This window comes from Desulfosarcina variabilis str. Montpellier (assembly GCF_048565275.1).
Classification (GTDB): domain Bacteria; phylum Desulfobacterota; class Desulfobacteria; order Desulfobacterales; family Desulfosarcinaceae; genus Desulfosarcina; species Desulfosarcina variabilis.
On record NZ_CP159846.1, the window covers coordinates 4,843,692 to 4,901,362 of the forward strand.

Annotated in this window: 55 protein-coding genes (1 of these 55 only partly in view); 30 read left to right on the forward strand and 25 right to left on the reverse strand. The window is 47.5% G+C overall.

What is annotated here, in order from left to right; translation table 11 throughout:
* Positions 1-129: 129 nt before the first annotated feature.
* From asnB to Dvar_RS21890, 9 genes are all read left to right on the forward strand, one after another.
* Positions 130-2,025, forward strand: coding sequence for an asparagine synthase (glutamine-hydrolyzing) (gene asnB, locus Dvar_RS21850; RefSeq protein WP_419655240.1), 1,896 nt, complete (start codon positions 130-132; stop codon positions 2,023-2,025).
* Positions 2,026-2,649: 624 nt separating this feature from the next.
* A complete protein-coding gene (locus tag Dvar_RS21855; RefSeq protein ID WP_419655241.1) occupies positions 2,650-2,946 on the forward strand; it encodes a PqqD family protein in 297 nt (98 codons plus the stop codon).
* Between the two features lie 793 nt (positions 2,947-3,739).
* Complete coding sequence (locus tag Dvar_RS21860; RefSeq protein ID WP_419655242.1) at positions 3,740-5,530, forward strand: ABC transporter ATP-binding protein; 1,791 nt, start codon at positions 3,740-3,742, stop codon at positions 5,528-5,530.
* 14 nt (positions 5,531-5,544) lie between these two features.
* On the forward strand, positions 5,545-6,378 hold the full coding sequence (locus tag Dvar_RS21865) for a lipopolysaccharide kinase InaA family protein (protein WP_419655243.1): 834 nt from the start codon (positions 5,545-5,547) through the stop codon (positions 6,376-6,378).
* Positions 6,379-6,402: 24 nt separating this feature from the next.
* Positions 6,403-7,491 carry a nucleotidyltransferase family protein gene (locus tag Dvar_RS21870; RefSeq protein WP_419655244.1) on the forward strand — a complete coding sequence of 363 codons (1,089 nt, stop codon included), beginning with the start codon at positions 6,403-6,405 and terminating at the stop codon, positions 7,489-7,491.
* 5 nt (positions 7,492-7,496) lie between these two features.
* Positions 7,497-9,614, forward strand: a complete 2,118-nt coding sequence (locus Dvar_RS21875) for a B12-binding domain-containing radical SAM protein (protein WP_419655245.1) — start codon at positions 7,497-7,499, stop codon at positions 9,612-9,614.
* 42 nt (positions 9,615-9,656) lie between these two features.
* Positions 9,657-10,652 carry a radical SAM protein gene (locus tag Dvar_RS21880; protein WP_419655246.1) on the forward strand — a complete coding sequence of 332 codons (996 nt, stop codon included), beginning with the start codon at positions 9,657-9,659 and terminating at the stop codon, positions 10,650-10,652.
* Positions 10,653-10,861: 209 nt separating this feature from the next.
* Entirely contained in the window at positions 10,862-12,721 is a 1,860-nt protein-coding gene (locus tag Dvar_RS21885; RefSeq protein WP_419655247.1) for a nucleotidyltransferase family protein, read from the forward strand.
* A complete protein-coding gene (locus Dvar_RS21890) occupies positions 12,721-13,398 on the forward strand; it encodes a methionyl-tRNA formyltransferase (protein WP_419655248.1) in 678 nt (225 codons plus the stop codon). The genes Dvar_RS21885 and Dvar_RS21890 overlap by 1 nt, the downstream gene beginning before the upstream one ends.
* Before the next feature lie 29 nt (positions 13,399-13,427).
* Here Dvar_RS21890 and Dvar_RS21895 read toward each other — a convergent pair whose 3' ends face one another.
* From Dvar_RS21895 to Dvar_RS21965, 15 genes are all read right to left on the reverse strand, one after another.
* Positions 13,428-15,077, reverse strand: coding sequence for a methylamine methyltransferase corrinoid protein reductive activase (locus tag Dvar_RS21895; RefSeq protein WP_419655249.1), 1,650 nt, complete (start codon positions 15,075-15,077; stop codon positions 13,428-13,430).
* Positions 15,078-15,103: 26 nt separating this feature from the next.
* Positions 15,104-16,519 (reverse strand): methyltransferase MtaB domain-containing protein, encoded by a 1,416-nt coding sequence (locus Dvar_RS21900; protein WP_419655250.1) that lies wholly within the window; start codon positions 16,517-16,519, stop codon positions 15,104-15,106.
* Complete coding sequence (locus Dvar_RS21905) at positions 16,507-17,256, reverse strand: B12-binding domain-containing protein (RefSeq protein WP_419655251.1); 750 nt, start codon at positions 17,254-17,256, stop codon at positions 16,507-16,509. The genes Dvar_RS21900 and Dvar_RS21905 overlap by 13 nt, the downstream gene beginning before the upstream one ends.
* Before the next feature lie 209 nt (positions 17,257-17,465).
* Entirely contained in the window at positions 17,466-18,362 is an 897-nt protein-coding gene (locus tag Dvar_RS21910; protein ID WP_419655252.1) for a methylenetetrahydrofolate reductase, read from the reverse strand.
* A gap of 36 nt (positions 18,363-18,398) precedes the next feature.
* Complete coding sequence (locus Dvar_RS21915) at positions 18,399-19,118, reverse strand: methylenetetrahydrofolate reductase C-terminal domain-containing protein (protein WP_419655253.1); 720 nt, start codon at positions 19,116-19,118, stop codon at positions 18,399-18,401.
* A gap of 42 nt (positions 19,119-19,160) precedes the next feature.
* The gene (locus Dvar_RS21920; protein WP_419655254.1) at positions 19,161-19,862 is read right to left on the reverse strand and encodes a hypothetical protein; all 702 of its coding nucleotides are present in this window, start codon (positions 19,860-19,862) and stop codon (positions 19,161-19,163) included.
* A gap of 75 nt (positions 19,863-19,937) precedes the next feature.
* Positions 19,938-20,312, reverse strand: coding sequence for a DsrE family protein (locus Dvar_RS21925; RefSeq protein ID WP_419655255.1), 375 nt, complete (start codon positions 20,310-20,312; stop codon positions 19,938-19,940).
* 49 nt (positions 20,313-20,361) lie between these two features.
* Positions 20,362-21,288, reverse strand: a complete 927-nt coding sequence (locus Dvar_RS21930; protein WP_419655256.1) for a heterodisulfide reductase-related iron-sulfur binding cluster — start codon at positions 21,286-21,288, stop codon at positions 20,362-20,364.
* A 1-nt stretch (position 21,289) separates the two neighbouring features.
* Positions 21,290-21,592, reverse strand: coding sequence for a 4Fe-4S dicluster domain-containing protein (locus tag Dvar_RS21935; protein WP_419655257.1), 303 nt, complete (start codon positions 21,590-21,592; stop codon positions 21,290-21,292).
* Between the two features lie 41 nt (positions 21,593-21,633).
* Positions 21,634-21,939 carry a hypothetical protein gene (locus Dvar_RS21940; protein WP_419655258.1) on the reverse strand — a complete coding sequence of 102 codons (306 nt, stop codon included), beginning with the start codon at positions 21,937-21,939 and terminating at the stop codon, positions 21,634-21,636.
* 32 nt (positions 21,940-21,971) lie between these two features.
* The gene (locus Dvar_RS21945; RefSeq protein WP_419655259.1) at positions 21,972-23,903 is read right to left on the reverse strand and encodes a CoB--CoM heterodisulfide reductase iron-sulfur subunit A family protein; all 1,932 of its coding nucleotides are present in this window, start codon (positions 23,901-23,903) and stop codon (positions 21,972-21,974) included.
* A gap of 58 nt (positions 23,904-23,961) precedes the next feature.
* A complete protein-coding gene (locus tag Dvar_RS21950; RefSeq protein WP_419655260.1) occupies positions 23,962-25,272 on the reverse strand; it encodes an FAD-dependent oxidoreductase in 1,311 nt (436 codons plus the stop codon).
* Positions 25,273-25,461: 189 nt separating this feature from the next.
* Positions 25,462-25,893, reverse strand: a complete 432-nt coding sequence (locus Dvar_RS21955; protein ID WP_419655261.1) for a hydrogenase iron-sulfur subunit — start codon at positions 25,891-25,893, stop codon at positions 25,462-25,464.
* Positions 25,894-25,904: 11 nt separating this feature from the next.
* Positions 25,905-26,159: a sulfurtransferase TusA family protein gene (locus Dvar_RS21960; protein WP_419655262.1), complete on the reverse strand. Its 255-nt coding sequence runs from the start codon at positions 26,157-26,159 to the stop codon at positions 25,905-25,907.
* Positions 26,141-26,434 carry a hypothetical protein gene (locus Dvar_RS21965; protein ID WP_419655263.1) on the reverse strand — a complete coding sequence of 98 codons (294 nt, stop codon included), beginning with the start codon at positions 26,432-26,434 and terminating at the stop codon, positions 26,141-26,143. The genes Dvar_RS21960 and Dvar_RS21965 overlap by 19 nt, the downstream gene beginning before the upstream one ends.
* Positions 26,435-26,695: 261 nt before the next feature.
* On the opposite strand from Dvar_RS21965, the gene Dvar_RS21970 reads away from it, so the two are divergent.
* The 4 genes from Dvar_RS21970 to Dvar_RS21985 are packed head-to-tail and all read left to right on the forward strand — an operon-like array spanning position 26,696 to position 30,166.
* Complete coding sequence (locus Dvar_RS21970) at positions 26,696-28,078, forward strand: sigma-54 interaction domain-containing protein (RefSeq protein WP_419655264.1); 1,383 nt, start codon at positions 26,696-26,698, stop codon at positions 28,076-28,078.
* Between the two features lie 3 nt (positions 28,079-28,081).
* Positions 28,082-28,474: an OsmC family protein gene (locus Dvar_RS21975; protein WP_419655265.1), complete on the forward strand. Its 393-nt coding sequence runs from the start codon at positions 28,082-28,084 to the stop codon at positions 28,472-28,474.
* Between the two features lie 16 nt (positions 28,475-28,490).
* A complete protein-coding gene (locus Dvar_RS21980) occupies positions 28,491-28,904 on the forward strand; it encodes a (deoxy)nucleoside triphosphate pyrophosphohydrolase (protein ID WP_419655266.1) in 414 nt (137 codons plus the stop codon).
* A gap of 59 nt (positions 28,905-28,963) precedes the next feature.
* Positions 28,964-30,166, forward strand: a complete 1,203-nt coding sequence (locus tag Dvar_RS21985; protein WP_419655267.1) for an amidohydrolase family protein — start codon at positions 28,964-28,966, stop codon at positions 30,164-30,166.
* Positions 30,167-30,327: 161 nt separating this feature from the next.
* Here the strand turns inward: Dvar_RS21985 and Dvar_RS21990 are convergent, their stop codons facing one another.
* From Dvar_RS21990 to Dvar_RS22015, 6 genes are all read right to left on the reverse strand, one after another.
* Positions 30,328-33,753 carry an AAA family ATPase gene (locus tag Dvar_RS21990; RefSeq protein WP_419655268.1) on the reverse strand — a complete coding sequence of 1,142 codons (3,426 nt, stop codon included), beginning with the start codon at positions 33,751-33,753 and terminating at the stop codon, positions 30,328-30,330.
* Complete coding sequence (locus Dvar_RS21995) at positions 33,731-34,693, reverse strand: SPFH domain-containing protein (RefSeq protein ID WP_419655269.1); 963 nt, start codon at positions 34,691-34,693, stop codon at positions 33,731-33,733. The genes Dvar_RS21990 and Dvar_RS21995 overlap by 23 nt, the downstream gene beginning before the upstream one ends.
* Before the next feature lie 139 nt (positions 34,694-34,832).
* Positions 34,833-36,128: a hypothetical protein gene (locus Dvar_RS22000; RefSeq protein WP_419655270.1), complete on the reverse strand. Its 1,296-nt coding sequence runs from the start codon at positions 36,126-36,128 to the stop codon at positions 34,833-34,835.
* Complete coding sequence (locus Dvar_RS22005; protein ID WP_419655271.1) at positions 36,073-37,215, reverse strand: SPFH domain-containing protein; 1,143 nt, start codon at positions 37,213-37,215, stop codon at positions 36,073-36,075. Before Dvar_RS22005 ends, Dvar_RS22000 begins: the two co-directional genes overlap by 56 nt.
* A gap of 20 nt (positions 37,216-37,235) precedes the next feature.
* A complete protein-coding gene (locus tag Dvar_RS22010; RefSeq protein ID WP_419655272.1) occupies positions 37,236-37,931 on the reverse strand; it encodes a hypothetical protein in 696 nt (231 codons plus the stop codon).
* Positions 37,932-37,969: 38 nt separating this feature from the next.
* Positions 37,970-38,731, reverse strand: a complete 762-nt coding sequence (locus Dvar_RS22015; RefSeq protein ID WP_419655273.1) for a hypothetical protein — start codon at positions 38,729-38,731, stop codon at positions 37,970-37,972.
* Between the two features lie 432 nt (positions 38,732-39,163).
* Between Dvar_RS22015 and Dvar_RS22020 the strand changes: the two genes are divergently transcribed.
* Entirely contained in the window at positions 39,164-39,730 is a 567-nt protein-coding gene (locus Dvar_RS22020) for a TerB family tellurite resistance protein (RefSeq protein WP_419655274.1), read from the forward strand.
* Between the two features lie 44 nt (positions 39,731-39,774).
* Here the strand turns inward: Dvar_RS22020 and Dvar_RS22025 are convergent, their stop codons facing one another.
* Entirely contained in the window at positions 39,775-41,319 is a 1,545-nt protein-coding gene (locus Dvar_RS22025; RefSeq protein ID WP_419655275.1) for a putative glycoside hydrolase, read from the reverse strand.
* A gap of 135 nt (positions 41,320-41,454) precedes the next feature.
* Positions 41,455-41,808: a flagellar basal body rod C-terminal domain-containing protein gene (locus Dvar_RS22030; protein WP_419655276.1), complete on the reverse strand. Its 354-nt coding sequence runs from the start codon at positions 41,806-41,808 to the stop codon at positions 41,455-41,457.
* A gap of 621 nt (positions 41,809-42,429) precedes the next feature.
* Here Dvar_RS22030 and Dvar_RS22035 point away from each other — a divergent pair.
* Positions 42,430-42,894, forward strand: coding sequence for a hypothetical protein (locus Dvar_RS22035; protein ID WP_419655277.1), 465 nt, complete (start codon positions 42,430-42,432; stop codon positions 42,892-42,894).
* 40 nt (positions 42,895-42,934) lie between these two features.
* Here Dvar_RS22035 and Dvar_RS22040 read toward each other — a convergent pair whose 3' ends face one another.
* The gene (locus Dvar_RS22040; protein ID WP_419655278.1) at positions 42,935-43,384 is read right to left on the reverse strand and encodes a response regulator; all 450 of its coding nucleotides are present in this window, start codon (positions 43,382-43,384) and stop codon (positions 42,935-42,937) included.
* Between the two features lie 56 nt (positions 43,385-43,440).
* Positions 43,441-44,799, reverse strand: a complete 1,359-nt coding sequence (locus tag Dvar_RS22045; RefSeq protein ID WP_419655279.1) for a sigma-54-dependent transcriptional regulator — start codon at positions 44,797-44,799, stop codon at positions 43,441-43,443.
* A gap of 469 nt (positions 44,800-45,268) precedes the next feature.
* Here Dvar_RS22045 and Dvar_RS22050 point away from each other — a divergent pair, with 469 nt between their 5' ends.
* The 15 genes from Dvar_RS22050 to Dvar_RS22120 all read left to right on the forward strand — a co-directional run.
* A complete protein-coding gene (locus Dvar_RS22050; protein WP_419655280.1) occupies positions 45,269-45,547 on the forward strand; it encodes a ComEA family DNA-binding protein in 279 nt (92 codons plus the stop codon).
* Between the two features lie 335 nt (positions 45,548-45,882).
* Positions 45,883-46,461, forward strand: a complete 579-nt coding sequence (locus Dvar_RS22055) for a winged helix-turn-helix transcriptional regulator (protein WP_419655281.1) — start codon at positions 45,883-45,885, stop codon at positions 46,459-46,461.
* Positions 46,462-46,473: 12 nt separating this feature from the next.
* Positions 46,474-47,640 (forward strand): DegT/DnrJ/EryC1/StrS family aminotransferase, encoded by a 1,167-nt coding sequence (locus Dvar_RS22060; protein ID WP_419655282.1) that lies wholly within the window; start codon positions 46,474-46,476, stop codon positions 47,638-47,640.
* A gap of 23 nt (positions 47,641-47,663) precedes the next feature.
* A complete protein-coding gene (locus tag Dvar_RS22065; RefSeq protein WP_419655283.1) occupies positions 47,664-49,268 on the forward strand; it encodes a Gfo/Idh/MocA family oxidoreductase in 1,605 nt (534 codons plus the stop codon).
* A gap of 27 nt (positions 49,269-49,295) precedes the next feature.
* Entirely contained in the window at positions 49,296-49,583 is a 288-nt protein-coding gene (locus tag Dvar_RS22070) for a nucleotidyltransferase domain-containing protein (RefSeq protein ID WP_419655284.1), read from the forward strand.
* A complete protein-coding gene (locus Dvar_RS22075; protein WP_419655285.1) occupies positions 49,580-50,047 on the forward strand; it encodes a hypothetical protein in 468 nt (155 codons plus the stop codon). Before Dvar_RS22070 ends, Dvar_RS22075 begins: the two co-directional genes overlap by 4 nt.
* A 285-nt stretch (positions 50,048-50,332) precedes the next feature.
* Positions 50,333-50,887, forward strand: coding sequence for a helix-turn-helix domain-containing protein (locus Dvar_RS22080; protein ID WP_419655286.1), 555 nt, complete (start codon positions 50,333-50,335; stop codon positions 50,885-50,887).
* 4 nt (positions 50,888-50,891) lie between these two features.
* Positions 50,892-51,026 (forward strand): hypothetical protein, encoded by a 135-nt coding sequence (locus Dvar_RS22085; protein WP_419655287.1) that lies wholly within the window; start codon positions 50,892-50,894, stop codon positions 51,024-51,026.
* Positions 51,027-51,591: 565 nt separating this feature from the next.
* Positions 51,592-51,909 carry a hypothetical protein gene (locus Dvar_RS22090; RefSeq protein ID WP_419655288.1) on the forward strand — a complete coding sequence of 106 codons (318 nt, stop codon included), beginning with the start codon at positions 51,592-51,594 and terminating at the stop codon, positions 51,907-51,909.
* A gap of 414 nt (positions 51,910-52,323) precedes the next feature.
* Positions 52,324-53,241: a glucose-1-phosphate thymidylyltransferase RfbA gene (gene rfbA / locus Dvar_RS22095; RefSeq protein ID WP_419655289.1), complete on the forward strand. Its 918-nt coding sequence runs from the start codon at positions 52,324-52,326 to the stop codon at positions 53,239-53,241.
* Between the two features lie 12 nt (positions 53,242-53,253).
* Positions 53,254-53,799, forward strand: a complete 546-nt coding sequence (gene rfbC, locus Dvar_RS22100; protein WP_419655290.1) for a dTDP-4-dehydrorhamnose 3,5-epimerase — start codon at positions 53,254-53,256, stop codon at positions 53,797-53,799.
* A 102-nt stretch (positions 53,800-53,901) separates the two neighbouring features.
* Positions 53,902-55,944, forward strand: a complete 2,043-nt coding sequence (locus Dvar_RS22105; RefSeq protein WP_419655291.1) for a glycosyltransferase family 2 protein — start codon at positions 53,902-53,904, stop codon at positions 55,942-55,944.
* Positions 55,910-56,707 (forward strand): ABC transporter permease, encoded by a 798-nt coding sequence (locus Dvar_RS22110; RefSeq protein WP_419655292.1) that lies wholly within the window; start codon positions 55,910-55,912, stop codon positions 56,705-56,707. The genes Dvar_RS22105 and Dvar_RS22110 overlap by 35 nt, the downstream gene beginning before the upstream one ends.
* 2 nt (positions 56,708-56,709) lie before the next feature.
* The gene (locus Dvar_RS22115) at positions 56,710-57,465 is read left to right on the forward strand and encodes an ABC transporter ATP-binding protein (protein ID WP_419655293.1); all 756 of its coding nucleotides are present in this window, start codon (positions 56,710-56,712) and stop codon (positions 57,463-57,465) included.
* Positions 57,462-57,671: the 5' end (the start) of a hypothetical protein gene (locus Dvar_RS22120; protein ID WP_419655294.1), read on the forward strand. It continues 2,055 nt past the right edge of the window; the window shows 210 of its 2,265 coding nt (coding positions 1-210); the start codon lies at positions 57,462-57,464; its stop codon lies beyond the right edge, outside the window. Before Dvar_RS22115 ends, Dvar_RS22120 begins: the two co-directional genes overlap by 4 nt.

The following is a 57,671-nucleotide window of genomic DNA, read 5'->3' on the forward strand; positions in this document are numbered from 1 at the left end:
GTCTACACGATTATTGCGATTATTATTCGTCTCTTATAAGCACATTGCGAAATAGTCAACAATTTGGTAAAAATTGATTTTACCGTTTCATAAATAAGGTAGCAAGTGTCGTCTTCGAGGATTCAGTAGATGTGCGGAATTTGCGGAATTATTGATTTCAACGGCTTACGACAAGGCGAAGAGCTTTGTGGATGTGTTTCCGGCATGGTGAACAGCCTACATCATAGAGGGCCGGATTTTAATGGGACATATCATGATGAGACCGCGTATCTTGGTTCATCGAGGCTTTCCATTATAGACCGCACAAGTAAAGCAAAACAACCCATGGCAAGCTCCGACGGCAATTACATCATTGTCTTTAACGGGGAAATCTATAATTATATCGAGTTACGCCGGGATCTGGAAAGAAAAGGCCTCTTCTGCAGAACCAAAAGTGACACAGAAGTTCTGCTAAACCTGTTCATCGATAAAGGAGAAAATTGTCTGTATGACTTGAGAGGCATGTTTGCTTTTGCTGTATGGAACAAAGCGGAGCAGACCCTTTTCGTGGCTCGGGACCGAATGGGTGAGAAGCCGTTTGTTTATCATTATGAAAATGGATTGTTTTCTTTTGCTTCGGAAATCAAGACCCTCCTCGAATTACCTTGGATCGATAAAAAAATTAATTTGCCGGCCTTGCATTATGGCTTGTACTTTGTAACGGTTCCTGCCCCTTTTTCAGCTTTTGAAGGTATACACAAGCTGGCTCCTTCCTCAAAAATGATAATCACTTCAAAGGGGATGGTTATAAAGAGGTATTGGCATCCTCGATACCGAGCGGATAATTTTATTAAAGATCCACAGGAATGCATGGAAGCAATCACTCAATGTTTGGGCGAAACCGTCAAGATAATTTGCCGAAGCGATGCGCCACTCGGCGTGATGCTTTCGGGAGGCCTTGATTCGAGCGCCATTGTTGCCAGCATGGCACAGAATAATAAAAACATTGATACGTTTTGTGTGAGCAAGAAAAAAAGGGGCGATGACGAGTTTGCCGCAGCCTCGCTTGTGGCCAGTCATTGCGGAACCAGGCATCATGAACTGGAATTCAGGCACGACAACTATCTAACTTTATTTAATGAAATAGTCAACAGTTACAGTGAACCGGTAGCGTCTTTTGGCCCACTGCATACTCATGCGCTTTCAAGTTACATAAAAAAACATGTAACCGTTGCCTTGACCGGAAACGGCGGAGATGAACTTTTCGGCGGATATAACGAACACAGAAATCTGTTTGAATATGACAAATCAGGTGGGTTTGAACATGATCATATTGGAAGAAGGATCGAACAGATTCCTTCGGACCTTAAACGTAAGGTTTATAATCGATATGGAGATCAGACAGCAATCGAAAGGAAACGATACCTCTATGCAGCGATGCGTTTTGCGCCGATTAGCTTGTTTTGTGAAAAAATTTATGGAAAGCGGATGCAAGAAATTTCCGAGAGCTATGACCCTTTGGGATTGTTTGTTGAGTGGCATGAGCGGTATGGTGCTCCAGGCATGTTCGACGGGGCGCTTTTTCAGCAATTGATGCAAGGGAGTCAGCATGCTCTTGTGGATTTCCCAGACATTTCAGGGATGGCTCATTCTGTTGAATACCGTTCGCCTTTTCTTGATGTTAGGATGGTTGAGCTTGGCATGCGGATTCCAGCAACAATGAAAATCAGGCCGGATCTGCAGGATGCTGGAGGGAAATGGATTTTACGTAAAGCTTTAAAACCCAAGTTGCCAAAGGAAATCGTCGAAATGGACAAGGTTGGTTTCGGCGCAACAATACCTTACAAACAATGGTATTTCACTGATTGGTTTAAATTTCTTGAAGAAAAACTTTCAAACCCTTTGCTTGCGGACCTTCAACTGTTCGATACCAAAGAACTGCTCGACATGTTTTATAATGGAGCAAGGGGCGGAGTGTTGCTTTTTGATCATTTATGGGGAGTAGCAATGATCTCAATGTGGCTTGAAAATTATTTTGCGGACTAATAACAGTGGCGGATATAAATTTTTGCAATTCGAACAAATGGCGGGCCAAAATAATGTCGGCTCAAATATTTCCCGGCTGACTGAAAGGATCTTGTATTGTTGAAGATATTTCGGGGGATCAGTGAATATGTGAGGGTTTTTCTTATTACAATCCAGTCGTTGTTTGTTGCAAAATATGTAATGATGCGGAGCGACTTAGGACGACTCTATTTCGATTCGTTTCCATCGATAAAGGTACAATCCGTTTGTGACCGCAGAAAAATGATTTGTTTCGTAAAAGGAATCGTAAAATGTTTTACCTTCCGTTCACAACATCAGTGCTATTATAGATCTTATGCACTAAAAAAACTCTTGACGCAATGGGGTTTCAATGTCATCTTTAATCTTGGATTGCGAAACCTAACAACACAAAATGATCGTGTCCGAGGACATTGCTGGCTGACTTTTAAGGGAAGGCCGGTTTTTGAGGATGATCTTGCATCCCTTGACCTCTATCCCTTAAAAATTGATACCGCCCGGAACAGCATCGTGTATTGGGTCGGAGAGGATGATCAGGCTGTTATTCGCCTCAAGAAGGATAGGGCGAAGTAAATTAAGCAGAAAAAAACAGGAAAGTTTAGGCTTGTGGAAATATCAGTAGAATCAACTTTTAACATTCCCGAGAGCGTGGCGTGGCGTAATGTTAATGAAGAGATAGTCATCCTTAAGCTCAAATCCGGGGAATATTATACGTTGAATGAAGTTGGCCAGCATATCTGGCAGGCAATCAGCGATCAGCAGAATGTGCAAGGTATTTTAAATCAGATCGTTGAGCAGTTTGATGTTACCTATGAGAAAGCAAAAGAAGATGTAATGACGTTTCTTGACAATATGCTCAAGGAGTCTATCGTCTTACTTAATGAAAATGTAAGTTCTCAATAACAATTAGTTTATCGTCTCTCATCGGACGAAAACAGACGCTAACATTTTAAAGAAAGGGTAACATTCACATGGAACAGAAACAAGATGAGCTCAAAGTCGTTCAATCAATTGAATCAAAGCAGGCAAAAAAAGCGTATGAGCCGCCTGAATTTATTAAAAATCAACCTCTCGATTCTGTGAGCTACGTATATTACTATTACAGCTATTGATTCTTATCACCTGTCGGGACAACGATCCGAAAGCCTGAAAACGTTCCAGGACATCTTGCCGCCGATGAAAAGCATACACGGCTTTTAGGTGATCAAACATATCTGGCCACAATAGTGGTGGTGGCTGTATTTTTGGGTACAGCCGCCGCCAAAGACGACGAAAAACAAGCGATAACGGGTGCTTATCCTGTGTACTAACAACATAAGCTCAGTGCGTAGGACCGGAATATTTACCCGAGACAGTGAATATAAACGGCTGTAAGGCCACCCGAAATGTGTGGCTACCCATCTTTCCGGCGGTGGTTATGCATGTGCTGTTTTATACATGTGTTCATCAAAATCCGTAACCGTGCCAAAAAGAAACGATGTTTGTTTTTGGGCGGCGTTATCCGTTGTCGTGGTATTGGTTATACAGCTTCCTCCCTATAGCCTTGCCAAAAACATTATCTTAAACACTATGTATGTTTCGGCTTCTTTGGGTGGGTATCGGAACCCTCACTAAAATCCGATATGTTCAATAAAAAACTTCCATTGCAGCCATGCCACTAATTGTTCTATTCGACATTTTTTAACAGTTCGGATTTATGCCTGAAAAATTCTCCGCACAGACCCTTTCGTTTTCTTCCAAAACGGCTACGAGAGAAGAAAATTTCTCCACTTTAAATCGACAATATCTGCAGTTTCTTAAATCACTAGTTAAACCGTATTCAAAATATATCATCGGCGTCTTTATTGCTTCGATTCCATTTGCAGGTCTTGGGACGGTACTCCCCTGGGCTTTCAACAGGGTTGTTGCACTTTACTCGGATCAGGCGCCCTTGTCGCGTATCCTCATGTGGTTGGGGATAGGTGTGGGAGCGGTGGTTTTGAAAAGCCTGATAGAGGTCCTTAATAAATATATTTTAGCCATCCTGCATACAAATATTACCAACGACCTGAGGGCTCATCTGTATGAGCGTATTCAAAAGACCTCGCTTTTTCTACATATGCAGCAGCAAACAGGCTATTTGACCAACATCGTCTGTAATGATTCTCAGGCAGCATGTAGCGGAGTGTTGGAAATTTTTTCAGCGCTCTGGCAGGCTCCGATAAGTGCATTATTTTTATTGGCCACCATGTTTTATTTTTCTCCTTTGCTTTCTCTTCTCGCATTATTTCTTATGCCAATTATGAGTATCGTAGTGACCTATTTCGGCAATAAAGCCAGAAAAGCGGAAAAGGACTATTTGCAACAAGAAGGAAGCATGCTAGGAAACATGGTGGAATCTTTAATAAATGTCAAACAGGTAAAGTCATTTGGACTTGAAAACCGCCAGAAGGATAGAGTCGAGGCCTATGGAGAAAAATTACTCTATTTCCGAAAAAGGGCAGTGTTGCTAAAATCGATAGTTTCCCCAGTCGGAGAATTCTTAACCATTTCAATTGTTACCGCCATGGCTGTGGTGGCTTATTATCAACTTTTACATGACAAGACAACTACCGCGGATATCATCGGCTGTCTAGCCGCTGCCTTTGCTTTGCGATCGCCGGTCAAAATATTATCGTCGTCTCTCGTCGGGATTCAGAAGTCCGTCGCTGCCATGCAGAGGATCATCTGGTGCTGCGGTGATCCGGAAGGGCAAGAAGATCTCCAGTTTGAAGCTCCCGCAAATATCGGTAGCCTCTCGTTTAAAGGTGTTTCTTTTAGTTACAATGGGAAAAATAAGATTTTTTCAGATGTTTCCTTTACGGTAAGCCGAGGTGAGCGTATAGCCATATTGGGCCACAGCGGTGCAGGGAAAACCACGCTGCTTGATTTGTTGCTGGGCTTCTATCCTTGTACAACAGGTGAAATTGAGATCAACAATTACCAAAAGCTGGCGGATATGAATCTTGAAAGCTGGCGCAAAAGGATAGGAATTGTAACACAAGAACCATTCCTTTTTGACGGGACGATCGAGGAAAACATCCGTTATGGATATCAAAACGCCGATCCGTCACAGGTTCTTGAAGCTGCTGAATCGGCAGGATGTTCTGAGATACTGAACCGTCTGCCAGGAGGTATTCTTGCTGAAGTCGGTGAACGGGGTAGCAGACTTTCCGGTGGTGAGCGAAAAAGGATTGCCCTTGCACGAGCCTTAATCCGCCCCATTTCGGTCCTCGTGCTGGACGAGGCAACCAGTGAGTTGGACCCTCTGATCGAGGAAGATATCCTTAAGTCCATCGACAGGATCGCCGGCGACTTGATTGTGATCCATGTTTCACACCGCTTGTCGGTGCTGAATCATTGTGACAGGGCTTTTCTTGTTAAAAACGGGAGATTAAGAGAGTGTTCATTTGGTGAAATTATCTCCTCGTTTCATGATGTTGCCGGCCGCCGTATAAAGAGCGCTTAACAGGGGTTCAGGCAATGATGAATCGCTCGTTGGCAAAATATTTAGATGATCTTACCGACTGTGTCATTATTCGAAAGGATGAGGACAAAATAATTGTAAAAATTCCTGATGACAGAAATGGAACCGCTGCGCTTTTTGTAAAAATCTATATTCATAAAGGCCTTCGTTCCCGTCTGCGTAATTTGTTGAATGGTAAAACCGCTGGCAAGAGAGACCATCAGGTTTGCGTAAAGTTACAAGAGATTGGCATTCAAGTACCGAAACCGGTGGGGTACTGCGATAACCAAACGAATCTTCTATCGACCGGGAAATCCCTCTTTGCCGCACAATGGCTTGACGGCAAGAGCCTGGCAGCATTGATTCACAAAAAGTCGAGGCAGACAGATTTCAAAGGAAAGGCCGGAGCGGAAAAAACAGATGCCCGGCTGATTGAGAAAAACGGTTTCAGCACATTATGTTACCAACTCGGCGGTTTCGTTGCAACACTCCACAACAAAGGGGTATATTCCAAGGATCTCAATGTGGGGAACGTTCTGATAGAAATTGCAAACACAGGTTTGCCGGATTTTTTTTTATTAGATTATGAAAATGTCTGTTTTAAAAAACAGGTCGGGCGGAATAAATCGTTGAATAACATCATCCAGGTATGTGCTGCATTAATGCAAGTCAATGAAACGGCGTATGAAGATTTTTGTTCCGGTTACGCAAAAGCGCGGCCGCAGTTTAATGTACTTGAACTGAAAGGATATATTCTGGAAAAGGCAAAGCGTCTGCAAGTGCTTTGGAAAGAGAAAATCGATGGTAATTTCGAAAGGATTGCCGAAGCGTTGAAAACTCGAAATAGATGACAATTTGGTCACTGGTTCATAAGAATGAAAAAACAACAAAATATATCTTTAGGGGCTGAAAAAAGTTCATCAGCGGAAACATATGTCCGGCAACAACTCGGCAGCTATATTCGCGGAGAGGCAAAGCGAAATCAGCCGCCCGATGATGTTGATTGGCAGCGACTGGAAACAATCGTTTTTTATCATAACGTTGCCGCGATTTTCAGCAACCTGACAAACGATAACGATCATGTGAGTCACTGGTTTCCGCATAAGATGAAAATACTTTCAGCGAATTTGCACAACCTGAAGACAGCGGTATTTCTCTTTTCGATTCTTGATGCGCACAATATAGATGCTGTCGGCATGCGCGGTATTAATCTGGCAAATTTCATATATGCCGACCCCAGCCTTCGCCCCATGCATGATATCGACATTCTTATCCGGCCAGAAGACCGTGAAAGATTGCATGATACGTTGGAGGAACGGGGACATAAACCGACCGAATATTTGAGGAGTCAATTGGTTTATGAAATTAATGGCGTAATTTTTGAGATCCACTGGTTATCCTTAACCCCCAAGCGCTATCGGGATTGTCTGGATTCCGATTTTCTGGTTTCCTCCCGTCAGGCAAAGCAGACGCCAGAAGGAACTGTTTACTGCTTACCGCTGGAACAGGAGTTAATAAGTGTTGTGACGCATGCATTTATCCATCATAATCTGGACACATTGTTACGAATCACAGACATAGGCATTCTGATGGCCCAGCCCCAAATGGATTGGCAGTTTATCGTTGATTGGACAAAAAAGGTTAAATTGTCTAATCTTTTTTGTTTCACCCTTAGCTTTGTGAATCAGTTTTTTCATCTCGGTAAGGAGAGGGAACTCGAGCTTTTCGGAGGTATCCTGCCAAGCGATGTGAAAAAAGTTTACCGTGCCTACGAGGAGTACCTTTGGGGTAGAGAGCGCCTGGGCGGTATGTTGTTGATGCACAGGAATCAATTCTTTGTTGCAGAACGGTTTGAAACAAAGATGCGCCAGTTTTTACTGCTTTTAGGTTCCACAAAGTTAGAACCTTTTTACCATATACTTGTAAACAAAAAAAATTACCGCGTCGGAAATGTGAGCAAATAACTGTTATGCATCTGAGTGAAATTGAATTGGATATAGCAAGTGCTCACCAGCCGGAGAATGACAAGGAACTGGTACTTCTCGTTGGCATTAATATTCCTGGATATTATTCCTTGCCGGTCAGGTTGTTGGCTTTGCTTGCCAACACTAAGGAAAACATCAAGAGAAGGTATGATGTTCGGTTTGTCGAATATGAGACGGAAAAGGACTGGAAGGACTTGCAGGATTATATAAATCAAATCAACCCGGCGATCCTGGCCTTTTCGATGAATATATGGAACCGGGATATTTGCATTGATCTGGCAGGCAACATTAAGGCTGAAGAACCTAAAACAACGGTTCTGGTCGGCGGACAAGAAACAACTGGGTCAGTTGTAGATTATCTGGAGATGGTACCTGCATTTGACTATATCATTGATGGCGAAGGCGAACTCCCTTTTCTTGAGTTTCTTGAAAACTGGGACCCGGAAACCAAGAAATTAGGTGATCCGGGAAAGGTATCCGGACTCTGGCACCGCAAAGCGGGAAAAGCGGTTAAAACCGGACCTGCAAATACAGTGCGCAGTCTGGATGAAATCCCCTCTCCGATACTTGCCGGTCTGGTTCCCATGCATTCCAAACGGAAGCTTGGGGTTATGCTGGAAGGCAGCAGGTGTTGTCCCTTCCGGTGCAGTTTTTGTTTTGAAGGCGGTAAAAGGGGAACGGTTCGTTCCGCGTCTGTTGACCGGATTACTAAGGAAATTGATTATGCGGCTGGGCAGGGCGCGCATTATTTCCACATTATGGATCCCATACTCTGCAGTCACGATAACGAACGTCTTAAATCATTAACCGATTATATCAGCAACCTTTCCTCCAAGAGCAAACAGATCACCTTTTTGGTGGAGGCCTATGCCGAATTCATAACCGATGAGATTGCCGCCTGCATGAGAAATATTGCCATCATAGATATTGGGCTGCAAACGATTCACCCGCCCACGGTAAAAAGCATCAATCGCAAATACAGGCCGGAAGCTTTTCGGCGCGGACTTGAGGCGTTACGGCGCCACGGCGCCATCTATAATCTCTACCTTATATGCGGGCTGCCCTATGAGACCTTTGCCACTTACCTCAAAGGCATCCTATTCGCTATCGAACAGCAACCGGTGCGGGTGTTTTTTAATGAACTGTGTTTACTCAATGGCACGGAACTACGCAGAAAGGCTGATACATACGGCTACCAATACGATTCGTCTCCTCCGTACCTCATTCATGCCAATAAATGGATGACGCAGGAAGAATTGAGTATGGCGTGGGCTTTATCGGCGGCAGTTTCTGCACAATATAATCTCTCGGTTTTCGGGATCTATAAAGGCACGCCCTGGCTGCCCCGACAATGCCATTATCTGAAAAAAAAACAACATGTTATAAATCTGTTTGGAAACTATGGGCGGAACTGTCCCACCTGCACGGACCGCAAGGCATTGCAGGACAATGGTATCGATCTTCTTTTACGCGATGCTGAGAACGCTGATTTTGAGATAGTCATCGACAGCACGGTGGATAAAAATTATCTTTTGCAGCTCATCGGCCAGGCACATCTGGCCGGGGCTGTGCGCATCAAATTGATCACCCCGCCGTTACTGTTTGAAGATGAAGCCTTTATCGATCTCCTGGTCAATAGGGGGGTATGGCACTTCAAGACATTCCTCGGGCAACTTGGCGGTGAAACGATTGATGTAAAAGATGCCGCAGAAGAGGCAGAAAAATTACAATCGGTGTTACGGTCGTTCTCATTACGCGGCGCGGCCCATTTTTCACCGTTTGTTGAAATCGTGGTCTATCCCGGAAAGCTCGACCCCGGCGGACTACGGGTACTACTCATGCGGTTAAAAGAAATGCGGGCGCCCATGATATCGCTGCCGGCTGACTACATTCTCCCGGACGACCAAAGCGAATTGGACGAGCTTTACACAATGTTTTTCGAGATCATTAAAGATCGTACGTGGATGAAAATGCCCGAGGATTTTTATCGTGTTTGTCTTAAAGAAAATAAAAAACGTGAAGAGATAATCTTTATGCTTAAAACACTGCAACTGGTGAGCGAAGACATCAGCCTGCCCTGTGCTGATAAAACAATTGGATAATATTATGTCTTCAACGGATGACCGACAAAAGGTGTATTGTTTATGGCCAATATTCTGATAACAAATCGTTGTAATAGAAAATGTCCTTTCTGTTTTGCCAGACTCAGGGTCAATATTAAAGGAAAGGAATCTCCTGACTATATGTCCCGTGATGACGTGCGCAAGGTCATGGATTTTATGGAACGCTCGGACGACCCGCAGCTTCGATTGCTGGGTGGTGAACCGACATTACATCCAGATTTTATTGACATCGTCACGGAAGCCTTGGCCCGTGATTTTCATGTCCATGTATTCACCAACGGGATAATGAGTAAAAAGAAAGCTGATTTCTTAAGCGATATTCCCAAGGAAAAGCTGTCGCTGCTCTTCAATGTCGCCAACGAAGAAATCGATACCGAGAACCACAGGAAAAGAAAGCGTTATGCATTAAAGAAGCTGGGGGAAAAGGCCCAGGTGGGTATTACCGTCACATCACCTGAGTTTGAATACCAATATCTGATTGATTTGATAAACGAATTTGGTTTAAGGAGGCATGTGCGGGTTGGTATTGCCCAGCCGATCGTCGGTTGCGATAATGCTTACCTGGAACCGCATTTGTATCGGGAAGCAGGCAAGAGTATCGTGAAAATGGCCCGTTCATGTATTGAAGAGGAAATCCTCATCGGTTTTGACTGCGGCATGACGTTATGTATGTTTGATGAGGCGGAAATCGGTTTTCTCATGAAAAACACCGAGGGTTTTGTGATGCGTTGCGATCCCATTATCGATGTGGGTACCGATCTTGATGTCTGGAATTGTTTTCCCCTTTCCAACGTTCTGGTATCACACCTGGATCAATATGAAACCCGTAATAAAGTGAAAAAAACGTATGAGAAGGTGATCGCTCCCTACCGTGTACTGGGTTGCAAACCCGAATGCTTTACATGTAAATATCTTAAGAGGAAGCAATGCTCCGGCGGTTGTCTGGCGCATGCCATGAATTCTCTTAATAAGCTTCCCCCGGTGGAAGTTTATCCGGAAGCCTACGAATGCAAATAAAGGTAGACCTCGAGAGCGTCAGTGCCGAAGCAAAAATGTCTAAGAATAGATATTTTGATTTGGCAGGAACAAAAATCGTCTTTGTCGATCCGCCGGACATCATCAACTATGTAGTGGGCAGGGCCTTCAGTCTGAGTGAAATTCAACCCTGCGACCCCGACATTACCTTTAATTGTGCCATCCACAAGGACGAGATCTTCATCGATAAAATGCCTGCGGATGTTTATAATGAGTTTAACAAAATTGGGGAGCGGGATGATCCCTGTTTTTATGAAGGAGAGAATGGAAAATTATTCGTCATTGTTAGAAATATGGGGTGCGCCTCCTATGCCTTGACGACGCCACCCTATTCGCATGTAGATGTGGTTTGCCAAATTTTGAACAAGGAAGAAACCCCTTTGCACCTCCAGGTCATTCTCATACCCATAATCAGCCACCTTATGATGCTGCAGGGGAAATTCATTATGCACGCCGGTTGTGTAGCAACGCCGGAAGGCAAGGGGCTTGTACTTATGGCCGACAGTGGCGGGGGCAAAACCACAACGGTTTTTACCTTAACCTGCAACGGTTTTAATTTTCTTTCGGATGATCTCGTCGTTGCCTGCCCGACAGATGAGGGCTATGTCTATCGACCTATTCAGGAAAGAATTAACGTTACCAGTAAGACAATTCAGTTTTTTCCGCAACTTAGTTTCGCCAAAAAGAAGTTGAAAAAAATTGATGCAACGAAGTTGCCGGTGGATCCGCATGACGTTTTTGGAAAAGACAAAATCAAGAACACGGCCCGGGCGTCGACAATTATTTTTATCAGGCTCAATAAAGAAGGTCCGAAGCTTGTTCCTTTGGACGGCAGTGCCATTTTAAAGCCTTTATTAAAAAGCAATACCTTTGCCCGTTATAAAAGTATTCCTCAGGCTCAGATAGAGACTATCTGGAACCTGCTGGAGCAGACTAAAACGTTTGCCCTGTATACCGGTTCTGATCCTCATGTGCTTGGAGAATGGCTGGCTGAACGTGCCATGGAAGGTACTCTGTTTGGTGAACCATCAAAAAAGCTGGCACACCGTTCTTTAAAAAAACTGGCTCAGAGAAAAAAGGGAAAATTCGAATGTGGACTGGAAAAGATTCTTGCAGATACGCTCGATGACCAAACGATAAACACAAAGATCGACGTTGATGGCCGTTGGTTGTCACGTTTTGACCGGCAGATCAGATACCACCGCATCGACAACCTTGTTGCCCAGTATCTGGTCAATCAAGGTGTTAAGCTGCCCCTTGGATCAACCGCCGACCCGGTATCATTAATTACCAAGGCAAAGGCTGCCGGCCTGCGCTTAAGCGCTACGGCAAAAACAATATTTCAGGAATTCGCCGCCCGGGATATCCCCGCACTGGCCTTACGGGGACCGACCTTTGCCCAGGATTACTATCCAAACAGCTACTTACGCATTTATCGGGATATCGATGTCATCGTTCAGGAACCGAACTTAGAGAAGGCAAAGAACCTCCTTATTGATCGGGGATTTTTGCCTGAACCTGATCAAAAATACTGGATCGGCAAGGGGGAAATGCCGTTCACCAACGGCCAGGTCAGGGTCGAGCTTCACTGGGATGCCTATCCGGTTATGAATAAGGAAAAGAAATCTTTTTACGACTTCCGGCAGCAGCTGCAAAACACCGATCTGGACGGCCTTACGGTACAAACCGTGAATGTGAATCATCTCCTGCTGTCAACCTGTTTTCATTTATACTTTGAACATAGAATGGACAGGATGTGCCGGCTTATCGATATCCGTCAGATTATCAATAAAGGCGCTGATTCCCTCGACTGGGACTGGATGGTGAACACCCTGCCGGCGGATTATTGCCGATTTGCTTTCTGGCTACCGCTGATGCTTGCTGCAGACCTGGTTGGGGCCCAGGTGCCGCATGCAACCCTGCAAAAGATTGCCCCCCGATCTTTTAAGGAAAAGACGGCAAGACGCTTATTTACTCCTGAAAATTTCCTGGCCATGCCGAAAAAGACAAGCTGTCTTAAGTTCTGGATGGTCAACAAGATGGTGGGGTAATGACAATGCTGCGGGTGTTTTTTATAGGACGGGAGGTAATGCTTTTAAAAGCGTTGCAGCAGTGCTCGGAAGTTTGCGGGGTATATGTTCAGAAACAAAAAGTAAGGCCATGGAAGTTGCGGGAAGTCCTGTTGAAAAATTACGGATTACGTCAAAGGTTTCGTCCCATATTGAGGAAAATCCGACTGAGAAAGTGGTTAAGGACCCTTGAATCATATACCATCCATGACTATGTAAAAGAGAATAGACTTCCCTTTTTGTCCGCCTCGAAAATTAACGACAAGCAATTGATAGGGGCTATTAAAGAACTTACTCCAGACCTGGGCGTAGTCGCTAATTTCGGTCAAAAAGTACCCAAGACGGTTTTGCAATCCGCGACCTATGGATTCATCAATTTCCATCCCTCACTGTTGCCGAAATATCGCGGCCCTAACCCTATCCAACAGGTATTATTAAATAACGAAACTGAAACCGGGGTTACCTGGCATCGCATGGAGGAGGCTCTAGACCAGGGGAACATATTGTCTCAGGAAAAGATATCGGTACTGCCGACAGATACTGGTAGGGACCTCATTATCAGATCGGTTGAAACCGGGAAGAAAATGCTCGGGCCACTTTTACAATCTCTCGAACAGGGAACATGCAAAGAAACATCCCAGGATGAGTCAGAGCTATAGTGAATTAAGTAAAAATGACATTTTATATATTATTTCAAACATTCTGAAGAATTGTCTGAAAAAATATGTTGCCAATCCAAAACTCTATCAGGACAGGCACGCTCACACCGTTTGCAATTGACACCGCTGCAAATGGATGCGTTTATCATGATTGAAACGAAATCGTCCTCGGTCTTGAGAGAAATGGCGTTTTCAGTACAAGCGCTAAGGCACTGTCCGCAAGCCGTACACCCATCAACTGCAACACAAAGGGTCATGCCAAAATCCTCAAGCATGGTCAGACCCTTTTGACCCACATCCAGGATATCGCAGTCCATCAGACGCTGGATGTCATCCGGTGGATTCGCATCGGGGAAATCCGGCAAGCCGTAGCGCTTCAGCATTTTGCGATACATTGTCATCGGCATGCCTTCCGTCCAGTGAGAAATTTCAAGCAAATAGACTTTTTGAAACGCTTTTGAGGTAGCCAGCATACAATGGCTGTCACGCAATTGGTTGGCCAGCGCAGACATTTCGGGCAGTGATGATGGAGAGCGTACCAAATCCCTGGCCATGGCAAGGGAGGTGTTGCCGACCTGAAAGATCGTTTCTACCAAAGGGGGAAGCATACCCAATTGCTGCGCCTTGACCGCATCCACATAGGTCCCCGACGCACCGGCCAGATAGGCCACCTGGATGTCGGCCGGAGAGATGCCGGCCTCGTGGCACAGGGATAGTTGTCCGGCCCGCAATGCGCCGATGGCTTTGCCGGCCTCCTGGACATCGTTTTCCGTTAACGTGATCGTCTCGCCGGCATGCAGGCGGCCGTCGATGGTTTCTATTTTAGGTAAAACAAGCCAGTGCCCCTGCAGCGCCTGATGGATCATGGCAATCGTTCCGGTTCCGGTGATACCGACGGGGCGAAGGGGTGATGCATCTTCAATCATCCGGGGGCGGCCTAGATCGACAACAGCGCCTTGGCACGGACGCATATCATTTCCCAGCACGGTGAGGCGGTGATATGACTGATGGGGCGTAACATCTGCAATCGCACCGGGAACAGCCAGGACACCACAACTGATTTGTTGCCCTTCAAGCGCTGGTCCGGCTGCCGTTGAAGCGGTGATCACGCGGCCGTCATGGACCAGTGCCATTTCCGCATTGGTGCCGAAATCCATGGCCAGCGCGGTTCGAGAATGGTTTAGCATGCCGGTCTGAATGATCATGGCCAGTGCATCCGCACCCACCTCGTGGCGAATGGCCGGCGGAATGATCAATTGGCAATCAAAGGGCAGCGACAGTCCGCCAATATGGTCAGCCGTGGTTAAAACCGCATCGCGCTCCTGGTCGGCAATGCCCATGGATGCAAGTTTGCGTTTGCCGGCATAGGCCAGGTCCCGGATATCGGTTCCCTGAAAAATCGATAGCTGGGTGGGATTTCCGCATACGGCCAGGCAACGGACCGCCGTCGCCTGAATGGCCAGCGCATCAATGACTTGATTGATGGCCTTGATGAGCATGGATTGAGCGATCGATGATCCCATTTCCAGTGTGAAATGAAGATGATCAATCACATTGGCGCCGGGCAGCGGGTGGCGCATTGTAATAACAGTGGATATGATCCGGTCTCGTTCCAGATCAATGGCTTGCGCACGGATGCCGCTGGTCCCGATGTCCATGGCAATGGCTATAGGGTTCATGGCAATCATGGTTCCAATCTTTTTAGCTACAATCCGTAGGACGCCGGCTTGAATCCCTTGACCTTGCCATATCGCTTCAGGCACCGATCGATGAAATCATCTTCCTCATCGGGCAAGGCTTCCAGTTCCCGCATGTATTCCAGCAAAGCGTCTTTTTCAAAGTTCGTGAAGTGAAGATTGGAATCTGCCAGCATCAATTCGCCGCAGGTCAAGGCCGCCGCTCTGGCGCGGGTGTAACAGCTTGCGTTGTTGGTTACCATGGCCTTTCCAATGGCCCAGGCATTGTCTGGACACAGGATAAAGCTTTGGGGGCTGCGGTAGCGGTCGGAATTGATCAGACAGGCCTGATACTCTTTTTGGAATCCCAATTGGATGGCGGAATTCATGGCCGCCACATCATATCCGAGAATTTCGGTAAATACTTCGACACTGCTGCCGCCAAACATGGGATGGTATTCCACCGCCTCATTGGACCACAGATCACACACCGCAGCCATCAGGTTGCCACAAAGATCCATGTTCGCACAGGCTGCCGTTTTCCCGATGGTGGAGATGGGAATGCCGGTGATGGCCTTGATGATGGGATTTTCGTAAGCACAGTCCTTGGCCGGGCCTATTGCACCCATTTCATAGGCAACCAGGGAACGGCTTGCACTCACGGCACGACAAAAGGTCGCCAGGGTGTGCGAAACATCGCGGGAGATGAATCCGCCGGCCATGAACATGGCGGTATTGGCCTGGGCGCAATCGGTATCACCACCGGGGATACAACCGTTCTCGTTGGCGATGCTGACAATGTGCGACCACAGCCATGCCATATCGCGTGCGCCAAGAACCGCTTGAGCAAAGAGCATTCCGGTTAAGTCGTTCCGAATAATACTGTAATCGGATATTTCCTTTCCACCCAGGGACTCAATGGAAAGGATATCCGCATGGCGGGCGCAGGCCTTGAATGCGTCTAATATTTCCTGGGTTCGATCCGATTCGCGCATGTCCACCATGCCGGGTTTACGGATATCGGCAATGGTGGCACGCAAGGCAGCTTGAAGGCCATACTTAGCCTTATAGCTTTCGATCTGCTGTTGGGTTTGCGCGGTAATTTCCATTCCCCAATCCGCATGGCGGGTCATCTGGGAAACATGTTCATTCTCGATCACAATGGCCGGTATGCCGATCGTTACACAACGTTCCAGGGCGTCCTGGTTGGCACGCTCAAACTCCCTAAGCAGTGTTTTCAGTGTCTGTTCGCTGCCAGGCCGCGGGTGAGGAACGATTTCGGGCAAAACTTGCCCCCCACCGATGGTGAGACCGTCTTTGGTCTCAACCGGATTCAAGGCCGTGCCGAACATCATCTCGTCTGAAGACGAATAGGCCATGGAATCGGTGAGGGGTCGCATTGGCGCTGGATTGGTCTCCCGATCGGTTGTGCTTATCCGTTCCATTTGTTTCGCATTTCCTCCCACGATAGCTTATTGAGCGCATCTTGTGCAATGCCAGGCGCCTGACTGGCCTCCTTGCCCCAGATACCCAAGTCAAATGAGGTGACAAATTCCTCGTTAACCGCGCCTCCCCCGCATGCAAAAGGAATGATCAAACCCTGTTTTTTCAATTTTTCGGCAATTTTTGGAAACGCGGTCATGGTCGTGGTCATCAGGGCCGTACCCGTCAACAGAACCGGCTTGTGGATGCGACAAGCGTCAACGACCTCGTCCACCAATACGTCCGCGCCGAGATTGATGACTTCAAAACCAGCGGCGCTTAAAAGAGCGTTAACAATGATCTGGCCGATATCATGAATATCTCCTTCGGCGGTATGGGTAATGACCTTGGCTTTTTTTTGCATCGCTTGGCCCAATTCGGCCTCGCATAGCGTGATGCCGGCGAGCATGGCATCGGATGAAAGGATCAACTGAGGGAGAAAACAATCCCCGGTTTCCCATAGACGGCCGACCTCTTGCATACCGGCAAGAAGGCCTTTGTTGATGACCTCGAGCGGGGCTTTGTTGGTCAGCACCTTGGCGACGATTTGTTGTATTTTGTCTTCATCACCGGCGACCAGACAGTCAGCGACCTGTTGTAGCAGTTGATCATCGGAAACCCGTCGTGCGGATTGGCGGGATACCTCAATGTGAAGATCATAGCGGTTGAAAATGGTGCTGGTATCGGTAACGTATTTCATCTTAAATGTCGATCTGGTGAACACATGGAATAAGCTGTTATTTTAAGATGATGCTAACAGAAGGGCAGGACGGTGTCAATCAACAGAAAGGCGTTGCGTGGTCAGATAAACGTGTTTACGGAAGAAAGTAAAATATTATAGGAAAGGGGAAAACGAGATCGTTTTCCCCTTTTTTTCGGATTGTTTTTAAGACGATCGTATTTCACCACTTATACGGCGATGCGCGCTGTTTGCAGTATTTTAGGAACGATGTCAGCCCAGCCCAATGGCATCAGGTGAACGCCTTGAACCATGGATTTGATTTCGGACAAAAAACGCCCCATCATTTCGGCCGCCTTCATTTTGCGATCTTCTTTTTCGACACTGCCGATTTCATCGATCCAGGATTGCGGCACCTGGATGCCAGAGACGTTTTTGTTCATGAATTTTCCCATCTGCGGAGATTTGAGCACGACCAGGCCGACCTGAATGGGCACGTTGAACTTTGAGGCTTTGTCCATGAACGTTTCAAATATCTTGCGGTCGTAGACGGCCTGGGTCTGGAAAAATTCCGCACCGGCATCAATTTTTTTTCGCATTTTAAGCAGTTGCAGATCCAGAGGCTCGAAATTGGGATTGACCACTGCGCCGTGGGCCATGTTCGGTGGATTCTCGATCGCATTGCCCGTAATGTCATGTCCGTTACGAAGGCCCTTGGCCATGGAAATCAGTTGCACCGAATCCAGATCAAAAACAGGTTTGGCTTCTTTATGATCGCCCAGCTGAATATGATCCCCGGTGATCAGCAATACATTGTCGATGCCAAGGGAATAGGCGGTGAGCAGATCGCTCTGCAGGGCAATACGGTTGCGGTCCCGGCAGGTGAGTTGATAGACGGGTTCGATGCCTTTTTGCTTCAGTCCTACACTGGCGGCCAGGGACCCCAGGCGCATCACCGCGCTCTGGTTGTCGGTGACGTTGACCGCGTGAACCCAGCCCTGAAGATACTTGGCTTCCTGGGTACAGGCCGGGTCGATGGATTTATCCCGGTTGACGGCGCCTTTGATGGGCCCCACTTCACCGGTAACAACAAATTCGCCTTTGTTGAACAGTTCGGTCAGTTTCATGATATCACTCCTTTATATCGAATTTATACGGCCCCGTCAGTCCTGATTGCTGACGGTGACCTTGCCGGCCTGAGAACAGAATGTGGCTTCGGTTTCACTGACCTTAAGCGTCCGGGGACGGCTCCACTTGGCGTGGTTTTTGGGTTTCTGATAAGGGTCCAACAGCTCCAATCGGCCCAGTTTTTTAAGCCGTTCATAGATCATCACCCATCCACAGGGACGCTCGCTATCCACTTCGCACATGCCGTTTTCCGCACCGCCGCACGGTCCATTGAGCAGTTGTTTGGAACAAAGGGTCATGGGACAAAGGCCGCCGGTGAATTCAATCACACATTCACCGCACAGTGAGCAGAACTCTTCGATGTCCGTGGCCGACACGGTTTCACCACCGAAAATAGTATCGCAGCCAGGATGAATCATTCCGCCGTCCGTGGCATCGATGACTGTGTGCACGCCTTGCCCGCATCCCAGTACCAGGAAGCTGTCCGCTTTGGCGATCGTGTCTTTATAATCTTCCTGAAGCACTTTGCGCGTGTGATCAAGCTTGCAAAGGGACATGCCCTGGGGACCGGGCACGGTGTATCCAACAACATCGATGCCTCTGCGGGTCAGTCGCTCGGCCATTGTTTTCGTCTCATCCTCGCCGCCGGAGTGGCACTTCCACGCGCAGTTGTTGCACCCAACCACGAAGACTTTTTCTCCGGGCCTGATGAAACTGACGATTTCCTCAATTGGTTTTTGAATGGTGGCATGCATGGATCATCCTCCCTGATGGGTGATTTATAGGCTGTCTTACATTTAAAAATAAACGGGTTGGTACTTCACGTGGGCGGCATCAAATTCATTGTAAAGCAGGCGCAGGCGGCTGTTGGCGACTTCCATTTTTTCCGTCTTTTCCTCATTTTCCCGGTCCATTGGATAGCAGGCCAGACATCGCTCATAATGATGTTTGCCGCCGAGACAGGTGATGGCGAAATGGACCATCAAAAAGGCCATCTGCTGCTTTTGACGGGCGAAATGTTCCACCGCCGGAACAAATTCGATGGTTGGGGTGACCGAAACCGAATTGCCCTCTTTGGCCAGTGTAATGTAGTCATGAATGGCTAACGGGGGGGCATGGGTTTCCTGAACGCCTTCGAATTTGACGGTCATTTCCTCCAGGGTGAACAACTTATTATCCATGGCGATCCCAGCTTGCTCTAACTTACGATAGTCTTTTTGCAGATACCGATTGGCGATCATCACGGCCTGGGAAACATGCGGGCAAAGATTGTTGGGACAACCTCTGGCATAACATTTCCGGAATCCATAGTCTTTTTCATCAACCTCGCCTGAGTAACGGCACAGAAATATAAATGCCTGAAACGGGTTGTCGCGATGCTGAAAATCCACAGGCAGGATTTCAAAGTCGGTCCGGCAGGTAACGGACGCGCCCTGTGTCTTCAATGTCACCAGATCGGTGACGCGATTCGGGCGGATGGGTGGGGATAGGGTATTCATAATTAGCGTCCTCGCTTGCCTGACCCCCCATGAACAGGTAGCCTGGGAGGTCGTATGGTTGCGCCGATTTGGATCTTAATAGGTAAACACGGCATTGGCGGCAATGGCGGCAAGATTGACTTTCCCGCCGGCCGTGGTCACGGCGCCTTCGATCAGATCGGCTTCGTCGATATTGCGGCTTTCAATACAGGGCACACAAACCCACATTTCTCCACCGAGCTCCAAAAAGTCCTGGATGAGTTTTTTGATTGGTGGGAACCCGCCACCGGCCGGCATATCGTCGGCAACCCCTTTTTGGGCCACGGTTACGGCATCGCCCTGCAGGACCACCGTGGCCTGAATGTCCATGGCCAGAGCGGCATTGGCCAGCACAAAGGGCACGGACGCGCGTTCAGGGTTTTCCTTGCCGTGGGTGGAAATGTACAAAATTTTTTCTGCGGTTTCTTCCATGGATTGACTCCTTTTCGTGTCTTAATTTATCGGGCTTTTTACGAATTCGTCACAGCTGACCGGCAATAACACTTGACAGATCCTCTACCGATGCACCGGCTTTGCGCAGATTTCCCAGACAGATGGGGCACATGGCAACAATCTGCTCTCCGGTCACATTTAATTCTTCTAAACGCCGGTCCCGCACTTCGGCGGATAATTTGGGAGAAATGGATTCGGCCGGGCCGCCGCAGCAATTGGTGAAACGGCCTGAATTGTCGACCCCTTTGCATTCGATGCCAAGCTTTCCCAATACGGCGGTGGGCACATCGGCCAGATCCAGGTAGCGACCGTAAAAGCACGGATCATGAAGGGTGACCCGCCGGTGGCCGTTGGCAGATGGGAAATCGACCAGTTCGAAATAGGTTTTGACCTCAAAATGCGCATCCACATATTTGGGAAACAGCACTTTCAGGGCATAGGTAGTATGGGGATCGACGGTAATCAGACGCCGAACCTTTGCCGCTTTGAGCTTTGCCGCAACATACCGGGCATGCTCGACAAATCCTTCCTGATCGCCAAGATCGTAAAGCAGCACGCCGCTATAATCGTCCAGGCTTGGCCGGTAAAAGAAATCGACCTTGGACGCCTGAAGCACTTTGGCGATGTTGCGCAAAATCTTGTCAAAGGACTTTTTTTCATCTGACGGGGTGATCATGGCCAGTCCCACGCCGGACAGATAGCCGGGAACATGTCGCGCGTATCCGATATAATCGGCCCAGCGGGTATCTTCATACTGGGCCAGCACATTGGTGGATGTTTCGATGTATGGAACGAATTGATACATCATACCCGTGAACAGCATGGTTTTGCCTTGTCGGGGGAGCTTAAGCCCCTTGTGCCAGCGGTTGACCATGAAACGGGGTATCCCGAATGGATTGCGCGTCTGCCGTACGTTGTTGGCGATGGTGTCGATGATATCCCTGGGGTTATACATGTCAGGACCTCCTCCAGTTGGCGACCACGAAACGTTTCAAGCCTAAAATGATTTCCCCTGGATTGGCTTCCCGAGGGCAGGTCTGGGTGCACAGACCGCAGTGAAGGCAGCGCCAGAGCTCCTGAGCGTTTTCAAGGATGCGGTCTTTAGCGCCAATCTGGACATAGCGGATCATTTTTCTTGGAAAGTGTTCATGAATCAGCGGGCAGATGGCCGTACATGTTCCGCAGTTGAAACAGGCCAGGGCCGTGTCCTCGGTATAGGGCTGAACCTCTTGGGCAAAATTTGGATTGAGTAAGGCCATTTTTCATGTCTCCTCGGAAACGCTGCCATCCGGTTTAATGGTCAGCTTTTCACTTTGGGGGTCAGGACGTAGCGAAAGTAACTGCCGTCTTTTTGGGCTTCCACGATTTCGCCATATTTTTTCAAGGCGGCCAGGTACCACAACACCTCGGCCGTTTGCATCCCCGTTGCCTGGGCAATCTCCGGTACGGTTGCAGCGCCACCCGCCAGTTGACCGCGGATTCCTTTGAGGGCTTTTCTTTGCTGTTTGACCTTTTCTGACGCGTTGGCGACCCACTTTGCTCTGGTTTTACGCAGGGCTTTCATCGCATCTTTTTTCTTTGCGGAAGCAGACGGTTCCTTTTGCATGGGGTTTCCTCATCTTCATTTATTGTTAAAGACTAAACCGCTTCCGGTTCAGCCATGATCCGGTCCACCATGGCCTCATACTGTTTGAGGGTCCAACCGGCCACCTCGATGGCATTTTCCGGACAAACACTGGTACACGCCCCACATCCCAGACAAAGCGCCGGCGTGACCTGGGCCCGTTTCACCGTTTTCCCGTCCACGCTCATTTCCACCATGGTCAAGGCGCCATCACTCAGGCAGGCCTCAACACATGATCCGTGGCCCTGGCATTTTGAAAGATCCACCTCGGCCACGAAGGGATCGAGCTCGACAGCGCCTTTTCCCAGCAGGGCAGCGGCCTTGACGGCGGCTGCGCCGGCTGCATTGCATGCTTCGCCCACGTCCATGGGTGCCTGGCAGGTGCCGGCCAGAAGAATACCGGCAATCGGCAGTTCCACCGGCCGCAGCTTGGGATGGACCTCGAGCAGGAACCGATCCATGCCCACGGGCAGTTTCATCATTTCGACCAGATCATGCACCGGGTTGGCTTCGATACCGGTGGCCAGCACCACCAGATCCACCGGCACGTCGAGTTCTTCATCAAAGGTCAGGGTGTCCTTGATTTTGACCGTCAAGGGGTAGTCATGTTGATTTGGCTGGCCGGAAACCACCTGGGGTGCGTCTTCAGCTTCAAAACGCAAAAACACCACCTGGTTGCGGCCGGCTTGCTCGTAGAGGTCCTCCGCCCCCCGACCATAGGTACGGATATCGCGATAGCATTCGTAAACGCGTGTGCCGGGGTACCGTCTGCGGATGGTGCTGGCGGCATTGAGGGTGGCTGAACAGCATGTCCTGGAGCAGTATTCGTTAAGATGACCGTCCGGGCTTTCCGGATGAATGCCCGGTATCTGGCGACTGCCAACGCAATGGATCATGGCCATGCTGCGAATCGGCCGGCCGTCTAAGGATAACATGTTGCCTAAATGTTTTTCTTCTGCCATGCGCTGAATCAGATCGGGGAGGGTAATGACTTCCTTAAAATTACCAAAACCATATTCTCCCGGCTGGGGACGATAGGATTTAAAGCCTGTGGCCATCACGACCACACCGGTTTCCACGGTAATGGTTTCCGATGTCGTCGGCACGTTGCCGGTAGCGACCCCGGCTGCAGGAACATATTTGCCGGCGACCCGATCGGCCGGCCGCAAACGCCCCAGTTTATTCGCATCCGTGGTTTCAACTGGTGCTTGGCGGGTAATTTCCAGATTGAAATTGCCGACATAGCCGTCAACGGCAGTAACCGTGGCACAGGCATGGATGGTGATCAGGCGGTGGTTCAACACCTGGCGGCAAAGCGCCTGGATCAAGTCGGCAGCCTTTTCACCGGTGGGCGCCAGGCGATCCAGATTGGCCAGCTGTCCGCCCAGAAAAGGGCTTTTCTCCACCAGCACCACACGGATTCCGCGATCCGCCAACTCTTTGGCCGCTTTCAGTCCGGCGACACCGCCGCCGATGACTGTGGCGTGGCGTCTGGCTTCCACGCGGATCGGTTCCAGGGGCTTTAACTGCTCGGCTTTGGCGGCCGCCATGGAGACCAGACGGGTGGCCTTGTCCGTGGCTTTGTCACCGTGATGGACCCAACTGACCTGCTCGCGGATATTGGCGTGATCGTAGATATACGGATTCCCGCCGGCCCGGGCGATGGCCGCCCTGAACGTGGTTTCATGCAGGCTCGGGGCGCAGGATGCCACCACGACCCGATCGACGGTGCCGTTTTTCAGATCGTCCATGATCAGCGCCTGGCCGGGATCGGAGCACATGAACATATTGGTACGGGCCACGGCCACTTCGGGCAATTGTTCAACGCGGTCGCGGACTTGTTCCACATCTACGTGGTCTGAAATATTCCCCCCGCAGTAGCAGATATAGACGCCGACTTTGCCTTTGGCATCCTTTGATGCGTTATCTTTTTTCTCTTGGGTCATGATCATCTCCAAAAACGTCGCTTATTTTGAGACCGTGCGATTAGGCCGGCACCGGCACTTACGCGGCTCGGGTTTTTGCTGACGTTTGCTGCGCTGCCAGGTAGTTGGCCGCCTCCATGGCAGCAGCGCCCGCCTCGGCAATCGTATCCACGATATCCTTGGGACCGGCCGCCGCACCGGCAACAAACACGCCTTCCATGTCGGTCAGGGTTGGCGACAGTTTGGGCTGGATGGTTTTTACGAACCGGTCACCGGCCGTGGACACCGGGCACACGCCCGATGGATTCCAGCCCGGTATCATTCCCAGTGACAGAACCACCAGGTCGTGATCGGCAGTCACGGTTCCCTCTCCATTTTGCGCCTCAAAGCGCAGTGTGACACCATGGTTTTCGCCCTGGCTGATGGATGCGACCTTGCCCTTGACGAACTCGATCCCCATGGCCTTGGCATTCTGGTAAAATTGTTCGTAGCCTTTGCCAAAGGCCCGGATGTCCATGTAATAGATGGTGACGTCGGCCAAGGGCAGGGCACCGGAAAGCAGCATGGCCTGTTTGATGGCATACATGCAGCAGACCCTGGAGCAATAGGAAACGCCCATGCTTTTGTCCCGTGACCCGGCACACTGAACATAGGCAATGGAATCCGGCTCCATGCCGTCGGATGGCCGCAGGACGCGGTTATACGGGCCATGGGGGGCAAGCAGCCGTTCCATTTGAAGGGCATCGATCACGTTGGGAATGCGTCCCATGCCGTATTGATGTTTTTCGGCGAGCGGGGTCATGGAGAAACCGGTCGTCAAAATTGCTGTGTTGGCAGTAAGCGAGAATTGTTCGGCCTGCTGGAAATAATCCACGGCCTGGGTGGGACACACCTTCTCGCATTTGCCGCACAGCATGCAGTTTTCCACATTCAGCACCGCTGTCTGCGGGATGGCATTGGAAAAGGGAATGGCGATGGCCTTGGTGGCTGAAAAACCGCCCTGTTCCTCGTCACTGACATAGACCGGACAATTGTATTCACACTGGCGGCAGCCAATGCATTTGTCCGCATCCACATACCGCGGGCGCTGGGTGATCGTGGCCGTGATCGTCTGGCCAGTGCGATCCAGGGAACCCATGTCGCAATACGTGAACAGCGTGATATTTTCGTGATGGGCTGCTGCCGCCATCTTGGGCGTGGTAATGCAGCTGGCGCAGTCAAGGGTGGGAAACACCTTGGACAGGCGAATCATCTTGCCGCCGATGGTGGCGTCTTTTTCGACAACCGCGACCTGATAGTCCTGGTCGGCAAGGTCCAACGCAGCCTGCAAGCCGGCAATACCGCCGCCCACAACAAGCACATCAAAGTTGGTTTTGCGTTTGGCACTCATTCATTCCTCCTGAACGCTCGGAGATTCATAGCCTCATGGCATTTGTTCTCTCTCTTTAAGAGGCTGTATGAGAAGTCTGGATCAGGCCAGATAACAAGGCGGAAAGTGGCTCAAAAGCGGAGCATATATGGAATATGTGAGCATTTTGAGCCACTTTCCAACGCCGTTAGCGGGCCTTAGACGGATTTATCATACACCCTCTTGAGCCAGTTGCGGCGGCCCAATCTCCTGGACCAGTGTGTTCATCTGGTTGACCTCGTTGAGAAACGCCCGGTTGCACACCGTGCAGATCGCCGTCAGGCGCAGCCGACGTATATCCAGCGCCAGTTCCTTCATCATGGCGTAAACCCGGTCGAGTCGTTTGGCCAATGCTTTGTAGGCCCCTTCATAGGGGCACTCTTCACCGCATGACATGACAATGATGCCGCTGATCCCTTTTCGAAAACAATCCAGGTAAAACTGCTCTGGAAAAAGAACCGGTGCCTTGACTCTGAGGATATAGGTGTTGGCCGGATAGCTGGCGTGGGCCTGGCCCACCGAATCCGCACCCGGGTAGGCACAGCTTTCGGTGGCCAGGATCAGAATTTTGCCTGCCGTTTTTTCATTTGGCGTTGATGGCATAGCGCCCCCGTCTATTTGCTTCTGCGCACAAAGTGTTTGTCATAGCCGTCAGCCTCCTGGACGCCCAGGTAGGCGTGGCCGACTTTGTTTGCCCATGCGGGAATGTCTGTGCGTGTGCCGGAATCATTAGAGTAAATTTCAAGTACTTCGCCGACTTTTACTTTGCCGATGCCTTTTTTTGCTTCGAGCAGCGGGCCGGGGCAGGCACTGCCTCTGGCGTCAACGGTGCTGGCGACTTCAACGGCATTCAGATCGATGTCAGACATGATGGTTTTCCTTTCGTTGGTTGTGAGTTGGCGTCTTTTTTCTTCCTCAGCCTCAGCCGGGTGACCGGGCTGTCGGATTTGGTGGTTTCTCTGGAAATCAGATCGTACTGGGCATTGGGCAGAATCAGCAGGACATCATTTAATATCGAGGTTTCAGTCGGATCGGTTCCCGCTAAAATTTCCATTTCTTCCCCGGGTTCCATTTCGCGGAACAGATTACTGATCTGCAGCATGGAGAAGGGAAACAATGTCTCGCGTAAATCAAATGAAACCATTATGGAGCCTGTGTCTCAGTGATTAATAAGAAGTGTTTTCAACTGATTGTATTTTGGGTAGAGCAATGCCGATGCCATAACACCCAACGTTAATTTATAAATTTTTATTAGCTATAAATTTCAGCAAGATAAAGAACGGGAAAAATAAGATGAACATTATTCATGATGATTTTGCGGGGTTGCCGACTTGGCAACACACTGTTCATGTGTTAATTTTATGAACAAGCAATTTGTTAAACATGTGAACAATGCGGTGGTAAAATGAGCAGCATTGACATCAATACCTACTGGAAAATGGTGGTGGATACCATTCAGGATGGGGTGATGGTGGTCAGCCCGGAGGGGGTTATTGTTTCTGTAAACCGTGCCTTCGAGCAAATTACCGGATACTTGCGGCATGAAATTGTCGGCAAGTCATGCACCACGATCAATTGTACATCATGCCATGTCGCCAGGCAGAAGGAGGACTGCCATTGGTGTGTGATGTTCAAGCATGGCCATCTGAGCAAACAGCGTTGCAGTATCACCCGCAAGGATGGTCGGACGGTCCACATCCTGAAAAATGCATCGGTATTCAAAGAACAAAACGGGGGGATCACCGGTGCGGTGGAAACCATGACCGATATCACAGAGCTGGTGGCCAAGGAAACACAGATTGAAACCTACCGCCAGGAATTGGACGCCGAGGATCGTTTTTATGGTATGATCGGCGTGAGCCCGGCCATGCAGAAGGTGTTTGAATTGATTACCAACGCTGCCCGGTCCGATGCACCGGTGATCATTTACGGGGAAAGCGGGTCCGGCAAAGAGATGGTGGCCCGGGCCATTCATGATGCCGGCCTGCGCCACAAACAGCCCTATGTGAAAGTCAATTGCGCCGCCCTAAATGAATCGTTGTTGGAAAGTGAGCTGTTTGGGCATGTGAAAGGGGCCTACACCGGTGCTCACAAAAGTCGGGAAGGGCGCTTCGAAACCGCCAGTGGCGGAGACATCTTCCTGGATGAAATCGGCGATCTGCCGCTTTCCACCCAGGTGAAATTGTTACGGGTGCTGGAAGAAAAAGTGGTCGAACGGGTAGGGGACAATAAGCCCATCACGGTCGATGTGCGTATCATTTCCGCCACCAACCGCAATCTGCCACAGATGATCGCAGGCGGTGCGTTTCGCGAGGACTTTTATTACCGCATTAACGTCATTCCGATTCATATCCCTCCGTTAAGGGACCGCAGTGAGGATATTCCTTTGTTGGCACGCTCCTTTTTCAATCGCATCCTGTTGAAAAGTGGTAAAAAACTGGACGGCATTTCCAAACCCGCAATGGAACTGTTGATGCGCTACCATTGGCCGGGCAATGCTCGGGAGCTAAAAAGCGCGTTTGAATTCGCATTTGTCAGTTGCCCGGGCGGAATGATCAGCCCGGACCATCTGCCCCCCCAAATCGCAAACGGCGATCCGGTTTGCAGCCAGGCCGCTCGGATACTGGATGAAAGCATTGATGACGTCAAGCGGCGCCGACTGGTGGATGCGCTGCAGCGCACCAAGGGCAATCAGTCCGAAACTGCGCGCCTTTTGGGTATTTCCCGTACCAGTGTGTGGAACCAGATGAAAAAATACAAGATCGACAAGAACCAGCTGGAGATTTGATCCATGGAGATGAAAATCAATTTTAACGGCAACAAGCAGGTGAGCGCAAATTACAAAGGCTTTACCATAAAAACGGATCAACCGACCAGCGAAGGCGGTGATGGGATGGCGCCCGAGCCCTATGATCTGTTTTTGGCGGCGCTGGGGACCTGCGCCGGGGCCTACATTATCTATTTTTGCGAAAGCCGTAACATCCCGAGTGATCAAATCGGTATGACCCTTGGCTTCCAAAAAAATGAAAAAACGCATTTAATGGAACAAATCAATATGGATATTCATTTGCCGGCAGACTTTCCGGAAAAATACAAAAAAGTTGTCGTGCGTGCCGCCCAAATGTGCACTGTCAAGCGGACGCTGGATCATCCACCAGTGATTCAGGTCAACACAGTGACTTAGATGAAACAACTCTGATATGGATGAAAAAAACTGCATTGTTCCGGTCACGGCTGCAATTATTGCAAAGGACAGGACCATTCTGATTACCCAGCGCGGGCAAAAGGACCGGATGGCCGGATTATGGGAATTTCCAGGGGGCAAGGTTGAAGCCGGTGAAACACCGCAAGCGTGCCTGAAACGAGAGCTTCGCGAAGAATTGGCCATGGACACGACCATCGGTTCCTTTTTGGGGTCCAGCATTTATCACTACGACCATATCTCCATTGAACTGATGGCGTATCGGGCCTATTGGAACGGCGCAGCTTTCAAGCTGTTGACCCACAGCGCCTATCAATGGGTTCGCCCTTCCAGGCTGTCCACCTTTTCCTTTACTCCGGCAGATTTACCGTTTGTCAGGCGTCTTGGCAGGGGTGAAATTTCTGCTTCATGATGGATGCCGTCAACACCGGGGTTGCAGTCTGACCAAGGGTTGGTTATAGGGAAAATAACATGTCTAAAAATTTGATTGGATACCGCGTAGGATGGCTCATTGACGGAACCGGCAACCCGGCCGTGGAAAATCGGGTGCTTCTTATTAAGAATGGCCGAATACAACAAATTGTGGCTGTGGATCAACCGCTACCACCAGTGGTGGATATCGTCGATTTTTCCGATTGTACGGTAATCCCTGCACTGGTGGACAGCCATGTCCATCTGGTCATGTCCGGCAGTACCGATATGTCGGTTCGTCAAAACCAGCTACAAAGCACCTACGCTGACCGGCGGCAGATCATCGATCATCATCTTTTTCAGAACTTAAGCTGCGGGGTGCTGGCGGTCCGTGACGGCGGTGATCATCATGGCGACACCTTACGCTACAAGTGGGATGCAGGCAATAAGACTAAAATCGTAACTATCGCTTCTGCTGGCCGGGCCCACCATGCACCCGGGCGATATGGCAAACTTATCGGTGTGCCCGTCGACGACGGATTACGCCTGGCCGAAAGTGCCTTCAGGATCGATCCACGCCGGGATCATCTCAAATTAGTGAACTCGGGGCTTAACAGTCTGACTCAGTTTGGTGTCGAGACACCGGCCCAGTTCGAGCAGCGTGACCTGACCGAAACAGTGACCCTGGCGCATGCCAAGGGTCAACCCACGATGGTTCACGCCAATGGGATTCTGCCGGTGAAACTGGCAGTGGAAGCGGGATGTGATAGTATCGAGCACGGGTTTTTCATGGGCAAGGAAAATATGCAGCGCATGGTCGACAGGCAGGTCACCTGGGTGCCGACGGCCGTGACCATGAAGGCCTATGAAGATTACCTGAAAAATCAAGGACACCGCAGCGATCCATCGTTTGCCGAGGTGTCGCGCCGTAATCTGGAGCACCAATTGGAGCAGATCCGCATCGCCCGGGAGATGGGGGTCACCGTTGCCTTGGGAACCGATGCCGGCAGTCCCGGTGTTCATCATGGAAAGGCAGTAATAGAAGAGTTCCGATTGCTCATCCTGGCTGGATTCAGTATCGAGGCGGCCGTTCAGTGCGCCAGCCAAAACGGCGCAGCGCTAATGAAATTGGCGGACAGGGGAACCCTGGCACCTGGGATGCGGGCCGATTTGTTGGTTCTAAAAGGGGGCGTGGAGCAGGTTCCAGAGGCACTTGAACATATCTTTCACCGCATTGTAGCAGGGCGACTCATTGATATTTAAACCAATCAAACAGGCGCTAAGAGCCTGTTTGAGAAGTCTGGATCAGGCCTGATAACAAGGCGGAAAGTGGCTCAAAAGCGGAGCATATATGTAATATGTGAGCATTTTGAGACACTTCCCAACGCCGTTAGCGGGCCTTAGACGGATTTATCAAACAGGCGCTAAGGGGTGGCGTGTCGATTGACCTTCTTTTTACCAATACCCACCTTGTGCAGCCAGCGTTTCACCGGGTCGGTCACCACCGAAATGGACGAGTCACCCTGCTTGAAGATTTCTTCCAGGGAAAGATGCGGATCCTTTGCCGGGCTGCGCAAGTAGCGTCGCAGGGCGCCCAAGTGATTTTTAATCTCTTTTTCGGCTCTTAGCCTGAGAATTTCTTTCTTTCTCAAAATATCGTCTTTAATGATTTCATCGGTGCCTTTGCTCTGGTATTTATCCATCTTGTAGCGGATGCGCAGAGAAATCAATTCCTGTAACATCTGCTCATATTCAGGGTCCAGACAGATCACTTCCGGTACCAGATCGCCAAAATGGGTAACGCCTAAAATGTCCTTGTCCTGAGTCCAGTAATTGACCAAAAATTCCTGTTCCAGGTCCATGTAGTTTTTCAGGGGCATGTACATCCGCCGCAAGTACATGAGGACCTTTTCGGTTTTTTTTCGCTGGCCGCCGATGATTACCGATCCACCGACCTCACCGCGCTTGACGCCTTTGGTCCATGGCGCGCCGGTAATACCAAAATCGTTGTACACGGGAACATGCATCAGCGCCGACAAGGTGTTGATGGCCAGGGCATAGCCGGCCGAGGGACCGCCCACATTGTAAGATGCCGAGAGCAGCTGATGGTGAATAGTGTAATTTTCCAGAAATTCGCCCAGCAGGCGGGCCGTGCTGACCTTGGGATCCATGTCCTGCAGGTAATTTTTGACCATGGTCAAGGCTTCGTGGGCACTTTGCTGCGTCATCTGGACGGCCATTTCCATCTGGGCGCCGGCCGACGATGAAGACGATACTGCACCGGTGACCATGACCTTGTCCGATGACAATCCATAGGTCAAGCTGGTAGCGATAGGCAAAAGGACGCCGGTCACCTCGTTGGCGCCCACGCCGATGATAAACCCCACCTGCGGTTCCTGGCTGAGTTCGGCTTCAAGAAATTCGTCCAGGACGACCTTGCCTTTTTTGGTGGGGCTTTCCGAGATTTCATGACGTGCGGACTTGAGATGGCTGGCAACCATCGGGTAATTTTCCGGGGTTTTGATGGCATCGAGCAAGTCAAGGATTTCTTCATAGCGCTCGATAAACTGATCGGGCGCACCGCGGACGGCTGATTTGATCGAGGCCTCGCCATTGATTGCATCGAGAATCCCGATCAGGGTTTTATAATTGAACTTGATGAAATTGGAACGGACTTTTTCAGGCTCATCTCCGATTTGCCGCAGCCGCTGGAGCACCTCGTACTCTGTATTGCGCAAGGCCCGGGCTTTTTCCACGAATGCAGAATAATCCGCCGGTGTGTTACATATTCCTTTGGCCGCTTCAACAATACTGACGGTTGTCAACTCCGGCGCCAAGGGAACGTTTTCCAGTGCGTTTTCGACAATCTGGGAAATATCGGTTTTGCTCAAAAGCCCCTTGATTTCCATGACCTTGAGGCGCTTTGAGCGAATCAGGGCCGGGTCAAGGATATCCAACCGGTTGGTGGTCAGGACGGTAAACACCTTGTGTAGCGGCGTTTCACCATCAATCAGGTTCAAGAATTTATTGGTTATCTTGTCCGACGGCTGGCCACCGGTGCCGCTGCGTTTTGGCGCCAGGGCATCCCCTTCATCAAAAAAGACCACCGTGGGAGCGATCATTTTGGCGATGTCATAGACCTTTTCCAGATTATCCACGGCACCGTCAACCGGATTGGATGGGTCCTGAAGGGCACTGGCACTGGTGGCAATGTCATGGACGTCTGTATTTTCACTCAGCCAGGTGCGCACGAGAAAGGTTTTACCGCTTCCAGGCGGCCCATTGAGCACGACGCCTTTTTCCTCATTGACGTTGTAATACAGGCAGTTGTTGGACATCTCGGAAAAGACATCCTTGATGCTGCCGACGTAGGCTTCCCACTTTACATCGCGATCCATCCGGCCGACCACTTTCTTGTACAGATCGCCGTAGGAATTCTGGGCCACCAGTTCAAAGGCTTTGCGGACCAGCATGGCATCATTCAGGTACGCCGAAGAAAAATCGCCTTTTAATTGAATGATCGAGTGGATCAATTTGCGCACATAGGAAGGGATGACTTTGAGGGTTCGCTCCTTGAATATGGCGTAGAGCCTGTCCACGGTTTCCGCCACGTCTTCCATGGGCAGACATTTGGCCGACCGGTAAAGGTCCTCATTGGGCTCGCTGAGCACATGGATATCGTTGCGGACCAGTTCCAAACGGACGACTTGCTTGAGGTTTTCCGGATTGGTCCAGTAGTCGGAAATATTGATAATATTGCCTTTTTCCACAAATCGGCGGTAAATGGCACCATCAAAGCGCTCAGGTTGATCCGTTGTGGCGATGAGCAGGCAATCCCTTTTCCCGCTGATGATCTCATCCAGAATAATATTGGACGTGTCCACCAGGGTTCGTTGCTGACGGGCCACCCCGGAGTCACGCCCGGTGGCCTTGCCAAACGCACTGTGGGCCTCCTCCACATGGCGTATGGATGTTTTGCGAGGATCTCCCAAAGCCTTTTTAAAATAATTGCCCGGCTCACCGGCCAGGGCGGTTTGAAAATCGTTGGGCGTCACCAGGGCGTAGTCGATCCAGATGCCCTGCTCCTCCAGCTTGGACAGGCCTTGGCCGATTTTTCGTTTAAGGATGCTTTTTAATAGGGGGATGCTCGACAGGCGCTTGTAAAACCGAAGCTTTTTGCGGCGCGATATTTCAAGGGCCAGGGTGGGATCGATTTCCTCAATGGTTTTCCAAAACGGTTCACCGCTAAGGACTTCCTCCTTTTTACGATCCAAATCAACCTCGGGTCTGACTTCATTGCCGAAAATGATACGATCGATGGCCTGATTAACCGTGGAGGTTTTACCGCTTCCGGACGGTCCGATAAAAAGAAGCAAGGCGGCCTTGGGCACACTGGGATCTGAAATGTACTCTTTGCGCAGGTGGGCGCGATACACCTTTTCAAACAGATCCTGAAGTTCGACGGGGATATGAACGTCAGTCAGATCCTTATCCAGTAAATACAGCAGATAATGGTAATCTTTGGCCGACACTTCTTTTTCCAGGATTTTGTTCCAGGCCTCCTGAGGATTGGTGTGACCGGAGATCTCAAATCGTTTTTGCCAGTCAGTCAGAATATCCGGATCTTTCAGAACATGAAAATGTTTTTCCGGCGCATCCATGAAAAGGGAAAGGGCCGTCTCCAAAAAGCTGTTGATCAGTCCCCGGGGGGGACGGTACTGATTGAGACGCGCCCGCATGAACGCTTTGGTCTCCTGAGGCCAGGATTCGACCAGATCCCTGATCTCCTTGATTCGTCTTTCCGGTAATTGAATGTACGAAATTTCTCTAGTCAGTCGTCTGGCCATCATTTCCTCCCTCTGACCGATTGGTCTCATTGAACGCGGGAAGGGCGATTGCCGGTGTATTTCCCTGGGTGTTCTGAATGACTACCGTGTGCTGACCCAGTTGGTGCTTTTCGTAGGCCGTGGCCCATTTCTGCTGGGTTAAAAATTCGAACAAGGCGTTGTCGGAGTTTCCATCCTTGCGACCCACGGCTTTTTGCAGATCCTGGATTCCCTGAAGGTAAGCGGCATAGAGTTTGCGAATCCGACTGGCTTCCTGATCCGCCGCGTAGTTATCTGCTTCGGCAATCAGTTCGCGCCGTTTTTTCTCTTCAGAGGCCTCAACCAATTTATCGCCAAAGCGGGTTTCCTTCAGAACAAAACTGACCACCTCGACCCCATATTTTCCTTCGATGGTCGGTCCGCCAATGTTGATGGGGCGGGATTTCAAGGCAGTAAAAATATCTTCCTTGATGGTCTCGCGATCGCTGATCAACCGGTCGACTTCCTGGGATTGCAGGATATCCTTGACGATGCCGTCATAATCGCCTTGCAAAAGATCCAAGGGACTCAGGTTTTCGATGGCCCAGGTTTTAAGGTCGCGGATGCGATAGGTGAGCACGCCGGAGGTCCACAAGGCCACGTTGCCTTTGGAAATGATGCGCATGGGGGCCGGCGTCCCTCCCAGTTGCATGGTCTGGTTCATCAGCGGCACTTCCTGTTCGATGCGCGTAAAATAGGGCAGGCGGGCATGCCAGCCGACATCGGTGACCGCCTGGCGAACGCCACCGAAACGTTCCAGCACAACGGCATAGTTCATCTTGACCTTGAAAATGGTTTTCGTGGCATAGATGACGGCAATCAACCCGTAGCCTAAACCCACAACGGTGATCAGCGCGATCAAACGCCTCAGAACAGTTTTAACAAAGGACCTGCGCAGCAATTGATTGGGAAGCGGGGTGGCCATATTTGCTCCTTTGGTTTCAATGAACGCCAACGGGCAGCACCCGTTACTACTTCTGGAAAGCCTTTATAATCTTAAGGAAAGAAAATAATTACACATATCGTGATAAGTATTGAATCACGAAAAAGACGCGCTTTCAAGATTAAAGATTTGTTGATAATGCCAGTTGGTTACGATTGATAGCAATGCCAAAGGTCGTCTGGACCAGATCGTGATGATGTTTCTCAAAGGGAAGATAAACCAATAAATAGCCCCGGGGGGTTGTGTTGATTTCAGCGATATGGGTTTCAACCCGTTTTTGGGGGCGCATAATGCCGGCCACGTTCAACTTTAGCGTTTCCGCCGATTCACTGACCGGTAAATTGACCGGATGCATGGCGCCCTTGGGGATCTTAGCGACCAGTTCATCAAAGGGCTGGGAGACCGTGATATGGTGGGTCAGACGCAGAAAACTGCGGGGCTGCAGCTTGAATGCCGGTCCCCAAAAGTAAAATCGTCGCTTGTTCCATCCCGGTTGAACCACTTTGGGTAAATTGGCCACCTTGATCAGGTCCGCATAGGTGGCAAGGGAGATGCCCAGCACATCGGCGCGAATCCGCCAAAAAGGAAGATACACGATTTCATTTCCGGTATCAGCCGGCAAGTGGGCCACGTTAACACGGGTCATGCCTTTTTGCGATGCTTTCCACATGGATGCACAATTGTTGCAATGCAGTACCAATGCATCCCGGCTGCCCTGCATGTCCCAGCCGCAATGCGGACACAAGGTGGGGATAAAATTGATACGGTAGTCTGCCGGTCCACCGGACCACGTGTTGACATCGAACGGCTCGTCCATGGCTTTGGACACCGGTTGGTTGAGCACGGCATCCACGATCTGCTGGCCTGCGTAAAGCTGGTCTTTGTAAAAAGGGGCATAAATCATGCTCAGTGATTCACCAATGTGGGACTGATGAAGGACGGGGCTGGGCAGGTCACGGTTGAAACGGTCTAAAAATGTCTGCATTACCTGTTTAAAAGGCAGGGTTGGCCGAAGAAACCAACCGGCGGTATCCGGGCTGACAAAGCGTAATTTCATTGCTTGACTGCGCAGTCCCACCGATGCCGGGAAAATCGGCGATTGAACAGCCTGATGGCTGACGTCCAAAAAACGATTCTGGATGCCCGATGGCAGACAGGAAAACAGCATCCCTTTGAACCGCCAGTAAGGGAAATAGATCAGCTCTTTATTGGTCGGTGCGTTGCTCGGCAACAAATAGCGAAAGAATCGGTGTTCCAATAAATACGAACTGACTTTGCAAAAACGGCAACGAAACAATCGGTCGGTTTCGTTGATCTGGGCCGGCGCACCGCACTGGGGACATTGATGGTCAATGGTAAAGTTAATACTTTTCTCCGCATTCGTTACAAAATTTTGCCCCGGCCATATTTTCGGCACCGCATCGTTTGCAATAAATGGGCGCGGGTTTTTCTCCGGCCGGATGGCCGCAGCGGGAGCAGAATTTTGCATTGGGCGCTAAATTTTTACCGCAATTGGCGCACTGGCTGAAAACCAGTTGTTGATGCCCACACATGGGACAGAACTTGGCGGTGACCGGAATGCTTGACTGACATTCCTGACATTTCGTCTGCTCGATTGATGGGATCGGGGACCCGCCTTCTTGAGCGCCTCTGCCAATGGCGTTAAAATACTGAGCGAACATGGCGGGCATCATCAACCCCAGGCTGGTGCCCATACCCATAGAGCCCTCGCCTTCGGATTCCGACGCTTTTTCCATGGCCATGGCAGCCTTCATTTGCATCAGCTTGTTCATGTCATCAAACACGCCGACGCGACTGCGATCGTCGATTGCCTTCTGAACTTCAGGTGGGGGTGTGATGGCATTGATGTAAATATTGGCCAGACCTAACCCGAAATGTCTGAAGTCATCCTTTAGACGTGTGGCCAGTCCATCGGCCAACTCATCGTACTTTGCGGGCAGATTCATGATTGAGTCAATGGTTTCTCCCATGTAATCGTTAAATCGTGAAACGATGACGCGATTGAGGTATTCTTCGATTTCTTCGGTGGTAAAGACGCCCTGGGTACCGACCATGGTATTGATAAACAGTACCGGTTGAACAATACGCAGATTAAAGACACCAAAAGCCCGCAGGCGGATCAGTCCCAACTCGGAATCTTTAAATGCCACCGGGTCCCTGGTGCCCCACTTGAGGTTGGCGAACACCTTCATGTTGACGAAATACATCTCTGCCCGCAAGGGACTGTTCATGGCCCAGGGGAGGCTGGCGATTTTCGTCAGGATGGGAATGTTGCCGGTTTTCAGGGTGTGGCGGCCGGGGCCGAATGCCTCGATGGCTTTTCCTTTATAGAAAAACACACCCGCCTGACTTTCGCGAACGGTAAGCTGAGCGCCCCATTTGATTTCGCCCGATCCTTTTTCAGGAAGCCGGTGAACCAGTTCCTGTCCGCTTTCGTCAAACCATTCAAGATTTTCCAGAAATACCCTGTTGTCACCTTTCATGCGGCGATTCTCCTAATCAATTATTGTTGCTCTTCCGTTGCAATGGAAGGCTGCGGTGCTGGGGTGTCGGCGGTCCCATTGAGGGTGGGTGCGGCTTTTTTGTCAACCATTGTAGCAGGGGCAGCAGGGGACGATAATTCTGAAGAATGATCGTCAGGTGCCGGTACACTGGCTGAGGATGGCTGGCTGGGTAAGGTGGAGACTGAAGGTTGATTGGGTTTCTGTGAGGGCGGCTGAGCACCAGGCGCATCGTTTTCTTGGATAATAGACTGCACAGACGGTCCCCCATCTGAAGCCGGAGGTGTTTCCATGGCGGGTCCCGGTTTTTCAGGCTGGGTTGTTTTCAGTGCAGAAATGGTCTGGTGGGCGGCATCTAAATCCGATTTGATTTTGGTAAGTTCTTTTTGCGCTGCAGACAACTTTCGGGTAAGTTGATCGACCTTCTTTTTCTCTGCCTGCGCTTCCTTTTTTGCCTCCTCAACATCGGCCTGAGCGCTTTTGAGCGTGGTTTGCATTTGTTCAATCGATGCGGCTTCCAACGTACTGCTTTTTTCCACAGCCTTGAGCTGATCGACGTGAAGTGCAGAAAGACGGCTGCCAGTAACAATTGAAAAGACAGCGAATAAAAGCGTCATTCCGGCAAAGACCAAGGTAAGCGTTGGAAACAATGAACCATGGACGATTTTTTCATCGTGTGTATGGTGATCAACAGTCATTCGCGCCATCCCCATCGTGTTATGATAATTTGTTCAATTTAAGCGTCTTTAATGGTGCCCACAATTACAGTCAGCGACCATTCCCGATATTTGCTATCAAACTTGGCGGAAACCGTCATGCCGATCGTGGAAAACACCCGTTGTAAAAAAGAAGCATAGGACGGTGCGGTCTCTTTGCTATTCACCGCCAGTACGATACCTTCTGGTGGATTGGAAAAAGCACTTTGGGTGACGCTGCTGGTCTTCCAACCATCGTTTGACAGGATTTCTTCTATTTGTTTGGCTGTCAATTCAGAAGGCGAATCACCCAATACGCAAAATATATCGATATTTCCTTTGGGACCAGGATCGAGCAAATCAATCAATTGCTCACATTGGCTTTCCGAAAGCCCGCCTGTTGGTTCAGGTTCCAGGCTGAGGGGTTCAGAAGGTTCAGGCGATTCTGCTTTTTTGATTTTTTGTTGTTCCTGGTGTGCCTTGACAGCTGCTTCGGCAATTTCAAGCCTTTTCCTGGCATCCAGCAATTCTTGCCGCAGTTCAACCGCTGACGACGTGCTGGTTTTCAGTTTAAGCTGATTGATATCATGATGTTGCTGAGTTTCAAGCAACTCCTTGCGAATGCTCTCGGCCGTTTTTTCCAGTGATTTAATCTGTTTTTTGGACGTGGTAATGTCCTCAGACAAGGCTTTCATCTGGTTTTTCGTCTTCCCAGTAGACAAAAAAGCCATTACACCGGTTAATGCAGCAAAGGCGAGCGTGATGATGAGCACTATGTTGTTCAGCAACGCAACAGCGTTCATGTCGGTCCACCATGACATCATATCTGGCAACCTTTCAGCGATTGGGGTAGAATGAAAATGCTTGAAAAATAGATGCGTTAGATAATACAAAGGGAATTGACATATTTCAAGCCGTTTCTAATCGTCTTAAATTGTGGACTGTCACCGGCACATGTTGGCAACCCTTTTTTTTTGTGTTACGGAAAACAACTTATTTATCGGCTCCAATGCAAATAAAATTGAGTGAAAAAGGAGACATTCCCTATGGGATGGATGGGAAAACTAGTCGGCGGAACAATCGGGTTTGCCCTTGGCGGACCTTTGGGTGCTATTTTGGGCACCGCTTTTGGGCATGCTTTTGACACCGAATCCGATTATGAGACAGAGAATCGGCGCCAGCGCTTATCATCAGTCGAACAGCACCAAATCACTTTTTTTGTTGGCGCTTTTTCCATGTTGGCCAAGCTGGCTCAGGCAGATGGTCGCGTGACCAAGGAAGAGATCAAATCCATTGAAGGATTTATGGAAAAAGATTTGCGCTTGGATGCGCAGGGCCGACATGCGGCGGTAAATATTTTTAGAACCGCACTCAATGCACCGGGGGCATTTTCTGATTTTGCCCGTCAGTTTTACAGTCAATTTAATAATCAACCCCAATTGCTTGAACTAATGATCGATATCTTGATCCGTGTCGCGGTATCAGACGGCAACATGACCAATGCTGAAGAAGCGTTGATTCAAGATGCTGTAAAGACATTTAATTTCAGTCATCAACGATATGAACAGCTTATATCGCAGTATGCTCGCCCATCTGATTCGGCGTATGCCGTGCTTGGCTGCCAACCCAGTGATTCCGATGAACAGATTAAACGATGCTATCGGCAACGGGTACAGGAATATCATCCAGATAAGATCGCCGCGAAAGGGCTGCCCGAGGAGTTTACCCGGTTTGCCCAGGACAAGTTCCGAGAAATACAGGACGCATGGGATAAAATTAAGACAGACCGGGGAATTAAATAATGGCGGATTATTACGAGTTCATCAAACTGTTGCGAGCTCTACAATCAGCGTGAAAAGACGGCAATGGGTTGAATGATGTCAGGGGATAAGGTGACACCAAAAGTTGTTTCTGAAATCGATGCCATGTTGATGGCATCTTTGACGGCAACTGCAGCGATTTCCTGGCGATTGTCATTTTGTGATGCGGCTGCATACCTGGCCAGACGAGCGCCTGGAATATCACGGGTTGAAAAGATGCAATCCTGGTCCCAATTGATATAGATCGGCTCCGGTCGCATCCCACGGGCATGCTTGTCCAAATCGCGGCATAACAGATCGGCTAAAAGCATTCGTTTGGTATAGGGTTCTGCATTGGGATTAAAATCAACGGATCTTTTTGCCAAAATATGATCCACAATGCCTTCGTCAAATGTGGCCAGCACCGCTCCGGGATATGCATAGCGTGACCGTTTTCCTTGTTTCGGTGCCTCCAGTGAAATGATGGAGTAACCTTTTTTGTAATTGGTATAATTGACCACAATACTATGTCCCATTGTCGATCGGTCATTTTTATTGTTCAGTTCGCTGACTGTCGGATAAAATTTGGGTTTGCTGAGCGCGATGCCGGATTGTTGGGAAAGCGCACGGTATGAAACCCCATAACGTCCTGTCGGGCTCCAGATGGACCAACTGCCACCCATTGCCTTTTTAATGCCATCGATTTGTGCGCTGATTTCACTGGGGTTATACCAAAAACCCTGAACCCAGGGGCGAATCGATTTATCGGTTCGACGCATCATGCTGCGCATACTGGCCGCCATGATCAATTCGGGAAAGTCGCCCGGTGATTGCTTGCCAAGAAACCCTTGAGGAAAATGCGAGGGGTAAAACATGGGGCAGATCACATCCAAATGAGGGGCCATTTTCTCTACGACCTGGCCGATACCAAAATCGTCCTTTTTCCAGGCTGTTAAGCCGAAAATATCTGCTGAAAGCTTGACGCCTAGCGGTTTTACCGCCTTGTAGGCTTTTTCAAGAAATGAGGCAATAACGTCTGATTTGGAAAAGCCAGGCGATGCGTTGGGGTAGTGGATTTGGGTAAGATTCCCATCACTTGGGAATCGAACATAGTCAAATTGAATTTCATCGAACCCGATGTGGGCCAGTTCCTTGGCCAGTGCGATATTGTAATCCCAAACGCGGCTATCGGTTGGGTTTGACCAATGCAGGCCGTTGGCGTCCGACCAAGGCAGTTGACTCGATTTATCCATGACACCAAGATTCGGCAACGTTGCTGCGAGCGTATGGTCGGCAAATACGTCCAGTTTGGCGATGGTGTAAATATTATTGTTTTTTAAGCGTTTGACTTGTTTTGACAACCGGTTGTACTTGGCTGATACGCCCAACTGAGTTGCCAATGGGTTATCAGAGGGCCACATCAGTTTCCCCTTGGGCGTTTTTACATGCAATACCACCGCATTGACCGGCGTAATGCCGGCATAATGAATGACTTCATCAACGGTTCGCTGGGTAATTTTGTGAGGCGGAAAATATAATGCGTTAAATCTATCTTTTCCATCCGCTGCACCGCATATTCGGGTTAATCCCATGAGGGTAAACAAAAAAAAACATGCCAGAAAGAGGGCAACTGGATTAGAGCGAGTATCGATCAACAATTATCTTATCCTTTTTAAATCAGCAGAAGCCGGATGAATAGCCGTCGCGTTTTTTTTGTTAACTTTTGCTTATCCAATGGTATCGAGAAGAGAGCCGATCATTTCATCTTGAACCTTGATCGATTTCAAATTGGCTTCTTGTGCACGCTGGGTTGACACTGACTCGGTCATTTCTTCGGTCAGATCAACATTGGATGATTCGACTTCTTTTGCCTGACCCTCTTCCGTGATTTGTTTGGGATAGCCCGGGGTATCCACTTTCGAGACATTTGCCTCAACCCCTCCGGACCGCCCTTCACTCAATGTTACACGGCTTTTTTTGAATTCGTCGGTATTCACATTGGCAACATTGTTAGCCGTTACCTGCATTTTTTTTGAAAATGCATTCACTGCGGAAAGGGATGAATCAACTGGAGAAACCATAATCAATCCTTCCGATCTGGTTGAAATCGTCAGGAATGGCAGATGAGCAATTGCTATGCCGTTTTTTATATTATTTATAATAAGGCATAAAATACAATTGGTTACGGAATAATTATAACCATGATATTGACACAGGCGGGGATAATTCCTGTCTACTCATTCATACAGGCAAGAAGATTGGATGGAGGATACAAATCAGGAGGCGGCATTGTTGCCGCTGGCAAGCAGGATATGCCGTATGGGCGGTAGAAATTGCCGGGAATTCCTACCGCACCGTATTCTATTCAACGATTAAACAAATAAATAAAGTTGCCCTGATTCATATTTATTCGCCATTAAAAAAAGAAAAAAGCATCAGTGTTTAGGCATGGGGGCGCACTTTAGCGATATTTAAAAAACAAATTTATTCTTTTTATTATAATATCTTAGGATGGATTTTGGATGGACAGTTATTAAAATGTTATTTTTTGTATACAAATAAAACGGATAGATTTCTTTTTCACTTTGTAATTTTTGCACGATCATTGCTTGATTGTTGGAAAGATTAACGTTTATGATTGCCTTTAAAGAAATATAAAATGCAATCATGGCATTGAATAATTCCAGGGGAAGGAGAACAAAATGATCGGCATTGATCCTGATAAAATCATTTTGCCCGTGACGGATCAAAATAAAGTGGCAAGCCCAAAAAGGACCGATAAGAACAACTTTCAGGACCTTTTTAAGCAAGTCGCCAAATCGGCAGAAACGGAGAATACCGCCGTTGTGTCAACGCCATATACCTCTGAAATTCGACCGGCTCAATTCGAAACGCAAGCCGTGTCCTCAACAACCATGATTGTCGACCAGATTGATCATTTAATGACGACCATGGAAGCCTATCAGCGGCGACTGATGGAAAGTGACGCAACATTAAAAGACATTGAGCCCATTGTAGAAAAAATTGCCAAGCAAAGTGAATCCCTTTCGGTGATTGCACAAAAGACAGAAATGGAAAACGATTTGGAAACCATCGTCAATCAGTCACTGTCACTGTCTTCAAAAGAAATCGCCCGATACCGAAGCGGACATTACAACGACGATTAGATTTAAAGAGCAGGGGGGATAGATCGATGCCCCTTTTAGATTAAAAATTGGCGATACTTTTTGCAAATTCAGGATCTCTGAATAGTTTTTTTGCAAATTTTAAATATTTTTCAGCAATTGCTCGAACAGCTAGTTGAAGTGCATAGGGTTTGATCGGCTTTTCCAATAGGTGATTAACGTCGGAAGCGACACACATATTTACAATATCATCACTAGCATTGCCCGTGACGATAATGGAATCCGAGTGAGCGGTGGGAAATTTTTCATCGATCGCATCAAGAAAATAAAATCCACTGGAACCGCCAAGAAAAACGTCCACCACGAAAATGGCAACGCCGATATCCCTATTCAGACAATAGGCAATGGCCTCTTCCGTGTCGGTAAAAGACAATACGTTTCCCCAAGTGTAAAAGCGCTTGATTGTTGATGAAATCAGTTCGCACACGTCAGCATCATCGTCAACGACGATTACGTCCAATCCATCGGTCATTTTTCATTTACCTCCCTGACAGCAATAGGAATTCATGAGAACATCATCTCAGGATTTTATGGTTTGGTGTCTATGATGTTGTATTTAGCCATTTTTCGGTAAACCGTCGTGGTATTGACCCCCAACAGTTTGGCTGCTTCCGCTTTGTTTCCGCCTGCCTTTCGGAGCGCCTGAAAAATTGCTTTTTTTTCAATTTTTTTAAGATTTAGATCCTCATCATGCGTAGTTGCATGGTCTGATTGTTGAATGATTTCGTCTGGGAAATCATGGATGTCAAACACATCCTTGTCACTTAATGCAAAAGCCCGTTGAATGGCGTTTTCAAGCTGCCTGGCATTGCCCGGCCAGTGATAATCCATCAGTTTGGCCATGGCCGCGGGACTGACTTTGGGTGCCGTTTGCTTGCCAGGAGGATTGTGTTTGGCAATAAAATGCTTCACCAGAAGCGGAATATCCTCTCGCAGTTCGCGCAACGGTGGCATGGTGATGGAGATAACGTTCAAGCGGTAATACAGATCTTCTCTAAACGTTTTGTTTTTAATGGCTTCGATCAATTTTTTGTTTGTAGCGGCAATTACACGCACATTGACCTTGGTCTCTCGGGTGTCGCCAACCGGACGGACTTTCTTTTCCTGCAATACGCGAAGCAAACTTACCTGAACAGCAGGAGACACGTCCGCAATTTCGTCCAGAAAAATAGTCCCGCCGTCAGCAGCCTTGAACAGCCCCACCGAGTCCTTTGCCGCACCGGTAAAAGCACCTTTGATATGCCCAAAAAGCTCTCTTTCAAGCAAGCTTTCTGCGATGGCACCACAGTTGACCGGGATGAAAGGTCCATCTCGACGGTCACTGTTATTATGAATAACATTGGCGGTAAGTCCTTTTCCGGTGCCGCTTTCACCTTCAATCAGGACCGTTGGGCTGCCAAAGCTGATTCTATCGATAATTGCATATATATCCTGCATTTTTGGCGAGGTTCCAACCAACTCATCATATTTGTAGCGTTCCTTCAATCGACTCCGGATCAGTTGATTTTCTTCCTTCAGTGCCTGTTTTTCGATAATTCGATCAATCAGAATTTTAAATCGATCAAAATTGATCGGTTTTTGAAGGAAATCGTAGCTGCCCAGTTTCATCGCTTCAATGGCTGATTCTATGGTACCGTATCCTGAAACAATGACCACTTCTGACTCAGGGGACAGTTTCTTTACCTGTTTTAAGATGTCCAACCCACTGATTTCAGGCATCATCAAATCACTGAAGACCACATTATAGTGATCCTTTTGAATTGCCTCAATGGCTTGCTCGCCGTCGGATACTATGGTAACATTGTAACCCCAACGATGAATGAACTGCTCCACAATGGAAAGTATCTGTTTGTCATCGTCGATGAAAAGAACTTTAAAATTTTTCATAAAGTTGCTTGGGGCCGGGGTGATTGTTTGAGGCCAAGAGCGGATTTCACTTTATCTCGTCGCTCCGTTGACCCCTAAAATCGTATTTAACACTTTATTATTAAAGGAGAATAAACCAAACTTGTTTATTTATGTCATGAACACTATTGGAAAGTCAAGAGAACTGGCACATCCGTCGGTTTTTTCCAATCGGCATTTATGAACCTACTATATCCGTTTTGCGACGTCATTAACATACTGAAATGTAATTTGTTTTAACGCTCTCATACCTTTAGTCTAACCTGGCCTCCTAATCCGCTTCAAATTCAGTAAAAATTCTTCCTTCAGACTGAGCGATCCTAAATCGTGTCGATCGGTGACACCACCATCAACCCAATGAGGCTATCGCGCATCCTTATTTGGATGTGTGGCACAACCGCCATGATGGCATGGCATCCACTATCACTTCATAATTTTTTAGGAGGCTATTATGCATTATTTATTGGGAAAAAAGTATGTTGCAGTATTGATTGCCATGGCAGTTATTTTTTCCGGAACATGTCTTGCCGGGGAAATGGAAAAGATCAACATCAATACCGCATCACTTGAGCAGTTGATGAAACTGGAACGTGTGGGCCCTAAGTATGCACAGCGAATCATTGATTATCGTGAAGAAAAAGGACCTTTTAACAGTCCTGAAGAAATAATGAATGTGCCCGGCATTGGCCAGAAAACCTGGGAGGCCAACAAGGATCGAATCGTGGTCTGATTTTTAACCATACCGCTTCTGGTGTCCGGTTTCCACGCTCTCGGTGTGGGAACCGGACAACTGGAGTTTCATGCAATCCAGAATTTCTTTTTTAGATTTTCTCCAAAAAAAGAGAAAATGAAAGAATTCCATACAATATGCAGCCTATTTGCCGGTAATTGTGAAATATCAACCATCACATTTCGCATTGACTCCCCCCCCATTTTGTGTTCAACTACTGAACGGATCATCCGAGCACACACCAGTTTCCCAGAATCATTACTTTATTCTTACTTCCATGATGGTGCATCCATAGATGTAACCCACCCGGCGGAGCTATATTCAAATAATATAAAATGGAATTGCGCAGATTAAAAACATTGCAGCTATTGGAAGAGATTGCCGAGGACAAGCCGATTTCTCAACGCGAATTGTCAGACTCCCTTCAAATATCCTTGGGACTGGTTAACTCATTTATCAAGCGCTTGGTAAAAAAAGGGTACTGCAAAGTAACAACCATTCCTAAAAGGCGCGTAAAATACTTGTTGACACCTTCTGGCGCAATGGAAAAAACGCGCCTGACCTATGAATACATTGCAACATCCTACCAGTATTTCAAATCAGCGACACAAAAAGTTCAAAATCTTTATCTGTCACTGCAAGATGAAGGTCATACACGCGTTGTTTTCTACGGTGCCGGTGAAATGGCCAATATCGCGTTATATGCCATGGCTGTTACGGATCTGAAATTGGTCGGCGTCGTTGATCCGAAAAGAAAGGGAAATCAATTTTCCGATTTTATTGTCGGGGATACTTCTTTACTTCAGCAATGTAATTACCATGCCATTTTGATTACAACGGTTGACCATCACGAGGCGATTATTGATGAGATTGCGCGTCTTGGTGTAGCCTCGAACAAGGTCCGCTTTTTTTGAAAAGGTAATGATATGCAATTCATTGATTTAGAAACGCAACAAAAAAGAATCAAACCAGCCCTTGAAAAACGTATCCGTACCGTTCTTGATCACGGGAAATATATTATGGGGCCGGAAGTTGCTGAGTTGGAAAAAACGCTGGCGGCCTATACTAACGTTAACTATGGCATTGGATGCGCTTCTGGAACGGATGCACTGTTGATGGCATTAATGGCATATCAAGTCGGCCCCGGCGATGCTGTGTTTACCACCCCATTCACTTTTATTGCGACAGCCGAAGTGCTTCAACTGTTGGGGGCCACACCTGTTTTTGTTGATATTGATCCGGGCACATTTAACATTGATCCCGTACTGCTTGAAAAAGCGATAATCGATTTTGACAAGAATCAAAGAGACAAACATCCCATATCGGACAAACCGGATTCAGCCTTAACGCCGAAGGGGATCATCGCTGTTGATTTGTTTGGTCAGCCCGCTGACTATTCCGCGATAAATACGATTGCCAAACAACATGACCTTTTCGTTATCGAAGATGCAGCGCAGTCTTTTGGTGCTGAATACAATGGGAAAAAATCCTGTTCACTTGCCAATATCGCTTGCACATCTTTTTTCCCTGCCAAACCGTTGGGTGGTTATGGTGATGGGGGGATGTGTTTTACCGATGATGATCGACTGGCAGATGTGATGCGATCCATCCGCAATCACGGTCAGGGAAGCGATAAATATGACAACATCCGAATTGGCATCAACGGGCGCCTGGATACTTTGCAAGCTGCCATTTTGCTCACCAAGTTTGATATTTTCCCCGATGAAATACAACTCAGAAATGAAGTTTCCAATCGGTATTCAAGCATGTTGAAAGATATGAACGCCCTTGCAACACCGATCATAAAAAAGAATTGCCGATCTGTTTGGGCGCAGTACTCTCTCATTGCTCAAACAACAGAACAACGAGATATTTTTCAGAAGGCATTAAAGGATAACAATATTCCGACAGCCATTTATTATCCAAAACCACTGCATCTGCAAACCGCTTTCCATACACTTGGTTATCAAAAAGGTGATTTCCCAATCAGTGAGCAATGTGCCGAAGCTATTTTCAGCCTTCCCATGCATCCATATTTGAGTGAATCCACCCAATGGGAAATCAGTTCGATATTAAAGCATGTTAAGCTTTAAGGACCGAGACAAAAGGGGAACTGATGAAAACTGACAATGACAATAACAGACTACCTACCGTTGGTGTTGTCGGTTCCGGTTACTGGGGAAAAAACCTGGTCCGTAATTTTAGCCTGCTGGGGTCGCTTAGGCTGATTTGCGATAAGAATGTAAAAATTCTCGACGATTTTAAAAAAGAGTATCCAAAAGTAGAGGTCTGCCCATCCTTAAATGAGGTCCTTGATCGTTCAGACATAGAAGCCATTGTCATTGCCACGCCTGCAGAAACCCATTACGCATTGGCCAAAAAAGCATTGTTGTCAGGTAAACATGTTTATGTAGAAAAGCCTCTCGTACTAAATGAACCAGAAGGGCTTGATTTAATCGATATTGCAAATAAGCAAAAAAAGATTTTAATGGTCGGTCATTTACTTCAATATCATCCTATTTTCATGAAATTGAAAGAGATGAGTTTAAAAGGAGAATTGGGGCGTATTAATTACATTTACTCAAACCGTCTGAATTTGGGTAAAATAAGACGAGAAGAGAATATTCTTTGGTCATTTGCACCCCACGATATTTCAATGATTTTATCGTTGGCTCAAGATGAGCCGGAAACCGTCTATGCAACCGGTGGATATTACCTGCATAAGAAGATTGCCGATGTAACCACAACCTATTTGGAGTTTAAATCCGGATTGCAGGCCCATATTTTTGTGTCCTGGCTCCACCCCTTCAAAGAGCAGAAACTGGTGGTTGTCGGTGATAAAAAAATGGCTGTTTTTAACGACACCAAGGATTGGGAAAACAAATTATTTGTTTACAGGCATGAAATCAAGTGGGAGCACAATATCCCGATTCCCGCCAAGGCTGAGCCGGAAAAAGTGAAAGTGGTTGAAAAAGAGCCCTTAAGGCAAGAGTGTGAACACTTTTTGCATTGTATGCGCACCGGCAATCAGCCGATTACCGATGGAATAGAGGGATTAAAGGTCTTACGCGTGCTCAAGGCAAGCCAGAACTCGCTGGATCAAAAGGGAAATGCCGTTCACCTGTCAGGTCGACCGGCGATAGAAAAAGATGAAGCGGACTTTTTTATACATGAAACATCTGTGTGTGACGACGGTGCAAAAATCGGTAAAGGAAGCAAGATTTGGCACTTTTCGCACGTGATGCACGGATCGATAATCGGTGAAAAATGCAACATTGGACAAAACGTCGTCATCGGGCCAGATGTAACTATTGGCAATGGATGTAAAATCCAAAACAATGTTTCTGTATATAAAGGTGTTACCCTGGAAGACGGCGTGTTTTGCGGTCCCAGTATGGTTTTTACCAACATCTACAACCCAAGGGCAGAAATTGGAAAAATGGATCAGGTGCGACCGACGTTGGTTAAACGCGGTGCCACGCTCGGCGCCAATTCAACCATTGTTTGCGGAACCACCATTGGACGATATGCCTTTATCGGCGCCGGAACCCTCGTGAACAAAAATATCCCGGATCATGCACTTGTGGTTGGCAACCCCGGAAAACAAATTGGATGGGCATGCACCTGCGGTGAACGACTTTCCGATGATTTAAGATGCCTTTCATGTAATCGAAGCTATGAAAAAGGTCAGGAAGGGTTGAAGAAGACAGAAAATCATTGATCCGGGTGCCGCTGTAAAATTTACATCATGCGTATATCAAAATCCCAGGCAGCGTTCTTAAAACAGCGCATCCAAAATAAATTACCCGATGCAGACGTCTATCTTTTTGGTTCAAGAACAAATAACCAGTTAAAAGGTGGAGATATCGATATTTTTGTAGAGAGTGAAAAAAAACTTACATTTCAGCAAATTCGAGACGTAAAAATATCCTTTTATAAAAGATTTGGCGAGCAACGATTGGATATTGTGAGTGTTGTTAGAAATGCGACGTCAACTTTCCGTGATTTAGTTTTGCTTGAGGCCATTAAACTATGAATATATCAAAAAAGCAAACACTAACGTACCAGCAGTTACAAGATCATCTCGCGAGTTTGGAAAAAGCATTTAAGGCACTTCGATATTCATATGCCAAATGCAATTTCAAATTAGGAAAGGATAACCTGGCGCCGGAGGATCAGGAAAGCTTCGAAGCACTAACTTCCAGATTTGCAAGAACCGCTGATATTTTAACACAAAAAGTGATGAAATCTCTTTTCATTCTTATTCATGAGCGGCCGAAAACGTTCCTGGACGCCGCCAATCTTTTGGAAAAATTGGAAATTATTGAAAATTCGGAAGATATTCTGAATATTCGGGAATTACGTAATCAAATTGCTCATGAGTATGTGATCGATGATTTAAATGATCTTTTTGCAGATGTCTTGCGATTCATCCCTGAGTTGGAGCGTGTGTTTGGCAATGTCAAGGGGTATATAAAGAACAGCACGGCATATATGTAGCCATAACATGGACGTGTTTCACTGTATTCGAGCGATATGACGCAAGTTAAGAGGTTACCCTGTATGGTTCTCAGGCCAAGGGCAATTTACAAGCTCGAATCGGATATTGATCTGGCATTAAAAGGTAAAGTATTGAATCTATCCATAATGAAAACAATGTTTCTCGCCCGCTTCGCTCGAGAACACAGAGACACAGAGTGGGGAGGCTTGATTTTCGAATGGGAAATCAAATGAACTGTTATTTTTCTGTGTTGGCTCTGAGGCACTGTGAGAGATTGATTTATCATGAAAATACCACAAGCAGAAAATCAATATATTGAATTCAAATCCGAAAAAGTAACCGCAAAAACGCTTGCGGAAGAAATTGTCGCTTTCGCCAATGCCGAGGGTGGTGAGATATGGATAGGCGTGGAAGACGACCTTCAAATAACAGGAATATCCCGTTCCTATGAAGAAGATATCATGAATATATGTCGCAACGCAGTGATCCCGCCTTTGCAACCGACATACGAGGAGGTGGATAGCGAAAAAGAGGGAATTAAAATTGCGCGAATTTCCATCCCTAAAGGCGTTGACAGACCTTACTACACATCAAAAAACCAATATTATATTCGAGTCGGATCGACAAAACGCATCGCTTCAAGAGAAGAACTGATTCGACTCTTTCAGGCTTCCGGTCTGTTTCATTATGATCGGGTCGAAATCGATGGGACAGGTGCAAACAATCTGGATTTTTCTGCAATTACCAATTATTTCTCAAATTATCAAATCAGTTTCGCCACTGAATCCGACGATGAAAAGATACGATTCCAGCTTTGCTCGCAATCCGCTATTGGTTAGATTGATGGAAAATCTTGGGTATATGGATAAACTTGGCCGTGGGTTGCCAATGGTTTGCCAGGAGACAAAAAAGCTAAACCGAGATGTTATTTTTGAGGATTCCGGCGAAGCGTTCAGGGTGACGCTACCATGGCCTTAGAGCAATTAATGAAAACAGTGTTTCTCGCCCGCTTCGCTCGAGGATACAGAGACGCAGAGTGGAGTTGATTTCCGAATGGAACTGTTGATCCTCTCTGTTGGCTCTGAGGCTCTGTGAGAGGCAGTTTCAAGAAAAATCGAAAAAAGCGTCTATTCGTCTATTCATAATTTCCGCTCATCCTTTTTTCCATGCCTATCCGGATGTTGCCCATACAAGGTTAAAAATGCTGTTATCATACATGAATTTTATAGTATGCCATTTGGATATCAATCCTATTAATGCCTGTATTTACAGTAGATTATTACCTATTCAAGAATCGCTTTGTGCGTTAAGTGGATAGGCATGCTTTTTTCCTTAGCGCTCTTTGTGTCCTAAGGGCAGCTGGTGTGGGACAAAAAAAACTCAATACAGTAAAAAATTTCCTAATTTCAGGTAAAAAATAATACAATATTTTCCTTGGTCTGGGTAAAATAAATGAAAGACGCCCTCAAGCGCATCATTGCTGATTTTCATGAAATCCCCCTGCCGGCATTCAGACGCAGAACGCTTGAGGTGCCGCTTGACCTTGGTAAAATCATCACGATCATCGGGCCCAGGCGAACCGGTAAGACCTCAGCAAATCGAGGAAATCTTTTTTGCCCGCAACGGTTGGGAATGCGATTTTGCCATTTTCCAGGCTGGTCGGCCTGCAACCTTGGTTCAGGTCACCCAACATCTGGATCGTGACAACCTTGACCGGGAAATCAAGGGGCTGACCTCCGGAAAACAGTTCATCGGAAATGCTGAAGGACTGCTGTTGTTCAATACCGCTGATCGGGAATTGAAAATTCCTGGCTGGATCCAGCTTCGAACCGTGAAAAATTGGTTGTTGGGATGTGAATGATTGCGGTTATAAATCAGGAGTGTGAACAATTTTTGCACTGTATGCACACCGGCGATCAGCCGATCACCGATGGAATGAAGGGATTAAGTGTTTTGCGTGTGCCTTTGTAAGCCATAAATCCTTGGAGCAAAAGGGAGATACCGTTCATCTATAAGGTTTTGCGGTGATAGAAAAAGATGGTGCCAGCTTTTTCATGCATGAATCGTCAATACGTGACGACGGTGCAAAAATCGGTAAAGGAAGCAAGATTTGGAACTTTTCGCATGTGATGCATGGCAAATAAAACTGCTGTCGGGGCTGGCCATGCCTGCAACAACGGTTTTTCATTTTAGCGGCTTAATTCGGTCGGATTTATAGTAGGCAAGCACATTAATATTGTCTGTAAAGAGCAGTTTAAAGATACGGAAAAAGAAAATGAAAAGAAAGGGAATCATCCTCGCGGGTGGCAGCGGTACACGGTTGTATCCAATCACGATCGCCACCTCCAAACAATTATTGCCGGTTTACGACAAACCCATGATTTATTACCCGTTAACCACATTGATGCTGGCAGGTATCCGGGATATTCTGATCATTTCAACACCACAGGATACACCCAGATTTGCGCTGCTGCTTGGTGACGGCAGCCAGTGGGGAATCTGTATTCAATATGCAGTCCAACCCAGACCGGAAGGATTGGCGCAGGCTTTTTTAATTGGAAGCGATTTTATTGGAGAGAATCCAAACGCCTTGATTTTGGGTGACAATATCTTTTATGGGCACAACCTTTCAGAGCATTTATCGATAGCTAACAAAAAGACCGACATTTCAACCATATTTGCTTATCAGGTCACCGATCCCCAGCGCTATGGTGTCGTGGAATTCAATCAAGACGGAAAAGTGATGGGAATAGAGGAAAAGCCAAAAGCGCCCAAATCTGATTTTGCCGTCACCGGCTTATACTTTTACGATAGACATGTGGTTGATATTGCAAAGGATATTAGACCATCGGCAAGAGGGGAGCTTGAAATAACCGACGTCAACAAGTGCTATCTGGAGATTGGCAAACTCGAGGTGACCCTTATGGGCCGGGGATATGCATGGCTGGATACCGGGACCCATGCATCACTTTTGGAAGCCTCGCGATTTGTTGAGATCCTTGAACGTCGGCAGGGATTAAAAATTGCTTGCCCAGAGGAAATTGCCTGGCGGTCCGGGTATATAACGGATGAACAGATGGAAGCCATTGGCGACTCCATGAAATCCAATGGCTATGGCCAATATTTGTTGCAACTGTTAAGGAAGAAATCAAATTTCGACCATAGTTCCGTAATTAATGAAATTGAAGAGTAATCGGGTCAATATATGAAAATTGTACAGACTGAACTGCCGGATGTTATCATCCTCGAGCCCACGGTATTTGGTGACAACCGAGGCTTTTTTTTCGAAAGCTACAACCAGCGAGAATTTCGTGAGATGACCGGTTTGACGGTCGATTTTGTCCAGGATAATCACTCCCGCTCACTGAAAAATGTACTCCGCGGATTGCACTATCAGATTCAGCAACCACAGGGGAAACTGGTTCGGGTCATCAGGGGTGAGGTTTTTGATGTGGCTGTCGATATTCGCCGTTCGTCCCCTTCATTTGGCAAATGGGCCGGCATCCATTTAAGCGATGAAAATAAAAAACAGCTATGGATTCCGCCTGGATTTGCACATGGTTTCGCAGTTACCAGTGAAATTGCAGAATTTGTATATAAGACAACCGATTACTATGCACCAGACTTTGAGCGTTGCATCCATTGGAAAGATCCTCAAATTGGGATTGATTGGCCTTTGGATGGACATCCGCTGGTTTCCGCCAAAGATGAAAATGGTGTACGACTCAAGGATGCGGAGGTGTTTGTATAAAGGTGCTGATTGTTATCGGACAACCGTTTTATTTCTCTCCAAACGATAGAATCTAACCGCGTTCATCCCCATCGCTCTGGTCGAATTAAAGACAACAATACCATGAAAATAGAAAGCAAAAAAATTATACGGCCGTTGGGCTTGCAACTGAAAAACTGTATTGCCATGCAATTGTCTCAACTTGCCAAACGTTTTATAACAACTTCTTTTTTTAATTACAGTACAAAGATAATCAACCCGCTGGTCAATATCCTCAGAAAGGGAATTTTTGCTTATGACATTGCATTGAGTTATCGAAAGATAAATGAGGAAGTTACCCCTTCGGATAAAAATGAGATTATGCCTGTCAGTTATGTTCAGCCCATTATTTCCTATTACAACAGTTTGGGGAATATTGTAAAAACTTTCCCCTATCAGCCCAAAATATCTATATTGATCCCCATTTATCAGGTGAACATACAGTTTCTCGAACAAACCCTTCACTCCGTAGTCAGCCAGAAGTACAGAAATTGGGAAATTTGCGCTGTTGATGATGCCTCGAATGATCCAGAAATTACAAAATGTTTGGAAACCTTTAAGGAAAAATATCCCCAGCAATTTCACTACCGGATTCATGAGAAGAATCTTCACATCTCGGAAACCAGCAATACCGCCCTTGAAATGGCAACAGGAGAGTATATCGGTCTTCTTGATCATGATGACTTGCTGTATCCCAATGCGCTAGCAGAAATGGTGCGGTATATTAACTACACTGATAAGCCTGATATCCTTTATTCAGATGAAAGGGTGGTCAATGAGAACGGTGATCCTGAAATTGAGCCTTTTTTAAAGCCTGACTACCTGCCGCAACTGCATCTGGCAGTAAACTACACCACTCATTTCAGTGTTTACAGGGCGTCTTTGTTAAAGGAAATCGGCGGATTCAGGAAAGGTTACGAAGGAAGCCAGGATCATGATTTAATGTTAAGGGCCGTCGAGACCAGCACCAAAAATGTGGTGCATGTCCCGTTGGTGTTGTATCAATGGCGGGCACACAAGAACAGCACCGCCAATGACATATCCACAAAAAACTATGCCATCGAAAACGGAATTCGTGCTGTTGAAGATGCGCTGAAAAGAAGGGACCGCAAGGCAACGATTCGATTCAATGAAACAACCCTTTACTATGATATTGATTACGAACTGAAAAATGAAGACGCGCTTGTCTCAATAATTATTCATAATAAGAACAATGAAAAATCGTTGCAAAAGTGTGTGGATTCTATTGCTTCAAAAAGCGGATCGATGAAGTTTGAAATCATTATCGTTGAAAATAACAGTGTAGATCAAGAGCGATTTCAATTCTACGAGGAGTTGAAGAAAAAGTATTCGTCTGTTTCCATACACAATTTTAAAAAGCCGTATAATTTTGCCGCCATTAACAATGATACCGCAGAGCAAGCAAAGGGAGATCTTCTTGTTTTTCTGGACAGCGGTACTCAGATTTTGTCCGAAGACTGGTTGCATAAACTTGTTCAATTGGCTCAATTCCCGGAAATTGGATCAGTCGGCGCCAAACTGCTGTATCCCGACGGCATGGTGCAACATGCTGGGATATCCCTGCTGGACCGGCAGATTGGCGGTTATGCCTGGAACGGGCAGCCAAAAACAACTTCGCGGTACATGAATTTTTTAAATGCCATCCATGAGGTAACGGCGGTTACCGCAGCCTGCCTTTGCCTGGAAAAGAAAAAATTTTTTGAGGTCGGAGGGTTTGACGATAAGTGGGTGCCAAACGGATGGAGTGATGTTGATTTTGGCCTGAAACTGAGGGGGGCCGGGTATACCAATATTTTTACCCCCCATGTGGAGATCTGCCGCTACGAGTCCCAAAATAGGGGCGATCCTCCTGATTGTTTTGAAAAATATCATTTCATCCAGACGTACGGCGGCCCGCTGATGCAGGACAGTTTTCTGCATCCTTTTATTTCACGCTCTACGGACTTTAATACCGATTACGAAGCTCTGAAATTTGACCTGAACAATAAAACCCTTAAGTTTTTTTGGCAAAATCATGATTGGAATACACAGAACTACATTGAATATTGTAAAAAATCTTTTGACTCGGAATATGGCAACAACCGCAGCGGAGAATGTAGGCGTTAAGCCAAGATCTATGGGGATCTGGGCATACCGGGATTATATCTTGTTCAGTGTCAGGGCAAGACTGATTTCTGAAACAATCAACAACCATTTAGGCATGCTCTGGCTGGCGCTGGAACCGCTTATGCGAATGGCTGTCTATTATGTGGTGTTTGTGTACCTGATGAAATCCAAAACAGAGAATTTTGTCGCTTTTATGCTGATTGGCATTATGTCCATGATGTGGTTTACAAAGACCGTGATTCAAGGTGGGCACAGCATCAAAGGCGCAGGCGGATTACTCAGACAATGCTATATGCCGAAAACAATTTTCCCTACCATTATGGCATTGTCCCGGTTAGTGGAATTTTTGTGCGTGATTTTGGTTCTGATGGCCTATTTTGCTGTAACCGGTTCTGTTCATTATACCTGGGTTGCGCTTCCCGCTGTTATTTTATCCCAATTTTTAATTAATTTCGGTGTAAGTTTATTGGCTTCAGCTTTTATTCCCTTGATGCCTGACCTATCTATTTTGATTAATTCTGCAATGACCGCATTGTTTTTTTTATCAGGGGTGTTCTTTGAAGTACAGCCGACCAGCCCACATTATAAATTGTTTATGCTCAACCCCCTTGCAAAGTTGCTGGAACAGTACCGTTGGGTCCTTTTACATGGCAAATGGCCGGATTGGACCGCTTTATTAATCATTAATGGCGTAGGTTTGATTATCATTGGCATTGCCGCTTTTTTTATTCATAAATTTGATAGCTATTATCCCCGGTTTTGAAAATGATTTGTCAAAAAATATCACAAGAAACGTTGGATTTCGAAAAGTCTCCTTCCTGCAAAAGTAAAAATATTCTCCTTTCAGTGCGTAACGTCGGTGTCGTGTTTAACAGAAATCGATCCATTTTCAGAAAAAAAGAGTTCGAGGCGATTAAAAATATCAGTTTTGATGTCCATCCTGGAGAATCCATCGGTATCATCGGCCATAACGGCGCAGGAAAGTCCACTCTGCTTTCATTACTGGCAGGAATAATAAAACCAGACAGAGGCCAGGTCATTAACTATGGGGTGAAAGTTTCTATGCTGTCCCTCCAAATCGGATTTGTCAACGAGCTATCCGGCCTCGACAATATCGTTCTATCTGGGCTTGCCTTGGGTTTCCCAAAAACGGATATTTATCAGAAGATAGATAGCATTATTGAATTTTCTGGCATTGAAGAACATATAAACTATCCAGTGAGAACCTATTCCACTGGCATGAGAGCCAGGCTGGGGTTTTCCATTACCCATCTGCTCCAGACCGATGTTTTGCTGATTGATGAAACGCTAGGTGTTGGAGATAAAGATTTCCAACAAAAATCTACGAAAGCAATGAAAGAAAAAATCAAGTCGGACCAGACGGTCATTTTAGTTTCCCATAATGCAGGGGTGATAAAGGAATTATGTGACCGATCAATTTGGATTGAAAAAGGAGCGATTGTTGCAGAAGGGCCCACGGGCGAGGTGGTGGATCGATATCAGAATGAGAAACAAAAATGAAAAAATATGATCTGTTGGAAAACAAAGGGTTCCTAAGAATTGGGGAGCAGCAGGAAGAAACTGATGAAAAAACGATTGTCGTCGTTGGGCTAGCTCGAAGCGGAACCTCGATCATAGCAGGAGCCTTATCCCATTTAGGGGTTTTTATGGGGAATCGGGCGATGCCTCCTGTTTTTGAAGATATGAACCTTTCCTCTGCCATTGAA

Bases quoted from the DNA above. Each gene is read 5' to 3' on its own strand.
- Dvar_RS21885 (WP_419655247.1), top strand. From the start codon at position 10,862: ATGCCTGCGGATGTTTATAATGAGTTTAACAAAATTGGGGAGCGGGAT.
- Dvar_RS22085 (WP_419655287.1), top strand. From the start codon at position 50,892: ATGGAAAATCTTGGGTATATGGATAAACTTGGCCGTGGGTTGCCAATG.
- Dvar_RS21985 (WP_419655267.1), top strand. From the start codon at position 28,964: ATGTCTAAAAATTTGATTGGATACCGCGTAGGATGGCTCATTGACGGA.
- Dvar_RS21950 (WP_419655260.1), bottom strand. From the start codon at position 25,272: ATGAGTGCCAAACGCAAAACCAACTTTGATGTGCTTGTTGTGGGCGGC.
- Dvar_RS22050 (WP_419655280.1), top strand. From the start codon at position 45,269: ATGCATTATTTATTGGGAAAAAAGTATGTTGCAGTATTGATTGCCATG.
- Dvar_RS22015 (WP_419655273.1), bottom strand. From the start codon at position 38,731: ATGAACGCTGTTGCGTTGCTGAACAACATAGTGCTCATCATCACGCTC.
- Dvar_RS21965 (WP_419655263.1), bottom strand. From the start codon at position 26,434: ATGGTTTCATTTGATTTACGCGAGACATTGTTTCCCTTCTCCATGCTG.
- Dvar_RS22035 (WP_419655277.1), top strand. From the start codon at position 42,430: ATGATCGGCATTGATCCTGATAAAATCATTTTGCCCGTGACGGATCAA.
- Dvar_RS22005 (WP_419655271.1), bottom strand. From the start codon at position 37,215: ATGAAAGGTGACAACAGGGTATTTCTGGAAAATCTTGAATGGTTTGAC.
- rfbA (WP_419655289.1), top strand. From the start codon at position 52,324: ATGAAAAGAAAGGGAATCATCCTCGCGGGTGGCAGCGGTACACGGTTG.
- Dvar_RS21920 (WP_419655254.1), bottom strand. From the start codon at position 19,862: ATGAATACCCTATCCCCACCCATCCGCCCGAATCGCGTCACCGATCTG.
- Dvar_RS21915 (WP_419655253.1), bottom strand. From the start codon at position 19,118: ATGCATGCCACCATTCAAAAACCAATTGAGGAAATCGTCAGTTTCATC.
- Dvar_RS21945 (WP_419655259.1), bottom strand. From the start codon at position 23,903: ATGACCCAAGAGAAAAAAGATAACGCATCAAAGGATGCCAAAGGCAAA.
- Dvar_RS21875 (WP_419655245.1), top strand. From the start codon at position 7,497: ATGCATCTGAGTGAAATTGAATTGGATATAGCAAGTGCTCACCAGCCG.
- Dvar_RS22040 (WP_419655278.1), bottom strand. From the start codon at position 43,384: ATGACCGATGGATTGGACGTAATCGTCGTTGACGATGATGCTGACGTG.
- Dvar_RS22055 (WP_419655281.1), top strand. From the start codon at position 45,883: ATGGAATTGCGCAGATTAAAAACATTGCAGCTATTGGAAGAGATTGCC.
- Dvar_RS22070 (WP_419655284.1), top strand. From the start codon at position 49,296: ATGCGTATATCAAAATCCCAGGCAGCGTTCTTAAAACAGCGCATCCAA.
- Dvar_RS21925 (WP_419655255.1), bottom strand. From the start codon at position 20,312: ATGGAAGAAACCGCAGAAAAAATTTTGTACATTTCCACCCACGGCAAG.
- Dvar_RS21940 (WP_419655258.1), bottom strand. From the start codon at position 21,939: ATGCAAAAGGAACCGTCTGCTTCCGCAAAGAAAAAAGATGCGATGAAA.
- Dvar_RS22020 (WP_419655274.1), top strand. From the start codon at position 39,164: ATGTTGGCCAAGCTGGCTCAGGCAGATGGTCGCGTGACCAAGGAAGAG.
- Dvar_RS21930 (WP_419655256.1), bottom strand. From the start codon at position 21,288: ATGTATAACCCCAGGGATATCATCGACACCATCGCCAACAACGTACGG.
- Dvar_RS21995 (WP_419655269.1), bottom strand. From the start codon at position 34,693: ATGGCCACCCCGCTTCCCAATCAATTGCTGCGCAGGTCCTTTGTTAAA.
- rfbC (WP_419655290.1), top strand. From the start codon at position 53,254: ATGAAAATTGTACAGACTGAACTGCCGGATGTTATCATCCTCGAGCCC.
- Dvar_RS21975 (WP_419655265.1), top strand. From the start codon at position 28,082: ATGGAGATGAAAATCAATTTTAACGGCAACAAGCAGGTGAGCGCAAAT.
- Dvar_RS22105 (WP_419655291.1), top strand. From the start codon at position 53,902: ATGAAAATAGAAAGCAAAAAAATTATACGGCCGTTGGGCTTGCAACTG.
- Dvar_RS21935 (WP_419655257.1), bottom strand. From the start codon at position 21,592: ATGGCCTTACTCAATCCAAATTTTGCCCAAGAGGTTCAGCCCTATACC.
- Dvar_RS21910 (WP_419655252.1), bottom strand. From the start codon at position 18,362: ATGAAACTGACCGAACTGTTCAACAAAGGCGAATTTGTTGTTACCGGT.
- Dvar_RS21955 (WP_419655261.1), bottom strand. From the start codon at position 25,893: ATGCCATCAACGCCAAATGAAAAAACGGCAGGCAAAATTCTGATCCTG.
- Dvar_RS22115 (WP_419655293.1), top strand. From the start codon at position 56,710: ATGATTTGTCAAAAAATATCACAAGAAACGTTGGATTTCGAAAAGTCT.
- Dvar_RS22080 (WP_419655286.1), top strand. From the start codon at position 50,333: ATGAAAATACCACAAGCAGAAAATCAATATATTGAATTCAAATCCGAA.
- Dvar_RS21870 (WP_419655244.1), top strand. From the start codon at position 6,403: ATGAAAAAACAACAAAATATATCTTTAGGGGCTGAAAAAAGTTCATCA.
- Dvar_RS22010 (WP_419655272.1), bottom strand. From the start codon at position 37,931: ATGACTGTTGATCACCATACACACGATGAAAAAATCGTCCATGGTTCA.
- Dvar_RS22075 (WP_419655285.1), top strand. From the start codon at position 49,580: ATGAATATATCAAAAAAGCAAACACTAACGTACCAGCAGTTACAAGAT.
- Dvar_RS22045 (WP_419655279.1), bottom strand. From the start codon at position 44,799: ATGAAAAATTTTAAAGTTCTTTTCATCGACGATGACAAACAGATACTT.
- Dvar_RS21970 (WP_419655264.1), top strand. From the start codon at position 26,696: ATGAGCAGCATTGACATCAATACCTACTGGAAAATGGTGGTGGATACC.
- Dvar_RS22025 (WP_419655275.1), bottom strand. From the start codon at position 41,319: ATGGGATTAACCCGAATATGCGGTGCAGCGGATGGAAAAGATAGATTT.
- Dvar_RS21860 (WP_419655242.1), top strand. From the start codon at position 3,740: ATGCCTGAAAAATTCTCCGCACAGACCCTTTCGTTTTCTTCCAAAACG.
- Dvar_RS21895 (WP_419655249.1), bottom strand. From the start codon at position 15,077: ATGAACCCTATAGCCATTGCCATGGACATCGGGACCAGCGGCATCCGT.
- Dvar_RS21990 (WP_419655268.1), bottom strand. From the start codon at position 33,753: ATGATGGCCAGACGACTGACTAGAGAAATTTCGTACATTCAATTACCG.
- Dvar_RS21865 (WP_419655243.1), top strand. From the start codon at position 5,545: ATGATGAATCGCTCGTTGGCAAAATATTTAGATGATCTTACCGACTGT.
- Dvar_RS21905 (WP_419655251.1), bottom strand. From the start codon at position 17,256: ATGAAATACGTTACCGATACCAGCACCATTTTCAACCGCTATGATCTT.
- Dvar_RS21880 (WP_419655246.1), top strand. From the start codon at position 9,657: ATGGCCAATATTCTGATAACAAATCGTTGTAATAGAAAATGTCCTTTC.
- Dvar_RS21900 (WP_419655250.1), bottom strand. From the start codon at position 16,519: ATGGAACGGATAAGCACAACCGATCGGGAGACCAATCCAGCGCCAATG.
- Dvar_RS21980 (WP_419655266.1), top strand. From the start codon at position 28,491: ATGGATGAAAAAAACTGCATTGTTCCGGTCACGGCTGCAATTATTGCA.
- Dvar_RS22030 (WP_419655276.1), bottom strand. From the start codon at position 41,808: ATGGTTTCTCCAGTTGATTCATCCCTTTCCGCAGTGAATGCATTTTCA.
- Dvar_RS21890 (WP_419655248.1), top strand. From the start codon at position 12,721: ATGACAATGCTGCGGGTGTTTTTTATAGGACGGGAGGTAATGCTTTTA.
- Dvar_RS22065 (WP_419655283.1), top strand. From the start codon at position 47,664: ATGAAAACTGACAATGACAATAACAGACTACCTACCGTTGGTGTTGTC.
- Dvar_RS21960 (WP_419655262.1), bottom strand. From the start codon at position 26,159: ATGTCTGACATCGATCTGAATGCCGTTGAAGTCGCCAGCACCGTTGAC.
- asnB (WP_419655240.1), top strand. From the start codon at position 130: ATGTGCGGAATTTGCGGAATTATTGATTTCAACGGCTTACGACAAGGC.
- Dvar_RS22110 (WP_419655292.1), top strand. From the start codon at position 55,910: ATGGCAACAACCGCAGCGGAGAATGTAGGCGTTAAGCCAAGATCTATG.
- Dvar_RS22060 (WP_419655282.1), top strand. From the start codon at position 46,474: ATGCAATTCATTGATTTAGAAACGCAACAAAAAAGAATCAAACCAGCC.